The organism is Legionella cherrii (genome assembly GCF_900635815.1).
Classification (GTDB): domain Bacteria; phylum Pseudomonadota; class Gammaproteobacteria; order Legionellales; family Legionellaceae; genus Legionella; species Legionella cherrii.
In genome coordinates, this window is record NZ_LR134173.1 from 2,939,089 (window position 1) to 2,996,759 (window position 57,671).

A 57,671-nucleotide genomic window follows, 5' to 3' on the forward strand; every position below is an offset into this window, starting at 1 on the left:
AAAGTTTAATGAGACACTCTCTTTAACTTTCTTTTTCAAAGAAGAGTTGATTCAGAAAAAAGTATTGCCAGCTTTGAAAAAGACATTGCATCAGCTCAATACCCAAGATCCAGATTTTGAACGAAGTATCCTTGATGAAGCAGCGATAATCGATGAAAATGCTCCGTCACACATAGCGCTACAAAATTATAAAAATAAAATTGAGTCGATTGCCAATTATCTCAACTTGCTTATTGATATAAACTCTCATCATCCACAACAATTCAATAAGATTTACAAACAACTAAGTACTGGAGCTCTAACACGCTTAAATTATGCCCAAAAACATATTTTAGCAGGTAAATTAATCAAAGACAGTTCAGAAAAGCTGGACCTTTATCTAAAGCTCACAACTCAAGCTTTAGAGGAAAATCCTGCTGCAGATGATACCGCGATTGAACGAGCCATCAATGGCTTAGTGGATCTGTTTAGGATAGCTGACCTTGAGCCAGAAACAGAAACCATGTTCTTCAAAATGAGCCTGGCTCATAATTTGAGAAATGCGAGCCCTTTCCCTCTTGCTGCATTAAACAAATTCAAGAAGTCCAATCTCCCTGAAGAGATCAAATCATCTATTATCAAGAAAATTATTCAATTTTTAGTGGGATTATCAGGTACGAATTCCGAGCTGGTTCACGGCCTAATCCAACAGACCCAATTATTCTTAACTGAGAATCAAGACCAAGCTGAGCTATGCATTGCGTTACTCAATAGAGTATCCCACAAGAAACCCGATCAAGATTTAACCACCTATCCTCTTATTCTCCAACAGTTAGCCCAAATTGATCCAGAGAATCGAGTAAAAATTGCCACCATCTTGTGTGGTTTAGCAAACAATAAAAAAGACTCCACAGTGAATCTTCCGGCCTTGTTAGAGCTCACTCAAGGTTTGGGAAGGCGTCCTTCTGTGGAGGTTGATCGAGTTCTTAAATTATTTGCAACAAAGCCCTACCCTAATACTCAAAGTCTGAACTTAGCCCTAGGTGCTCATGACTCTGAAAAAATTCGTGCTTATTGTTTGAGCTTCGACACAAATCCTTTTGCTAAAGCCGGTGAACAAAGAGATTTGGCGAAACAATTTGCAACGGATCGAATAAAAGACGCGCTACTCAGTTTACAAGACTTGCTTCATGAAACCGATTTCCCGCATGCATTACAAATGCAACTTGCAAAACAATTAACTTATATTGAAACCTTAGGATACACCGACCCCTTAAATCCCAATAATTTCACAGGGCTTAAAAAATTAACCGCCTGTTCTCGCCATGATTTAAAAGAACGGGCCTGCACTCTACTTCAACAATTACGCTCAAAAGCAATTAATCAAGAGCAAGTTGAAGAAACCTATCTCGAACTTTTAGCTTATTTAAGAGAAATCTACTTTCGAACGACAGGTTTATTCCCAAATACCACACAAATGCTTGTATTGTTACTTGCCCTAAAGGATCCCTCCTCCAATTTATTAATGCGTATCAAAACTGGGGAAGGAAAAAGTATTAATACACCAATGCTCTCTGTGCTTCAGTGGGCACAAGGTGGTACTGTGGTGCAATGGACTGCTAATCCAACTCTTCTGATTCGAGATTATGAGAACAGCTGTGAGCCTTTTTTCAGTTTTCTGGGAATTAGATCAGCACTCATTCAAAGTAATACACCAACGAAAAATTTTATACATGAAGGAATCAACTGCTCTACAGTTGAGGATATGGCCAGTTTTCATTTAGCTGCAAAAATAGATGGAAATGAAGACTTACTGAAACCGAAGGGTCCTGTACATATTGTTTTAGATGAATGTGACGATGCACTTTTAGATCAGTTAACCCTTTATAAACTCGTTGCTGAAGCCGAGGCAGCACATGGTGACAACCCTGCCCAATGGATATACCCCATTGCCTATCAATTTGTTAAACTTCCTGCGTTCCGTAAGACGAATCCTGCCTGGGACGAAGATGAAGATCTCGATCAATTTCGTATATTTCTCAGCAAACAAATCAACGAACAATTTAATGGCGATGTGGATAAACAAAATTATTTGATGGCATCAAGTAATACCCAACTGAAACAATGGATCCATGCCAGCTGCATCGCTGCTACTTTAGTTGAAAACAAACATTTCATAATGCAACCGGTCAAAGAAAAAGATGAGACAGGTCATGACACCATAAAAAAAATTGCCTGTGTTCCTTTAATTCGCAGCACACCTAAGCTTGGTTCAATTTTCACTGAAGAAGTACAACAAGCGTTACAGGCTCGGCTTAAAGCAGAACGCAAAGATCAAGCTCAGTATATTTTTATTGATCCAGTTCCCTCTGTACTTGCGAGTCAATCGGCGCAAGGTTTAATCAAATTTTTCCAGAAGACCTTAGGACGTTTACTGGGAATTTCAGCAACTCCGGGAGATAAACTTGAGCTTGAAAGTTTAGCTACATCTCTGGGAATCCAGGCAGTCAGCGTGGCACCGCATGCTGGAGACAAGCGTATCAATCATGATCCGATTTTTACATTCGATCGGGAAGGGACAATCAAAGCCATACATGAGACCTTCAATAAAATTAAGTGTCCTGTTACAAAAGTAAACTTGGAGATTAAGAATCCCAATGAAGAGATTCAAACTCATGAGCAACAGCAAAAACTTTTTGAAGAAAGAAGAGAGGCCATTCAAGAATGGAGCTACACTCAAACGCAACCCATTCTTATTGTGAGTGAAGATTTTGATGAAGCCCAAGCGATTGGTAACAGTTTAAAAGAATACGAAAAGCAAGGATTCATAATCCAAGTGATTACCGGTAAGGAATCTCCGGAACAACTCGAGAAACTCATAGAGCAGGCAGGTAAAGTTAATACCATTACTGTTGGGACAGCAATGCTTGCAAAAGGAATAGATATCAATCCAGGGAATCACCCTAAAGGTTTATTTGTCATTCAAACTTACCCTGATACCGAAAGAATGACAACTCAAATCGGTGGTCGTGCTGCACGTAATGGAAAACCAGGTGAATGGTTACCAATCTATCAGGTAAAGCCACCTCAGAATTTACTCGATCAGTTTCTTTATTATGTGTTCCCGTGGACTCGCCAACGTATAAACGAACAATCGGTTGAAGTAGTAAGAAATAAAATCAAATTACAAGCAACTGTAGACAGGATATATACCCAGGCCATTGATGAAGCGCAACAGATACTGATCCAACAAATTGAAGCTTGGGAAAGCTTAATTTGTGAACTTTACCCGGACAAACTTCAAATAAAATTTGAGCTCTACCAATGGCGCGAAGCACTTTTGAGTGAATTGACTCGTTCTCAAGATACCAATGTAACCGAAAGCTCCCTGACTGAAAGTATTGAACAATTTAAAAAGTCAGCATGCAGACTTTGGGGAACAGCTCTAGAAGAAAAGTGGGCAGCTAAAGCCGAGAAGGCACCTCACATGAGTTATGAGCAAGGCCTAAGACTTAAGTTTTTAAAACAGTTAGATTTCTCTCAGGAATTAAATATTCAAACAAAGCTGCAACAAAAAGGAAAACAGTTTTCGGCTGGAGCCAAAGCTTTAATGTACCAAAATCTTGAAACAATAATTGCGGATAAAGCAGGAGCCGTGCTCGAATATACCAAGCCCTCTGACCAAACCAAAAAAAGTTTAGAGTTAGCGCAAAGTAAACAAGTTTTACCTTATTTAGTTGGAGCATTTTGTACTGTTTGTCCAGAGGCTATAAAAACACTTTTCCCTAAAAATACATCTCAAAACGGTTCATTTGTACCTGAAATTAATCGAAAGGCAATCAATAAGCTTATCGAACAAAAAAACAGGGTATGGCGCAGTGAGGAAAAACAAGAAGTTACTGAAAGCATCATCCAATTTTATCAAAAAAAATTAATGGAGGCAGATGATGAACCCGTTAAGTTATTATCCAAAGTCAAACCTTTAATCTTAAGCTACTGTAGTCAGTTAAACAATTTTTCACTCGTTGAACAGTTTAAAGTACAGGGCATGGTACTTTCCTTTTCTACTCTTTATCGAAACTTAGGCTTGCCAGAAGATGAGAGTTTAAACACTTTGAAAAAGACCTACGACGAAGAAATAATGAAAAAACTGGCCAAATATCTAATCGATGAGTTTGATTGGGTACAAAAAAAGCCAGAACCCTTCCATGCTTACTTCGAACGAACTGTAGCCAAAAATGCTGCCCTAGAAATTTATAATCTGGCTAAGGAGTTAGATAATGTCCCTCAGGATAAAGATAAAATACAAGAGCTCTATTCAGCACTTGAGCGTCACAAAGCCGTTTTAAAAGATAAGTATCTGTTTTCAATAAGTCACTCATCGCCTCGAAATGTGATTAACGATGCACTTGATGCAATTGATTCCTTAAACAACATCCCGCATTGTGATCTGGATTTTAGAAAAAACTGCCATGATAAAATTGTTGCAGAGCATCAAATTAATGCTTTTCGGAACTGTTTGGGCAATACATCCCCTTATTTCTTTAAGACTGTCGACCCTACTTGGACGCATTTGAAAGAAACACTCCTTAAAATGAGTCGTCAGAGTAAAGATAATCCCAGTCATGTGGTGCATGAGTTATATGAAGCGATCGAACGTTTTAGTTCTTATAATGCCTACCAGCCCTATCTAAAGCAACTTAATGCATTGAAAAAACAACTCGCACACTCAATAGGAGAATTGGGTAAATCGGATGGACTACATCAAGATGTACAGGAAAGTTTATTTGCACAAAAACAAAATCGGTTTGCCAACTTATTGAAGGTAAATCCAGAGCATGTACGTATTCAAAATGGTACTGATGGTATCCAATCTTATATAGAATTACAAATTGAAGATGAGCCATTGCAACAAGGATTTACTGGATATGAATCCTCTTTCCTTAAACGAGTTGAAGCAGAACGAAATGAACTTCGAAGAGTTAAAACAGTTTTTGAAGAGAATAAAAATAATCTTCTTAATTTATCTGATGCAAAAGCGATTGAGACCCTTCCTGAACGAAAGCGTCCCGAATTTGAAAGATTATTCAAACTAAAAGAACTTTTAAATCTTGATTGGAATCATCTCATCATCGATCACAATGATTTCCCTGAATTAATTCGAAAAAAACTGGAACATGCAGATGAATTGAAACATTTGAATTGGAAAGTAAGCCCGGTAAATCTGCATCAACTCAGAGGACTTTTGGGTAAAGAACCTGATGGAAGTTTTACTGCCCTTCTTGATGAACAGTCTAAGCTCAAAAGAAATCTTGAGGGAATTCGAAGTAAAATCAGGGATATTCAAGAACAAATCGAGTTACAGGAAAAAGAAAAATCCGATACCCAACATCTCATTAAAACAGCACAAGACCGTATGCAAGAGTCAAATTGCCCCTCTTGGGAATGGTATATGTTAAAGGCTAAAAACCATTTTCTAGAAAAAAACGTCCAATCCTTTGAAAAACATTTGGAAACACTCAGTATTACTTTAAGTGAATTTCAAGGCGAAGAAACCGAATGTATGGATGCAATAAGCGATAATGACGATCTACTGGATGGAAAAAGGATCGAGTTTATATCAGGACTCTTTGAGCAGATTAAACACCATATGGCAGCTCATCTTGTTGAAGAAGCGAAACAACATGTTGCAATGATAGATAAAGAACTTCAAGAAACAGAGCCAGCTATTAATAAAATTGCAGATGAGGAAATCAAAAAATCACGTTATCAGACGCGACGATTCTTCAAAACAAGTGAATTATTACGCTATGAAGCGCTCTTAACTCATGAACAGGAAATGATATGTGGAAATGAAGGGCCCATTGGAGAATTCGAATTAGAGGATGTTAAAAGTGCAGCGGTATCAACGTTCTAATTCTCTATGTAGCTCGTAGAGCGTAATCCAGGAGGAGAACACTCCTCCTCAACCCGTAATTTTAAAATGTTCCCATATAATCCATTTTTCCAATAGTAACGCCCAAACTTCTTAAGATGTCATAGGCTGTAGTCATGTGAAAGAAAAATTGCGGTATTCCATAATGTAAGAGATAGGTTTGGCCAACAAATTTTCGTTCTTTTGGTGTACCCGGACGAATAATAATCTCTTTCGTCTCACTGCCATTAATATGTTCTGGAAGAATGCTGGAAAGAAAGAACAATGTTTTTTCGATACGGCCACGTAATTCAAAAAATGTTTTCTCATTATCTTCAAAAGCAGGCACTTCCTTATCTGCCAAACGAGCGGCAACACCTTTAGCAAAATCAGTCGCAATCTGTACTTGACGTGTGAAATTGAACATATCTGGGAAAAGGCTTGCTTGTAAAAAAACATTGGGATCCATTTTATTATTATCAATATGGGCTTGTGTTTTTTCCAAAATTGCATTTAATGCAGTAAGCATTTGTTTGAAAACCGGTACCGAAGCGGAGTACATTGAAATATTTTGTTTCATCCTTTTTCCTTCCTATTAAAATTCTGCTGCGAATTGCAATAAAGAATATTATCCGAAGATCGTCTATTATAAAATCGATTATTTATTGAATTCAGATTTCATTTTATGACCTCAAAAATCTTAATCATTACTGGCGTGATTCTACTGATAACCGGTATTTTTTGGCCATTTATAAAAAAAATGGGACTGGGGAAATTACCAGGTGATGTCATAATTCAGAAAAACAACTTCACCTTTTATTTCCCTATTACTAGCTGCATCGTTATTAGTCTCGTTATTACACTTATTTTTTGGTTTTTCAATAAATAGTCATTACTTGAAATGATTGACAACAATTTAATAACAATGATAAAAACATCACACACCCTAACTGATTAGGTATAAAAATGACTAAATTTTACGCTTTTCTTTTGATGGGTTTACTCGCTGGTACAAGTTTTGCCAAACCGTGTGTTAGTACACATAGAAGCTGTCTTAAACTTAAAAACCAAAATGCTCAATCTGCAAAAATTGAATGCAATTGGTTGAATGCAGTGGCTTCTGTAGCGAACTCACAGGGTTCGACGCAATTGGATTTAAGCTATGGCGATGGTCTTGGTGCTCCTGAACCGAGACAGCTTTCTTGCAAACTAACAACTGGGCAGACAAAACAAAGTTTTGAGTTTCATAATCCCTATTGGGGCTCACTCATCGAATTTAATCTCATTTCAGAACGAACACTTGAAGTGTATGTGACTGATGGATGGAGCTCCAAGGAAACACGCTATACATTTAGTTGGTAATTTTGACTAGGTTGGGCCTTGGCCCAACCTACATCTTAATTGATCGACCAGAACCTTACTCTTAGTTATGTGTAACCAGACTAAAATACCCTCTCAGCGGATCTTGACGATAAAATTGGGCAAGTAAAGTATAAATCTCAGGATAATAGTGTTTTATTATTTCGGGTTTTTCGAAAAATAATTCAGAAAATACTGCAAAAAATTCAGATGGTGATGTAGCAGCATAGGGATCAATCGGAGTAAGCTCGTTTTGTTGAAGTCGATTGACCAAATCATTGTAACCTGAATTAAAAACCTCAGCCCAATGTGTCGCAGACATCCCTTTATGAAGCGGAGGAAATCCATTGGCTCGACCATTTTGCATATCCAACTTGTGCGCAAATTCATGTATCACCACATTACGGCCATTAACTCCGCCATGATGTAGTGCATCGTCCCAAGAAATAATAACAGGCCCACGTTGCCATGATTCCCCGCTTAAATGAGCTCTCCCTAAATGTTCTATTCCAAATTCATCGATTACCTTGTTTTCTCGTGAATATGCCCCGGGATATATTATGACTGAAACCCAACCCTCGTACCAATCAAGGCCAAGATTCAAAATAGGAAGACATGCCTGTAAGGCAATACTTAACTGCATAGAAGTCGTTATCTGCAGATCACCAACCCCCTCCAATGATTTGTAATAAAGAAATAAAATGGCTAATCGCTTTAGTTTTATCTTTTCTTGATCACTCAGGCGTCTCAATAAAAATAACTTTTGAAATGCATCATTCCACTCATCATTCCTTATAAGTGAATGACTTATGATTCGCTCGTACCACCATTCCTTTAACCTGCGGAACATTACGCCAACCCTACTGAAACAAAAAAAAGGAATATTTCTTTTGAAAAAACACGACTCTGTCTTTTGATAAGATCAAATAATATTCTCATTTTTTTCCTTAGCTGCATTGCTTTTTCTTCCCTGATTGTCTTCGCTATTTGACTGATATCTTGATCTGCACCGCTCAATAATATTCTAAATTAGCAGACTATAACCGTCTTCTCCTAACCCATGCCGTTCAACTTGAGAAAGATTTATATCCCTATCTTGACTATTAAAATGTACTGGATCAGCTCTACCTAACACATAAGCACTTAGATCAGCATATTCAATTGGCTTATCATCAGATTGCATCAACTCTCTGATTGCATTAAATCTCGATTGATTCAATGCGTTAACCAATGCTAAACCTGACGCAGTTGTCTTATAAAAACTGTAGCTGTACCGGTCTCTTTGCAATGCAATTGCGAGAATGTCCCTAAGTATAAAACTCAACTGCTCTTCACTATAAAATGTTCCATGTTCCAGTTCAGTTTTAATTTTAATTAATAGTAGTCCCTTCTTACCTTGTTTGCTTTCCAAGGTCATATTATTTTCGATAACTTCTATTAAATCAGATAAGACTACTCGGGTTAATTGATTTTTTTTCTTTTCTAAATGGATTCGTTCCGGTTCTACTTTTAGACATAATTCTTCGGGATCATGTAACATTGTATCAACAAGTTCGCGGTGCGTTTTATTTAGATATTTGGCGGTATTTGAAACTGTTATTTTAGAACCATCCTGAGAATGTAAATTTCTACTTTTAGGAATAATATTCTTAATTATGTTGGTCAGAGTTTGTGTCCATTTAGTTCGCTCTCGTTCAAACTCGTTAATAATCTCAGATTGCTCAACATTTTCTCCCAACTTTGCCAAGCTGCCCACTCGACCCAAGAATTGGTACATAATTGCTTTACTGAGTTTCCTGATTACAGGAATTACATCAACCCCATAAATCAAATGTTTCGCATCATTGTCTTTTTGAAGATCCTGGAAAGCCCTTAAATGAGCACCTAAAATAACCTCTTCTCTCACTTCACAATGTTTGGGATAAGTAGGCCTTATGGGTATATGGAATTTAGCAAGAACTTGATCCATAAATTCGCCAGTATCTTGACCTACCTCAAGATAGGGATAAAGTGTTTCAACATAATTTAAATTTTTAGAGCCAGATAAATCAACCGCACGATTAGCCAATGAATAGTTAAAAACATCCAAAAAAGCAGTGTAAAATAAATTACCTGGTACAGGATCCAAAAGAAGTAAATTCGTTTCCAGATGAAAGCGGTCAATTTGGGATAATTTGAGGGTTGCCAAAATCGCTGCAATTCCACCTCGACTTAAGCCAATGCAGTTTAACTTTACTTTATACCCGTCTCGAATGAGCTTTTTGACCACTTCGACAACTTGATCACTTTGCTCCTCCAATCCCACACCAAATAAAACCCCTTTGTAACCATAATCAATACCACAACCATTAAAAACCCATTTTATAATGAGTAGCATCTTTATCTTGATTAACCTCTTTGGCTGAGCGGATACGTTCTCCCTTACAATCCTGCATCAAAACCCGATGCAAATGGGTATGAGGTTTTTCAATGTCGTAGATAGTTCCTTCAAAGATGGCGGTTAAGGTGATTTCTTTCATTAGGTATCCCTTTGAGCAGGCAATTTTGTGTGTATTCTAACAACTTAAATGAACAATTAACAATCATATTAATCACATTTTGAATTCAAAATCATTTAACTCAAAATAATTTGATATCAATCACTTAGAGAAGATTTTTCTTCAATTTTCTTAGGTAGGGTTGTTTTAATTGTATGAGTTTGATTTAATCAGCGCTTTAAATATTAACTTTGTGGAAATATTAAGCTCTAAAATCGAACCTTAGAACGGATACACGAATTGAAAATGAACTCCAACCTTACAATGAATAAGTCACTTGTTAGCCTAATAAACAAATTAAACAAACAATTCAATGATCTTGATTTGCATTTACATGCAGTGCAACACCAAAAGCAAGAGCTCGAACATCAAATTCAAAATCTTGAAGAGCAACTCGATCAAACTGTCCCTAAATCGCTCACTATGAATCCGGAAATTGAAATCAATTGGCTTAATTTCGTCATGCAGCAGCAAGAAAAAAAAGAAGCGATGACTCTAGATCTTAAAAACTGCCACGAACTCGAAAGTAAATTAAATGAAAAAATTACTCGCCTTAAAATGGAATTAAAAATGATAGAGCATTATTTACAACGAGAAGAAGACCATCCGAAAAAAAGGGCTTAGTTAAGCAAGACAATATCCCCTCATACACTCCTCATCTGTGTTCATCTCAACGGCGATCATCTCTGACACTGATTCTGTTGCACCAGAAGTTTCTGAACTTACAGCAATTAATGTACTCATTGATCGAGTAGCTATAGAGACTAAACTGTGAGGAAAACTTATAATAGCCAGTAAAGCACCCACAGCAGATGTTAAGAGAGCTACTCCGGTAAAATAGAGTGCGAATCCGGCTAATTCAAGTACATTGTTTCGGAGCTTTGTAGCACCAAATAAGTCAGCGCCAGCAGCAATAAGGTATGTCCCGATGCAAGCAACAGCCGCAGCCATAAAGGCAAATGCAGAAAACCCAGCAAGGACAAGGCCACAAAATGGATAAAAACCTGGGGCAATTAATTCGCCGCCGAACTCACAAACATTTTCATAGGGAGTAAAAAAACCAGGGCGCTTTCTGTACGTTTCAACCGATCTATTTTTGATCTCTTTAATGGTTTGTCCATCAAAAATGTAATAGAGTTCTTTTTCACCGAGTAAATAAAGCATCAATATCCTCCTCCCCGCCCTTCTTCTAAAGTGGGCTTTGTTGAAAAATTAAAGGTCATTCTCAAGAAGGTGGAAATTGATCCGTAAGTTGGGCACAAGGCCACTTTTGTGAATTTCTTCGCAGGAATGACACATATTCAGTTAACAGTTATCTTATTCTTCCAAGCTATGGAACAATGCCCTCAATACAGAAGAGGCAATTTTTTTATCTTAAATAAGCATACTAGTCTGGATTTCAGTAGTAGGTGCCTCATTCATGCATTCAAGCACATCAGCACCGACGGTAGCGAGACTACGAGTAGCCAAGGTAATTAAAGAACATGGAATACTTAAAACCGCCAATAAAAGACATGCTGCTGCGTTTGCAAGCGCGTAACCGGTAAAAGATAAGAATTGGCTGGCAGCATTAAGTGCATCATTGTGTAATGGGGCATAACCCAATAATCCAGCTCCTATGCCAACAAACCAACTTCCCAGGGTTGCAAACGGCAAAACCACGCCGGCTATAATTCCAAGTAAACCTAAAGCCGCAAATCCTAACGGATAAATAACCGGCGCGATTAAACCGCCAACATATTCTTTACCATCTTGATAAGGCATAAAAAAGCCTGGACGCTTTTTATAAATCTCAATAAATCTTTTTGCTTCACCTGACAATAAATGATTGGGATCATCCCGATCATTAAGTACATAGCTAATCTCATCTAAACTTATCAATCCTAACATACATCCCTCATTGCGTTTAGTTTTTGCCCATGCTAAAGAGATGATTTGTTGATGTCAATTTATTAATATAAAAAATTTAAGCCAAATACTGAATTGAAATTCATTCCACAGTCAATTAGCAATCATTAGGCCACCCTTGACTTTTTTAAACTCACGCCATTCCCGCTTGCGCAAGAATGACATCCATATCGAAACAATATGCTTTTAAAAATGCAATCAATCGTTCAAAAAAGATGATGATACTTCAAGCTCAATCATCGAGTCTTGCAAGGATTAATTTAAACCTTTTTGTTAATTTACAAACCATTTTGTGTTATTATTAATTTAATATATATATATGTTTTTGGTGTAAGATGACCTATACATACAATCAAGGTAGTTTTACTTGCAATAAACCAGAATTGTTCATGGCGGTTTGCAAATATAAAGATCACTCCTATATGATTGTTGGTGTTAAGGATTCTGAAACACAAGAACAACTTGTACTTGCAACTTTTGGACGTAAGGGCTTTTTTGGAACCTCGTTATCGACAGAATATATGCCAAAAAAGAGTGAAAGCCTTATCGAGATGCAAGCCTTTACTATTTCAATAAATCAATATGCCAATCTAATCCAGTTCTTAGCAAAAATGAAAAAAAATCAGAGATCGAATGCCGCGATCTTTGCTGTACCCTCGACATGGATTGAAGCAGTACAAGAGTCTGGAGAACAAGTACATTTTACCTGGTTAAATTACGATAAAAAAATCGAAACCTTAAGTGAGCCGAGATCAGATCAGGCGAATGATAGTGGTTATGATCCAGATAAAATCAAGCAGGGAATTTCCTTGGATACCAATTGTAGAACTACTGCAAAGTATATCACTCAAACCACGATGGGAGTTGACTCATTACCTAATGTTTCGTCCCTTTTTTTCACTTCTCTTCCCTTTAAAGCAAAATTATGTGACGGTAAGATCAAAGAGAAACTATTTATATATCCCCCTCCTTTGCCAGTACACCAAAATCCTGAAGATAAAGCACAATGGGACATTTTAAAAAAAATGTACGCGAGAATGGATAAAATTGCCAAATCGGCATCGGGTAAAAACATGGATAGCAGTCATGAAAAATTTGATTTAATCAAAACCCTCTATCAAGAACAGTACAATAAATTGACACAGGGAAAACAGAGCATCAACGACTTATTGGGTGATATTCAGCGTTATATATCTGAAGGCGCCAATGCAACGATTATTGATAGGCCTCGAAGATTTGCGTTTTTTAAAACATCCACAAGAAAAATGTTTGAACAAATTCAAAAGGAAAACCCGTTTCAAGATGACGCTTCCAAAGTCAATTCCTAGAAATAGGGCCCACTTAGGTTTTTAGTTTTTTAGGGGGAGATATGACACTCGCGACCCAACCTCCTCCTAGAGCCTTGACCAAACCCACAGCAGAAACCATTTGCAGGCCATCTACTTGGGTTGCTGCCTGTTCTGCTGCCAGAGCACTGATCTGAGCAGTAAGGACATTAGCATAAGTAACCGTTCCTGCCTCATATTGATTTTTAACAATTTTGAGTGCTAAGAGCGCATCGGCTGCTTCTTTATCTTGAACTAGACTTTGTTGTTCCAAAAGACGTAAAGAAATCAAATTATCCTCCACGCTTTGAAAAGCAGAGAGCACTACCTGACGGTAATTGGCAAGCTGAGCCATGTATTGTGCTTTTGCCGCCCTCACTCCCGCGGAACGATAGCCTCCATCAATAATGGTTTCTGCTAATTGAAAACCAGTAGACCAACTGATTGCAGGTTTGTGAATCAGTTGATGAAAGCTGTGCCCGGCAGCACTAATGGTTCCAGTCAGAGTTAGATTAGGAAAATAGGCAGCAACGGCGACTCCAATCAACGCACTGGCTTGTTGCACCAAGCGCTCGGCTTGTGCAATATCAGGCCTTCGTTCCAGCCAAACGCTAGGGACTTGCAAGGGAATTGGTGGGGGTTTTAATTTAATCATCACAGGTTTTAGTGAAAAATAAGCAGGTGGACGTCCCATCAATACAGCAATTGCATGTTCGTATTGACCGCGTAAAATACCGTTATTAATCGCTGATGCTTGAGCCGATTCAAGCTGGATTTGCGCTTGAACCACATTGGCACGTGATACAACCCCCGATTTGTATTGATTTTTTGTAAATTGTAAAAGCTTTCTATAAGCAATCACCGTATCATCTAAATACTTTTGCACCTTATCCAGTGTACGTAATTCAAAATAATATTGTGCTAAAGCACCTTGAGCGGATAAACGCGTCACCCCGATCAATGCTTCATTAGATTCTGCTAAAGAAAGATCGGCCTCTATGGTTCGACGCACAAGTCCCCAAAGATCGGGCTCCCAAGTTGCATTCAAAAAAGCGGTATAAATTGTTGTGGTTTTTGCTGCAGGTACAATATTCGTCGTTGCCGTTCCTGTAGTTCCAGAGGTTGTGATAATGGATGTGGACCCTCCAGCTTGACGTTGTTCAAATAAGCTAAAGGCACCAACTACCGTGGGATACAAACTCGCTCGAGCCTGGTCAACAATAGCAAGTGACTGTCGGAAGTTTGCCTCGGCATTTACAATACTTTGGTTGTAGTGATACAACTGATTCTCCAGATCATTCAATACTGGATCATTAAAAACCTTCCACCATTCGCCTCGATCCCTATCATCCTGAGGCTGAATAGGTTTCCAATTTTTACGCTTAGTACCAATTTCTGTTTTGCCTTTGGCTTCTTTAAAATGTGGCGGCACTACAAGTTTTGGAGGTACATAATTAGGACCAACCACACAAGAAGAAAATATGCAAGAAGACAGCGCTAAAAATAAAAAAAACTTGAATTTCCTAAAAGATTGTGGGGATTTTGATCGCTTATGAGTGGCCATAGGCACCTCGTAACTTAAATCGTTTTATAAAATGACGCACACGTAATCCTGCAGTATCCATTGCCAAATAAATGACCGGCGTAGTGTACAGTGTTAATAGCTGACTTACGATTAAGCCACCAACAATCGCGATTCCAAGTGGTCGACGTAATTCAGAACCCACACCAAAGCCGATGACCAGAGGCATAGCGCCTAATATAGCCGCCATAGTAGTCATCATAATTGGACGAAAACGTAATAATGCTGCTTCATAAATCGCTTCGCGCGGTGATTTATTTTCCGTGCGCTCCGCCTCTAAAGCAAAATCTATCATCATAATGGCATTTTTTTTCACTATACCAATTAGAAGGATCATCCCAATAAGAGCAATAATACTTAAGTCTGAATGGAACAACATTAAAGCGAGTAATGCACCAACACCCGCTGAGGGTAAGGTAGATAAAATAGTAATCGGATGAATCAAACTTTCATAAAGCATTCCCAACACAATATAAACGGCAAGAATAGCACTCATAATCAAAAATTTTTCATTAGCAAAAGATTCCTGAAATGCTTGGGCTGTTCCTTGAAATGCACCACGCATCGTTGGTGGTAAGTTCATTCTATTAATGATTTGCGTCACTTTATGCACCGCTCCGCCCAAAGAGGTACCTGGAGCTAAATTAAACGAAAATGTTGCGGCTGGAGCCTGACCTTGATGGTTGACAGATAATAAAGTTGCTCCTTGTTCGAAACGCGCAAAAGCAGATAAAGGGACTTTATTACCATCAGGGGAAATAACATAAATTTCCTCCAACACTTTTGGATATTGCCAATATTTTTCCGCCACATTCATTACTACGTAATATTGGTTCATTGGCATATACATCACAGAGATTTGACTTTGCCCAAAAGCATTATATAAGACGTTATCAATTTGCTCCGGTGTGAGACCAAAACGAGATGCGGCATCATGATCTACATTTACATATATTTGCAGCCCATGATTTAGCTGATCATTATTCAGGTCAACAATCCCATGTAGTTTTGACAAGTTTTCCATAATTTGCGGTGTCCAAGTCGCAAGATCCTTTAAATTATCAGCCGACACTGTGTATTGAAATTGTGCCGCACTTTGTCTCCCCCCTAGAGTCAAATCTTGTGCCGCTTGCATATAGAGTGTTGCCCCAGAAATTTGAGATAACTTGGCTCGTAACCTGTCCTTCAACTCATCTGTAGTCTCTTTACTGAGTACAGATGACTTCATCATAATAAATACAGACCCAGTATTTGCCGTATTATTCCCTGGGCCGCTCCCTATAAAAGCAGCTACATTTTCTACTGCAGGATCTTTACGAATTTCAGAAACAAATTGAATTAATTTTTTTTTCATTGCATCAAATGAAATATTTTGATCAGCCTGCAATGAACCCACAATTCTGCCTGTATTTTGTTGGGGGAAAAAACCTTTGGGAATGATAATAAATAAATAAGCAGTCAGTAAAATAGTACCCAAAGTGATCACTATCATGAATATGGGGTGGTATAATGCCCAACGCAGACCCCGTGCATAACGCATTCTGATATATTCATTAAAACGTATAAAAAAGTGATCCTTTGCACCCTCATCAGAATCAAGCATTCGTGAGCACATCATCGGGGTCAAAGTTAATGAAACAGCCATAGAGATAATGATTGCCAGTGAAAGCGTAACCACAAACTCACGGAATAGGCGTCCAACTATTCCCCCCATAAGCAGAATGGGAATAAAAACCGCAACTAAGGAAATACTGATTGATAATACAGTAAAACCAATTTCTTTAGAGCCATCTAAAGCCGCCTGAAATGGCTTTTTACCCATGCCAATATGACGAGAAATATTTTCAAGTACAACAACCGCATCATCCACTACAAAGCCAGTTGAAATGGTTAATGCCATCAGTGATAAATTATCAAGACTGTAGTTTAATAATTTCATAACCGCGAAGGTACCAAGCAAAGACAGGGGTACAGCAACTCCAGGAATCATCATGGCACGTATGCTGCCAAGAAAGAAATAAGTAACAAAAATTACCAAACACATTGCAATAAGCAAGGTAATTTCCACATCATGCAATGAGGTTCGAATTGTTGTTGTTCTATCCATTAAAATATTTAATTTAATGTCACTGGGAATTGACGCTTCAAGTTGTGGCAACATTGCTTTTATGCTGTCAACCGTTTTGATTATATTGGCGCCTGGCTCTTTAAACAAAACCAGCAAAACAGCAGGTTTTCCATTAGCGATACCCGCATTATGAACATCAGCGACTGAATCAATAACCTCAGCTACATCAGAAAGCCGCACAGGTTGATTGTTATAATAACTAATAATAAGGGGAGCGTATCCGGAAGCTCTGAGTATTTGATCATTGCTTTTAATTGTTGAGGCTAAATCCTCACGGATCAATTGACCTTTTGCTTGGTTTAAATTAGCAGCAGCAATTGCATTGGCAAGTTGCGTCAATCCTATTCCATAACTGTTTAATGCGGTCGGATTGATTTCAACCCGTACAGCGGGCAAAGAGCTTCCACCGACGTTCACTTGCCCTACCCCTTCACTTCGCAAAATTTTTTGTTGTAAAAAAGTAGATGCTACATCATACAATTGGCCTGGGCTTTTTTTATCTGAGGTCAAGGCAATAATCATAATCGGCGCATCAGCAGGATTTACCTTGCGATAGGTTGGGTTATTCGTCAAATTCGTTGGTAATTGGCTTAAAGAGGCGTTAATAGCTGCCTGTATATCCCGCGCAGCCCCATCAATGTTACGAGATAAATCAAATTGAACTGTTATCATCGATTGTCCCAAGGTACTCGATGAAGTAAGTTGAGTAATTCCTGCAATGAGTCCAATCTGACGTTCTAAAGGAGCGGCTACTGAAGTGGCCATGACCTCCGGACTTCCGCCCGGTAACTGAGCTTGGACTGTAATTGTGGGAAAATCAATTTGTGGTAAAGGAGCCACGGGTAAAAAATTAAATGCGAGGATACCCGCAAAACTCAGTCCAAAGGCAAGTAATATTGTTCCTATGGGTTTATGAATAAATAATGAGGATAAATTCATGCTTCTCCCCTCACTTTATTCGTGTTACTGCGATAACTCATTACTTTGCGTGATATCCGATCAAATGTCAGATAGATAATTGGAGTGGTGTACAAAGTAACTAACTGGCTAACCATGAGACCACCAATAATTGCAATTCCTAATGGGCGTCGTAACTCGCCGCCGATGCCATTACTAAGGGCTAAAGGGATTGCGCCAAGCATTGAAGCCATAGTCGTCATCAAAATTGGTCTAAAACGTAATAGCGCAGCCTCATAAATTGCATCTAGAGGTTTTCTTTTGTAGTCACGCTCTTGTTCAAGAGCAAAGTCAATCATCATAATGGCATTTTTTAATACAATGCCGATTAATAAAATAATGGCAATTAAAGCAATAATACTGAACTCATTATTCGTGAGATATAATGCTAGCAAAGCACCCATTGTAGCTGAGGGTAATGTAGATAAAATAGTTAAGGGATGGATATAGCTTTCATAAAGCACTCCCAAAACAATGTACACGACGACAACTGCAGCAACAATCAACCATCCTTCATTCGCAAGCGCATTTTGAAAGCTTTTTGCTGTACCTTGAAAATCAGCAGTAATACTCAGAGGTAAATTCAGATTTTTCCTCATCTCATCGATTTGTTTTACAGCCTCCCCTAATGAACCATTCTTAGAGAGATTGAAAGAAAGTGTAGCTGATGGAAATTGGTCCTTATGTGCAATGACTAATGGTCCTACAGTTTGTTTCACACTGGCAATAGTCTTAATGGGAACTGAGCCGCTGGATGTAGTTATAGATGAGGATACCGAGCCTGGGGTAATAAGCGCTCCTAATGAATTAACCGTCGGATAATTTATCCCTGGACTTGAGGCGTTCGTTATTGAAGAAGTACTGGGAGAAGAATTATGGACTGTGGAATTGATATAAATATTATCAAAGGCAACGGGTTCCTTTTGTAACTCAGGCAAAACCTCCAAAACGACTCGATATTGGTTTCGTTGGGTAAACATAATCGATATTTGCCGCTGGCCAAAGGAATCATAAAGGGTATCATCAATCATTTGCATGCTGATTCCAAGCCGATATGCCGTATCACGATCAACATTCAATTCGGTGACCAAACCCAGATTTTGTTGATCCGAGTTGACATCTTTCAACGTAGGTAACTTTTGCATGCGTTGCAAGATTAATTTTGACCATTGGGTCACTTCGTCAAGGTCAGGTCCATTCACACTGTATTGAAATTCAGTGCGACTTGTTAACGTATCTATGGTTAAATCCTGAACTGGCTGCATGTACAATGTTGCACCAACCACATTTCTAACCTTGGATTGCAATCGCCTGATTACATCAGCCACGCCGGGTCGTTCATCAAAAGGTTTAAGATTAATAAGAATACGTCCACTATTTAAAGTAATATTGGTCCCATCAATTCCAATAAATGAAGACAAACTTTCTACAGCAGGATCAGAAAGTACCGCTTTTGCTAAAGCTTTCTGTCGATGAGCCATTTCTTGAAATGAGACTGAGTCGGCTGCAACGGAAATCCCTTGAACCACTCCAGTATCTTGAATAGGAAAAAAACCTTTAGGAATAAGAAATAACAAAATCCCAGTGATGAGTACGGTAACAAAGAAAATCAGTAAAATAAGTAGCGGGCGTGATAAAACCCAACGCAAAGAAACTTTGTATTTTTCAATAATATAGTTTAATTTTTTTTCGAGAAATTTTTGTAAGTCATTAGTTTTGCTTTCACTTTCTGGCTTTAAAATGCGCGAACACAACATAGGAGTCAAGGTTAAAGAAACGAACGCAGAAATAGCAATCGTTATCGTTAAAGTCAGAGCAAATTCTCGAAATAATCGACCTACTACATCCCCCATAAACAATAAAGGAATGAGGACTGCAATAAGGGATATGGACAAAGAAATAATAGTAAAACCAATTTGTTCTGCTCCTTTATGCGCAGCGGCCAATGGTTTTTCACCAAGCTCAATGTAGCGCATAATGTTTTCGATCATCACAATTGCATCATCGACCACAAAACCTGCTGCTATAGTCAATCCCATTAAAGTCAGATTGTTAAGACTAAATCCCAGTAAGTACATTAGACCCAGCGTACCTACGAGTGCCAGAGGTACTGAGATACTGGGAATAATCGTTGCAGGTAATTTTCGTAGGAAAAGGAAAATTACCATAACCACTAACGCTACAGACAAAAGTAATTCGAATTGCACATTTTTTACTGATGCCTGAATGCTAACAGTACGGTCAGTAAGTACCTTAATTTCCATTCCCGCAGGAATTGCGGATTGCATTCGACTCAATAGATGTTTAACCCGTTGAGCCACTTCAATCACATTGGCCCCAGGTTGCCTTTGAACGTTTACAATAATCGCAGGCTCATTGTTCATCCAGGCTTCCTGCATGGTATTCTCCGCGCCATCGATGACATGAGCTATATCAGATAAACGGACTGGAGCACCGTTTTGATAAGACACAATTAGAGGACGGTACGCTTCTGCAGACAACAATTGATCATTTGAATTAATTGTATATGCCAAACGAGGACCAGAAAAACTCCCTTTTGCTGTATTCACATTTGAAGCCATAACAATAGCGCGCAGATCTTCCAGAGTTAATCCATAAGCAGATAATGCATTAGGGTTAGCTTGAATACGTACCGCAGGCCGATGCCCTCCGCCCAAACTCACTAATCCCACACCGGTTAATTGAGATATTTTTGGAACCAAACGAGTCTCAGCATAATCTTCAACATGTGTTAAAGGGATTGTTTTTGAAGTCAATGCTAAAGTAAGAATTGGTGTATCTGCAGGGTTTACTTTGCTATATACGGGGGGATTTGGTAAATCAGCAGGTAAATAACTACTCGCTGCATTGATTGATTGTTGGACTTCTTGTTCGGCAACATCCAGTGAGATATCGAGTTTAAACTGTAATGTGATAATCGATGAACCATATGAACTATTTGAGGTCATTTGATCCAAGCCTGGCATTTGTCCAAATTGTCGCTCAAGTGGTGCAGTAACCGTGGTGCTCATCACGTATGGGCTGGCCCCTGGATAAAAAGTAGATACTTGAATGGTGGGATATTCCACTTCAGGCAAGGCCGAAACAGGCAACAATTTATAAGAAAGGACTCCGCTCAAAAAAATAGCGAACATTAACAACGAGGTGGCTATAGCTCTTGCAATAAATGGGCCTGAAATACTCATGTGATATTGCGCGTTATGGATTCATTAGGCCTCTTTCGAATCTCTATTGCAGAGGACCACTGCGTCTTCGATACAGTACTCGAATCCTCATGTACTAATGTATACATTCCGGTTATGTGTTTTGCTCCTCCTAGTGGTCTTTCCGAAGCGAATTTAGAAAGAGGTTTATTAGCCGCTTTTTGAACTGGCTTGCTGGAATGCTGATTTTGGACAAATACCGCCGAACCATCCATTAATTTATCGGCACCATTGACGACTACTTTTTGGCCTGGCAGCACACCGCTTTTGATTACAGTATAATCACCACTTGTGGGCCCCATAACCACAGTTTGTGCGGTCACTGTATTATTTGCATGAATCACATAAATAAAATCTTTTGTGGTTGCGTGTTGTATTGCCGCCGTGGGCACAACGGTCGCTTGTTTCAAGGTTTCAATTAAAATTTTTACATTAACAAATTGGTTCGGAAATAATTTATTTTTTTCATTATTAAAAATCGCTCTTAGCCTTACTGTTCCAGTATTTGTGCTGATTTGGTTATCCAAAGCCAACAATTTCCCTATTCCTAGTAAGTTCTTCTGTTGCCGATCATAAACTTTCACTTGCATCTCCTTTCCAGCATAGGCCTGGGGTGCAATTTGTGGCACATAATCTTCAGCAACAGGGAAAATTACGGTAATGGGATTATGTGTCGTGATCACTGCAATACCTTGGGTATTTGAAGTTTGCACAAAATTACCAGGGTCAACCAAGCGCAAACCGATTCGCCCATCTGTTGGGGAAGTAATATTACAATAGATAAGATTGATTTTAGTACTCTGAATCAAGCCTAAATCAGTTTTAACATTACCCTCATATTGCTCTACAAGTGATTGCTGGGTCGCTAAGGTTTGTTGGGAAATAGAGTCTTCTTTCCATAATTTTTGATAACGTTTTAAGTCAATTCGGGCATTGGCTAATAGCGCTGAATCCCGCTTGAGATCCCCTTCATATTGAGTAAGCAATGCCTCATAAGGACGTTGATCAATTTGGGCAAGTAGCTCCCCTTTTTTTACCAACTGCCCTTCTTTAAAAAGGACTTTCATTAATAACCCATTGATTTGGGTTTGCACTGTAACAGTATAAACCGGCGTTACCGTACCCAGTGCTGGAGCATAAATGGGTACATCACGAATGGAAGAAATTCCAGCAACAACAGGAATAGGTTTGGGAGCCGTATTTTTTGATTTTTTAGTGGCGATATAAAGCCATAATGCTGCAACCAAAGTAATGCAAAGGATGACTAGCCCTAAGAAATTCTCTGCTGAAACACGTTCTTGCCAACGTCTAGAAATCACCATTTGATTATGCTTCGTAGGTGATTTTTTTTCTTCCATAAAAACCAGTTTCCTTGAGCGAAAATGAAGAAGGTCATCATAACGAATTTTCATGAGGGTAGCAAAAAAATCTAATAAAAACAGGTCACGCTCCTTTGTGTCCTAAGATACGTCCTGTTGTTTAAGAAAAAAACTAAAATTGACACTATACTAATAAAAAAGATTTTTTTATTGCCCATGATTATTTCGCTCAGGAGAGAATATGGAAATAAAAACCTTTCAATTCCTCAAGAATAAAGGATGGAACTTGGAAGAGTTTCCCGATCTAGACTCAGAAAACACATTGGTGCTTATTTTTGCAGCACCAGAGTTCATTGATTTTCAAGAACCGATTATTCAATTAGCTAATTTTTATTGCAAATCAAAAGTCATAGGTTGCTCCACAGCCGGCGAAATTTATGGTGATGATCTTTTTGACCACAGTATTACCGTTGCTGTAGTCAAATTTACCAAAACAGCATTAAAAATTGCAAAAGCCGAGGTAAATCACAGTAAAGATTCAAAAAATACGGGTAAATTAATAGCAGAACAATTAAAAGCAGATGATCTGCACAGCATCTTTATCTTGTCTGATGGACTTAATGTAAATGGTTCTGAATTAGTAGAAGGTTTGAATACGGCAAATGGCACTCATAAACTCATTATTACCGGTGGATTAGCAGGTGATGGCAGCAACTTCAAAAAAACATGGACCATTTTAAATGATAAAATTCTTGATCATTATGTCGTAGCCGTAGGATTTTATGGTTCCGATGTTCATGTTGGACACGCCTCTAAGGGAGGATGGGATATTTTTGGTCCTGTTCGCCGAGTTACTCGTTCAGAAGCTAATGTCTTATATGAGTTAGATTATCAACCTGCTTTGCAACTTTATAAAGAATATTTAGGTGAAAAGGCTTCTGAACTGCCCTCTTCAGGGTTGCTTTATCCTTTAGCAATCAATAATCCTGAAGCCCACAATGACACCCAATTGGTTCGTACAATCCTGGCAATTGATGAGAAAGAACAATCATTGGTATTTGCAGGAGATATTCCAACAGGATGGCATGCACAATTGATGAGGGCCAATTTTGACCGATTAATCGATAGTGCTAATGAAGCTGGACTTCTAGCCAATCAATTAATGCTCAACGACAACTTAAAAGAATTAGGTCCTGTTTTAGCTATTGACATCAGCTGTGTTGGAAGACGACTTCTTTTAGGGGAACGAACAGAAGAAGAAATCGAATCAACGATGTCGGCTTTACCTGAAGGTTCAACTCAGATTGGCTTTTATTCATATGGGGAATTATCACCGTTTTCTGTTGGAAATTGCGAATTGCATAACCAAACGATGACGATTACAACGATTTACGAAACATAAAAATTAAAAAAAGAGTGATATGGAAATTCATAAATTATTAAAACGACAGTTAGAGCACTCAAAGATCGCTCAAGATAAGAAGCCAGAAACTGATGAGCAGTGGAAGACTTTTATTCAACGCATCAATAACACCTATATGGAAGCAGATCAGGAACGTTATTTGCACGAACGTTCCATGAGAATTTCATCCCGCGAAATGATGAGCTTGAATGAAAAACTTGAATTTGCCCAACATATTGCTGGCTTAGGATATTGGTCTTATGACGGAGCTATCGACCGCGCAATCTGGTCCAATGAATTATTCAATCTATTCCATTTAAGTCCGAATAATAAAGCTCCTTCCTTTGCTGAATTTATCGAACTAGTCCATGAACAGGATCGTTTTGAGTTGACTCAAAAAGTAGAAAGTGCACTTAAAGATAAAATAGATTATGAATGCGAAGTACGTGTAAGAAACCCTGATGGGAATTACCATTGGTATCGAATAATTGGTCAATGCCAGGAAGGAGAAAAACAACTTGCTGGCATCGTTATCGATATTCATAAAAGTAAAATTTCTGAAGAAAAAATTAAAGAATTAAATCAACAAATATCATCTGCAGCTCGTCGTGCTGGGATGGCCGAAGTGGCAACCACAATTTTGCACAACATTGGCAATATTTTGAATAGCTCTAATGTTTCAATTGCCCTTTTAAAAAACAGCTTCAATCTGGATTATCATAAAAAGTTATTAAAAATTATGGAGATGATGGAGCAACATCCGCTCGATCTGGTAGATTTTTTATCCCATGATCCCAAAGGGAGGATCATTCCGCAATACCTGTTAGCACTTGCCAAAATTATCATAGAAGAAAATGAGAAAAATAATATTGAAGTAGATAATCTGCAGAATGACTTACGGCATATTAGTCAAATAGTAGATACTCAACAATCAATTAGCGGTTTATCAAGTATGAATGAACAAGTCTACCTTCCTGAATTACTCGAAACAGCAGTAAACATTACGATGAACTCCTCAAAAAATGCTAACATCATGATTATTAAAGAATTTAAACCTGCTCCTTTGATTACTGTGGATAAGTCAAAGCTACTGCAAATATTGGTCAATCTAATTCAAAATGCCAAAGACTCACTTTTAGAAAATAACTCTTCGCCGATTAAAGAAATCAAATTAACGATTCAAAAAACTGGAAACAAGTTAATGCAAATCCTTGTCGAAGATAATGGAGTTGGCATTAATACAGAAAATTTGCAACGTATCTTTGCTTTTGGATTTACAACAAAAATAAATGGTCATGGTTTTGGCTTACACAGCTCTGCGTTATCAGCTCGAGCAATGGGTGGTTCACTTTTAGCTGAAAGCAAAGGAGAAGGATATGGAGCTCGATTTACATTGACCTTACCTATTGTCCCCAGCTCCTATAGACAGGGAGGCCCTGATGAGTAATATCCCATTACAAATTATGATTATTGATGATAACCCATCGATACATCAGGATTTTATTAAAGTTTTAACTGCATCAAATACGAAGTCGGAATTGAATCATTTAGACAAACAATTATTTGATGATAAGGCCTCTATAGATGATCCTTATGATCCTGAAATTGAATGCTTTTTACCTAAATTTATTTTTACATCAGCTTGCCAGGGCCAGGAAGCGATTAATAAGATTCGGGAAGATCTGGAAAAAGGAATACATTATGCTTTGGCCTTTGTAGATATAAGAATGCCACCAGGATGGGATGGTATTGAAACCATCAAACACATGTGGAAGATTGATCCGGATATTCAAGTAGTAATTTGTACCGCATACTCTGATTACAGCTAGGAAGAAACCGTAAGAGAATTAGGAATAGGAGATAATTATCTGATTCTGAAAAAACCTTTCGATGTGGTAGCTGTAAGACAACTTGCCTGTGCGTTAACGAGAAAATGGATTTTGGCCAATGATTCCAAACATCATGAGAAAATATTGCAAAAAACTGTTGAGGAACGCACAGAATCCTTACAACAATCATTGTCACTCTTAAGATCTACCTTTGAGTCATCTGCTGATGGAATTTTAGTTGTCGATTTGAATAACAAAATTATTGATTGTAATTCGAAATTTGTCTCGATGTGGAATATCCCACAATCCATGCTAGAGACAGATAATGGAAATATTATTTTGTATTATATGCTCAACCAGCTCATTAAACCTAGGGAATATTTAGCTGATATTAATCGTCTCAGGAAAAATATTGATGAAATCACTAGAGAGATTGTCACTTTTAAGAATGGTAAAATATTGGAATGCTATACGCTTCCTCACCGTTTGAATGAAAATACCATCGGACGGGTTTGGAGCTTTCGCGACATCACGGAACAGGCAAATCTTGAAAAACAACTTAAATATCAAGCCTTGCATGATCCATTAACCCAATTACCTAACCGAGCCTTGTTAATCGATAAAATACAAACCGGTATTGAATATGCAAAAAAACATAAACAACAATTTGCACTTCTGTATTTTGATTTGGATCGATTTAAATTAGTTAATGACAGCTTGTCCCATGAAGTGGGGGATCAATTATTACGCTTAGTTGCACAACGCTGGTCTTCTTTAATTCGCAAAGAAGATACTATGGCTCGAATTGGGGGTGATGAATTCGTCATGACCTGTCATATAGCTAAAAATGAGGATATTGGAGTTATTGCCAATAAAATTTTAGACTCAATGCGGGAGCCATTCAAAATAGCCAATCGGGATTTAGTCATAACTACTGCTATAGGTATAAGTATCTACCCTAAAGATGGAGATACGCCTGGTGACTTGTTAAAAAATTCTGATTTAGCAATGTATCAAGCCAAAGAACGCGGAGGAAATCAGTATTCATTTTACTCCTCTCAATTGCATGAGTATTCTGATAAATGTTTTAAACTCGAATTAGATTTACGCAATGCCATTAAAAATAAAGAGTTTTTTTTATTATACCAACCACAATTCAGTCTTCATAGTAAAGAAAACCTATTAGCCGTTGAATCTTTAATTCGTTGGAATCATCCAGAAAAAGGATTGTTATTACCTTTAGATTTCATTCCCTTAGCAGAGGAAACTGGTTTAATTATACCTATAGGTGAATGGATTATCAGTGAGGTTTGTCAACAAATAAAGTCCTGGCATAAAAAAGGATTACCTTACATTCAAGTTGCTGTAAATATTACAACTCGTCAATTACAACAGCCTAATTTTATTTATGTAGTAGAAAAAATTTTAAAAGAACATCTGCTTGACCCTCACTATTTGGAATTTGAAATTTCTGAAAATGTGATCATAACGCATAGGGATATTGTGCAGACACTTAATCAACTGAAGCAAATAGGTATCCAAATTGCTTTAGATGATTTTGGAACAGGAAATTCCAGTATCAATTATCTCAAGCAACTTCACATTGATTTCCTAAAAATCGACAAATCTTTTATCCAAAATATAGCCTCTTCACGTAGTGATGAAGTAATTATCGAAGCCATCATTTCTATGGCGCGTAGCTTTAATTTCAAAGTGATTGCTGAAGGAGTAGAAAGCAAAAAACAACTTGATTTTTTAAAGAAACAGCGTTGTGATGAAGTGCAAGGATTTTTTTTCAGTAAGCCCTTGACATCACGCGGAATTGAAAAGTTTTTAAAAGGTCGTCTCTAATCTTCCAAGTAAAATTCCTAGATTGCGTGAGTGACTCTCAGAGGCATCTGAATTTAAGTTCGCCACTCTCCCTTCCCCACTTTAGGGGGAAGGTTAGACCTTATTTCGCTTTATTTAATTCGCCACGAGGCATATAGCGTATTAAGAATAGAATATCACCAATTGCCTCACGGATATTTAATTACACAAAAAACATAATAAAAAATTTAAATAATGGAAATTATGTCAATTGCACTTTCTTTAAAATTTTCTTGTCCAAATCAACCAATTATACACAAGCAATTCATCCATTCTTCATGAAAAATAAGAACCCACCTCCGGTCTGATTTTCTTCAAATGATTTAAGGGCGAATGTTCTGGCATTGCCATTTTATCGACTGGGAGATAAAAAGTTTGTTCTAACAAGTGCTGGCCACTTAATGCCGCATGCGATACATGATCAGTAAAAACAATCCAGGTACTTTTAGCAGGAAAATCGATTTGCACCTTTTCAACATTTGCCTGATAAGTATCATCCAACTTCATCGTATCATGTAAATGCAACATGTAATGATCATAAGGTGAACGCAAAGTTTTGGTTGCTTTTACCAGCTTCAACATTTTTGCTTTCATTTTATTGTAAGGAGCGATCCTTGGGGCAAAACGATGAAGAACATCAGCAAATGGCTCACCCACATTCCATACTCTAGGTACATTATGGGGATTGACATTGCAAAACACACGCAAAATTCTCAACCCATGGACAGGACTTGCTGAAAATGAATCAACATGCAAACGCGTATCATCTTTTCGTTTTGAGGAAATACGCCCATGAATTTGTGCCGGTCTAAAACTGGTCCTTCCCCATTGCAAATGAGGCACATAAGCAGGAAGCGTCGTTTGAATTAATTGATGTGCAAATTCTGCATAACCATGCATCATCTCCCGAAGCTTAGTATCCAAACTACCCATTTCCTTGCTATACGCATTCAACTTTTTACTACGAATGTCATAACTGACATTTTTACGACTACCATCCAGAATATGTTCTGATAGTAAGGCAGGGTCTACAGGAGAGAAATAATACTCCGGGAAAAATAAAACTTTACCCTCCTCCAATTGATTCATACTGTTTTGCTGATCAATTTGCTCTATATTTTGTGTGAATAAATAAGAATTCATTCTTTTATCCTAAATAATCTGTCGAACTGGACTATATTGAATTTTTTAGTAAAAATTTAATGCGACATCGAATATAATCCCAAAATCCAATTTTTACTTTTCTGGATCATACCATGTCACTTTGCCCTTGTGGATCACAAAATACATATGAGCTGTGCTGCGGTTTATATTTAGATAAAAAACAATTGCCTGAAACCCCGGAACAATTGATGCGATCACGTTATACTGCATACACTATGGGTAAAATTGAGTACATTAAAAATACCATGAAGGGCAAAGCCTTAATTGGTTTTAACGAATTGGAAGCCGAGCAATGGGCCAAAAACGTGACCTGGATAAATTTAGAAGTCATCACAACAAGCATGTCAGGTCCAGATAAAGGATTTGTCGAATTTGCAGCGCGGTTTTCAGAACACGACCAAGTGAAAATCATTCACGAGTCAAGTGAGTTCCATAAAGAAAACGGCCGCTGGTTCTATGTCAACGGAATACATAAGCACGGTTTAAAAAAGATTCGGACCCCCCAAGTCCCCCGTAACGCCTCCTGCCCTTGTGGTAGTGGTAAAAAATTTAAAAATTGTCATGGAAAATCGAGTTAAACTATGAATGGTCACTTAATGCTTAATATTTTTATCTTTCTTGCTGCCGCTAGCATTATGGTTCCTATTGCCAGCCGTTTTAAGCTGGGGTCAGTCCTGGGTTATCTGATAGTGGGAATTCTTATTGGCCCTTTTGGATTGAAATTGATTGGAAATTCACAACAAATCATGAATTTTGGTGAGTTTGGGGTGATCATGATGTTATTTCTCATCGGGTTAGAATTAGAACCTGCCATGTTATGGAAACTTCGCAAACTCATTATAGGTTTAGGTAATTTACAAGTAGTTTTAACGACGTGTGTTTTAATTGCCATTGGATTAATGCTTGGTTTTAACTGGAAGGCAACTGTAGCAGTAAGTATGGCTTTGTCGCTTTCATCAACAGCTCTAGTATTACAAATGCTTCAAGAAAAAAACCTTTTGAAAACAGCAGAGGGTGAAACTTCTTTTGCAGTACTGTTATTTCAAGATATCGCAGTAATCCCTATATTAATCATCATTCCATTACTCGCACAGCATGAGAACATTCAAATAAATCCTCATGAAGTTTCCTTCATGATGCATCTTCCCAGAGGGTTACACGCAATTCTGGTTGCTGCAATCATAGGGGCAGTCATTTTAGTGGGTCACTATTTATCCAGACACTTGTTCTTAATAATCGCCAAAACCAATTTGCGTGAGGTATTCACCGCGTTTTCTCTTGCTTTGGTCGTTGGCGTCACCTTATTAATGGAATCTATAGGTGTATCCCCTGCTTTAGGTGCATTTATTGCCGGGGTTGTATTAGCAAACTCCCAATACAAACATGCAGTGGATGCAGACATTCAGCCCTTCAAAGGACTTCTACTTGGATTGTTTTTCATCTCAGTGGGAATGGGGATGAATTTCTCCCTTTTTTCTCAAAAAGCGATGATGATTGTGGTGGCTGTGTTAACTTTAATTATCATCAAAGCGATTATTTTATATTTTTTGGGGAATCTCTTTGATTTAACAAAACTTCAAAGCATGGGTTTTGCTTTTGCCTTATCCCAAGGAAGCGAATTTGCCTTCGTACTTTTTGAATTTGCGGGGTCTACCAAAGTAATCAGTCAGGAAATTGAAGCCTTTTTTACCCTTGTTGTTGCATTATCCATGCTCGCCACTCCCTTTTTAATGCTGCTCTATCATCGGTTTGTTATACCTAAATTTATGAGTCTTATACCCGAGCGAGAGTATGACTCCTTCAATGAACAAAATGGAATTATTCTTGCCGGTTATGGGCGTTTTGGTCAAATTATTGGACGCTTACTCAACGGGGAAAACATCAAAATTACCGTATTGGAAAAAAATCCAGAACAAATCGAGCTTCTCAGGAAATTTGGTTACAATGGCTATTTTGGTGATGCCAGTCGATTGGATATGTTAAAAAGTGCTGGGGCTGAACATGCCAAACTGCTCATAGTCGCGGTAGGAAATGTCGATGCGAATCTAAAAATTGTGAAGCTCGCCAAACAACACTTCCCCCACTTAAAAATTTTTGCTCGAGCACGTAATCGTCGCCATGCCTATGAACTGCATCGGCTGGATGTAAATTATTTCATTCGCGAATTATTTGATTCCTCTTTATCTATGACTAAAGAAGTAATGAAGTTTCTAGGTTACTCCCATGAGGACATTCAAAAAAAAGCATCTGCATTTAGAAAACATGATGAAACAACACTAATCCAATCCTTTGATTTTTTTGAAAAAGAAAGTGACTTAATCAATTTTTCGCGTCAAGCAAAAGGAGAATTGGAACGTATTCTTCAATCAAGTTAAAAGCCCCGTCATCCCGAGCGTAGCGTGATGACGGAGCTTTCTTTCGGCGTCCCCAGATTAAAAAATGATAATCACGGAGTATTAACCACACATGATCAACCTTCAGCATATTTCTTTAGACACCTTTCTTAGGGAGTATTGGCAAAAAAAACCTTTAGTCATTCGCAATGCTTTGCCAGATTTTGTCGCCCCATTATCTCCTGATGAGCTGGCTGGACTTGCTCTTGAAGAGGATATTGAAAGTCGTCTAGTCTTTGAAACACCTAATGAAAAACCTTATTGGCATTTAAAACGAGGACCATTTTCCGAAAATGATTTTACTAGCCTGCCCCCAACTCATTGGACTTTGCTCGTTCAAGGGGTTGATAGGTTAATTCCAGAAGTTTATGCCCTACTGGATCATTTTGATTTCATTCCACAATGGAGAATAGATGACATCATGATTAGTTATGCAGTGCTCCATGGCAGTGTCGGTCCTCATTACGATAATTATGATGTTTTTTTATACCAAGCCCAAGGACGGCGTGAATGGTCACTTACGACAAGGGGCTGTAATAATGAAAATTACATTCAAGATCTCGAACTTCGTATCATGAACCAATTTGAGGTAGAAGAACGTTTCATTCTCGAAGAAGGAGATATGTTATATCTTCCACCACATGTAGGCCATTATGGTATTTCACTTTCAGAAGAATGCATGACTTATTCTTTTGGTTATCGGAGTTATGAAGGACAAGAATTGTTAGATAGTCTCAGTGAATATTTAGCTGAAAAAGAAACATTCAAAACATTATATGAAGATCCTGACTGGTCACAGTCACACAATACCTCTGAGATTATTCGTCCAGCATGGCAAAGTGCGCAAAAACTACTACAGCAATTAATTAGCGACGATAAAACAATCAAATCATGGTTTGGATGTTTCGCAACACGCCTGGATCAACAGGCAGAACTTCAACTACCTTTACCTTTAGAAGATCATGAAGCCATTGATTTATCAAGTTTTATTAAAGAAATAAAAGCAGGAGCAAATCTCGCCCGAGACGCATCATGTCGTTTTGCTTATCAGACTCTAGACGAACCATCTGAATATCAACTTTATATTAATGGCTGTGAATGGGACACCGCCGGAGTTTCTCAAGATTTGATAAGCTATATTGCCAATAATCGCTACTTATCTCATCAATCTCTCGTCACTTATTTGAATACTACACAAAATCAAATATTTATTTATAATTTATGGAAATTACAATGGCTGTACATTGCTGAAAACTAGAGCCAGTTCCAGGATTTTATTGGATAGTTTATTTAAGATAAAAAGTTAATACTTTGAATATAAATTGGTTAAATTCAAAAACGTAGAGTATAGTTAATATACATACCATAATAAGGATAAGGTAATGAAAAGAATAATACTGGCTGTAATCCTGGTGTGCTCAACTGCCTTGCTAGGCAATTGTTCTAATGGTAATTCATGCTGCGGAACTTGTGCGAGTGATTGTGGGGGCTGCGGTGGTTGCAATGGAAGTTGGTATTAAAAATACTCAATAACCACGACATGCCTACGCCCTAAGGCTTATGTGCGGGACGTAGGCAAAAATTGCGATCCTTACATGATGCTTCGTTTCACCTGCTGACATCCTGAAAACAATATGGGACTCTCTATCCAGCATTTTCACTACGAATGAAGCGAATTTTTATTTGGCCAAAGTTAATTTTATGGCTGAACAAAGTAATTAATGCGCCAGTTAATACCAATGCAACACCTACAGTCCCCCACAGATTTAACTCTTCCCCTAGAAGTAACACTCCAAAAATTACCACAAACACCGGCTCCAAAACGGATAAAATAGAGGCTTTTTCTGAGCTGATGTATTTTAAGCTGTATAACAACAATACTATGGGAATTACAGTTGCAATAACAGAAATTCCAATTAAATGATACCAAACATCCATAGTAGACGGGATTGCAAACGAATGGCTAAAAAGCGAAACAACCAAACTCGTTGTCATACACCCCAAACAAACCATAAAAGTAGACATATTGGGAGAAAGTTCATTTTTTTCACTTCCTATCACGTAGCATGCATAAAAAAAAGCGGAAGCAACACCGAGTAAAATTCCCCATAGGTTAAAAGACAACGCATTTAAATCGACCATAAGTGCCATACCAATTAAAATAACAGCAATAGCCAAATAATAAACTTTGGGAATCGATTGATTATAAAGGAAATAATTGAGCAACATAATCAATACTGGATAGGTAAAAAAGATAACCATTGCCAATCCAGAACCTATGTAATAAGAGGCTAAAAAGTAAAGCCAGGTTGAAATACCATAGAAAAAAACACCTGTGAAAAAAGCTATAAACATGTTTTTATAAGAATCATTGGTTTTTTTAATTTGGGGAAGCATGAACACTAAAATAATCATACTTGAAATAAGAAAGCGCCAAAACAACATCGTGCTTGCGGACAAATTGCCATTAATCGCGCTTAAACCAAAATACCCAATAAAACCATAAAGAAATCCAGATAAAATAGCATAGAGAGAACCGCGATATTCTTGATTTATCATAATGATAATACTGCCTGAAAACTGACTTAAATAAAAAAGAAGCTTGGGTTTTTAACCCAGCCTGAAGTATGGAGGTAAAAATTCAACCTACATAAAAATGTAAAAAATAGTGTATCATTTTTTCGACATAATATCATATTGAAAACAAAAAATACATACTGTATCATTTGCATACTTTTTTATTGAGATTTTAACCATGCTTCGTTTTTTGCTCTTTATCTCTTGTTTCTTTGTGGTAATTACCGATGTGTATGCTGATTCTCCATCGTGCACTGAGCATCAGTGTGTTGCCGTTGTTGATGCTGGTAGTACGGGGTCAAGACTTCATGTGTTTGCATATGATCTTGATGAAACGAACACTCCCACTCATATTAATGAAATATGGTCCAAGAAGGTCAAACCCGGATTTGCGATGATTGAAGCAAATCAAAATACCATAGATGCGTACTTAACAACCCTGTTCTCAGGAGCCCCTTCACAACACATACCTGTTTATTTTTATGCAACAGCGGGAATGCGTCTTGTACCACAAACCAAACAAAAAATTTATTATCAAGAAGTACAAAAGTGGTTTGGTCAGAAATCTGAATGGCAATTGATGGAAGCAAAAACAATTACCGGACTTGATGAGGCATTATATGACTGGCTTGCAGTCAATTATCATATAGGAGCCCTCACGTCATCAGGCCAATCTGTAGGAGTTATGGATATTGGGGGCGCTTCAGTGCAAATCGTTTTCCCAATTCAAAAAAATGGGGATCACAAAGGCCCTCAAGTTGAATTGGATTTATATGGTCAACATATCAATTTATCCGTTCACAGTTTTCTGGGGCTTGGCCAAAACGAAATGACTCATCAACTTTTGGATACTACTTCGTGCTTCTCTGAGGGCTATCCTCTTCCAGATGGAAACTCTGGACAAGGTGATGCGATGACTTGTGAACAGAGGTATCACCATTAATTAAAATGCATAAAGTTAAAAATGAAGTCCAACCTATTCTTTCTGCCAGCCATATTAACTCGTGGTATGCCATTGGCGGTTTTCCCAATCTTGTAGAAAGTAAACCATTTCAGTTCCATGACAATCAATTATCGATTCAAGATTTACTTCAACAAGCAAATAATCTAATTTGTCATCAACAATGGGAAAGTCTTAGCAGTCAATTCCCCAATAATGAATACATTGAATCCTATTGCCTGTTACCCGCTTTTTATTATGCTTTAATGGTAGAAGGATATGGGTTAACAGCAAACCAGAAAGTGAATTATGTCCCCTCTGCACAAAACCTGGATTGGACTCTCGGTGTCGTGTTACATCATTGATTTCCTGATGTAACCTGTGGGAAAACACAAAAGTCACTGTACTTAAGTATGGAATATCCTCTCCCCTTATAGGGAGGGTAGGCTTCCCGCAGGGCAGATGAGGGTATTGATTTTCATAATGAACCCTCACCCCTGCGTCTCCCCCACAAGTGGGAGAGAAGATTTTCATAATTGATGGCTCATAATTCTTCTACAGAAAAATCTTCTATCTTTAAAACCGTTGGCTGGCCATAAAAGGAACATAAAGCCTCTCGAAATTTGTGCGCACGTTGTGATAATCCATGCGTACAATAATGATTTACTTGTTCGTAAACCGCCTGTTTAAAAGCAACAGTATCAGATTCTGTACCGTTTAGATTATCGATACTGATATAAAATTTATGTCCTGCAGCCTTAGAAAGTATCCATTCCAATGCTTGCGGCTTTACTTCAACACGCTGAAATAAAGCTTGCTGTTCTGCAGTCCGCCCGTCTGGCATATACCAATATCCAAAATCTACTTGTTTTCTACGCTCTTCTCCGGCAATAAGCCAGTGGGAACATTCATGAAGCGCACTACTAAAAAAGCCATGAGCAAAATAGAGCGCATTATAAGGGCGTTGTTCATCAGCGGGTAAGTAAATGGGTTCGTTATCGCCTTTTATAAGTCGAGTATTAAATTCTTTGCCGAAACAATTATAGAAAAGAGTTATTAGATCTTGATATTGATGCACAAACGGCCTTTCACTCATTAATTTACACATATTGCCTAATTTATACTAATATATTTAAAGAGTCATTATATTTATAAGTTTACGGAATTTGGAGTTCCGACGATAAAAATGCAAAAAAAAGCGCTATCATACAGATTAGGAAGATTTATAAATAAGCTGCGTTGGCCAATTATAGGATTATGGTTACTTGCAATCATACTCTGTATCCCTTTTTTGCCCCACATTATTACCCCATTTAAAACAACTGGATTTATTGATGAGAGTTCTGCAAGTGCGAAAGCAGAACAGTACATGAATAAAAAATTGGGCTACAACGATAAAAATAAGTTTCTTATCATGTATCATAGTTCAAAACTTTTAGCGACTCAGCCTCTATTTAAAGAAAAAATCAAAAAATCATTGTCTGATTTAAAAGATTTTCCAATTAAAAATGAGATCATTTACCCTGATGATAAAAACCAGATTTCCAAGGATAAACATACAGCTTATGTTGTAGTGATCTTCAAAACGAATAAACCCTTTAGTGATGAATTATTAAAACAGTTTAAACAATCAATAAAAAAACCTTCTCATATGACCGTGCTGCTGGGGGGGGAACCGCATTTCGTTCAAAACGTGAATAAACAGACACAAATTGACCTTTATAAAGCGGATTTTGTCGCCACACCAGTAGCAATTATCACTTTAATTCTTGTATTTGGATCAGTTGTTGCTGCCACACTTCCAATTATTTTGGGCGGTGGATGCGCCATCATCATTTTAACTACACTCTATTTATTTGGCCATTTGTTCACCCTTTCTATTTTCACTATCAACATCGCTTTATTGCTCGGTTTGTGTCTTTGTTTGGATTATTCATTATTTTTCATTAGTCGATTTAGGGATGAATTAAAAAACGGATTAAATATCGAAGAAGCAATTGCAACAACCCAGGAAACAGCAGGTAAAGCAATTTTCTTTAGTGGCCTGGCCGTTTTCGTAAGTCTCAGCGCTTTATTTCTATTTCCAGTCAACATCTTATTTTCAGTTGCAGTTGGTGGCTTAGCCGCTGTTTTTTTTGCGGTATTAATCTCAACCATATTTTTACCAGCAATCCTTGCAGTATTGAAATCAAAAATTAATTTTTTATCAGTACGTTTGTTCAGGAGCAAAAATCATTCCAGTTACTGGCGTTGGCTCGCAGAGCGGGTTGTGCGCCACCCCTACTTGTTTTTCTTTCCCATTCTTATTTTTTTACTGGTGCTTGGATATCCCTTTTTAATGGCAAAATTTGGCATATCAGATTATCGCATTTTCCCTGAGCAATCAGAACACCGAGCTTTTTATGATACGTATGCAAAGAAATTTAAAATTGAACAGCTAAATCCTGTGATCCTGGTCATAGAATCCCCCTCGTCATCAATTTTATCACGTCATAACTTATCCAAAATATATGATTTGGTTCATAAGTTAAAACAAAATCCCTTGGTCAAAGAGGTCAATGGCATTATTAGCAGTAATTCAGATCTGAAAAAAGGTCAATATTATACTCTTTATCATTTGAATAAAAAATTGCTCGATTCACGTGTGAAGCAATTATTGGATACAACAACAACGAAACATATGGCGATTATTAGTGTGATTAGCAAGTATCCCGTCAATTCAGAAGAAACCAAAAAACTGGTTAATGAATTACATCACATCAAGTTAGGTTCGGGATTAAAAGTGCAACTGACTGGAATCACTGTGAGTAATATTGATGTGCTGCATAGTATTTATCGTGTTCTTCCTTATGCCATTCTATGGATCATTGTATTTTCTTATCTCATCTTGCTCTTGCTCTTAAGATCCTTGTTCCTACCTTTGAAAGCAATTTTAATGACCTTGTTAAGCCTTAGTGCTTCATACGGTGCATTGGTTTTTGTATTTCAGCAAGGATACCTATCTAAAATACTTAACTTCCAACCCCAAGAAATGCTCGATATTAGTTTATTAGTCATTATCTTTTGTGCTTTATTTGGCTTTTCAATGGACTATGAGGTATTTTTGCTGACGCGTATTAAAGAGGCGCATCAGTTAACTAAAGACAACCATAAAAGCATTATTTTTGGCATCGAAAAAAGCAGTCGTATTATTACGAGTGCGGCTCTTATTGTTATAGTAATTTGCTGCTCCTTCTTGATTGCAGATGTATTAATGGTCAAAGCATTTGGACTTGGCATTGCTGTTGCCATTTTCGTGGATGCTTTCTTAATAAGAAGCTTTTTAGTACCTGCCACAATGGCTCTCTTTAAAAATTGGGTCTGGTACCTTCCCAAATGGTTAGATCGACTCTTACCTAAACTTTAATCCTGAATTCGCAAAATTAACCGATAAAAAGCAGCTGATCCCTATTATTTTTTTCTAAGTTGAATATAGCAAAAGTGTTTACTATACTGAATTTAAAGGTTTTTTAGTTATTTTTTATGGGAAATAAAGGTGTTTTTTATTGCTCCAAGAGCAGAAACATTTCGTAATGAATAAAAAATAACTAAAAAACCTTTAAATTCAGCAAAAGATTTAGATTGTACGCTATTCTTTAACTGCCGAATTTAGGATAAAAAATGGCTAATAAAAAAATAATACATGCCTTATTTGAAGAATATGCGCGCCACTTCCCTAATTATATCGCTGCGCTAAAAGGGAATGAAAAACTGACTTATGGCGAACTTAATCAAAGAGCCAATCAACTCGCTCATTATTTACAAAGCTCAGGTTTAAAGCCAGACACTCCCGTTGCACTCTGTTTGGACCGTTCATTTGATTTTCTAATAACGCTTCTTGCTATTTTAAAAGCAGGCGGAGCATATCTGCCTTTAGACGCATCTCAACCCAAAGAACGCTTATTATTTTTACTTCATGATAGCCAAGCACCAATTTTAATCACACAATCTAGGTTTACTGATTCATTTGCCTCCTACCAGGGAACAGTAATTCTCTTGAATGCGGATAATAATAAGATTAATCAACAGCCAATAGATAACCTCCCCCCCACAAATACTCCTGAACATTTAGCCTATATCATTTATACATCTGGCTCCACAGGCGCTCCAAAAGGCGTGCTCATTGAACATCGTTCTGTGGTGAATTATTGCAAATGGTTTGCTGATTATACTCAGTGTAAACCTCAGCAACGAATTGATTTTTCTGCCAATCCTATCTTCGATATGTCAGTCACTTCGACTATTGTTCCTCTAATGCTTGGATTAACAGTTGTTCTTTGCGAGGATGTGATTAAGAAAGAAGTACGGTCTTATCTGCATTATTTAGCAAAATCGCGCATTAACATCATAAAATCGACTCCAAGTTATTTTAAGGTACTTGTGCAAGAAGCAAAAAATAACTTCGTTACCTTACCCCAATTACGCTCGATTATCCTTGGTGGAGAAAACTTGTCTGCTGCTGAATGCCAATCTTGGCTTAAGCTCTACCCTAAACATGTTTTATATAACGAATACGGACCAACAGAAACTACTGTAGCAGTTTCGACTTATAAAATAAGTATTTTAAACTGCGCCGATTTAGATACCAATGTGCCTATTGGGAAAGCAGGTCCCAATATGAATTGCTTGATTCTTGATACTAAAGGTCAGCCTGTTCGAGATGGAGAACCAGGCGAATTACATATCGGTGGCGCATGTCTGGCTCGTGGTTACTTAAATCAACCCCAATTAACGCAACGACAATTTATTACCTACAATCAAACCCGTTTATATAAAACAGGAGACTTATGCAAGAAACGTTCAGATGGAGTAATTGAGTATTTAGGGCGAATCGATGAGCAAGTCAAAATACGTGGATATCGTATTGAACCGGGTGAAATACAAAAATACCTGCTTACCCAACCTGATATTAAAGAAGCAGTGTTACTGACTCAAAAAGATTCTTTTGGTGAACAACGATTAGTAGCCTATTACATCCTAAAAAACGATGATAGCGCCCTAAATGCAAATCAAATACGACAATTTTTACAAATATATTTACCTGAATTCATGATTCCCTCAGTTTTTGTAAGGGTTGAGTCCTTCCCTCTAACCGCTAATGGTAAATTAGATAAATCAGCCTTACCTTTACCCTCATTAATTGCCAGTCATGACTATGTTGAACCCAGTACTGCCTTAGAGAAAAAACTTGCACAAATTTGGTCAGAAGAATTAGGAATTCCCCTCATCGGTATTCATGATGATTTTTTTGATTTAGGAGGACACTCTTTATCAGCAGCACGTATCATTGCGAAAATAAATGGAGATTTAAATAGAAGCATCAGCATCCATGACTTTTATAAAGCCGCAAATATTGCCAAACTAATCCCAATTATCAAAAATACCAAAAAAAATAAGAAAAAACGCACAAATAAGCAACCTGACTATCATAAACTAATCAACATTCCTCTCAGTGATTTTCAGTTTTTACTCTGGATGTCCTACACATTTGAGCCTAAAGCACAAAAACTAAATATTGTCGCGAGAAAGAGGCTAAGTGGTCGTTTAAATGAAAAAGCTTTAGAATTTGCTTTTCAAGCGGTTTTAAAAAAACATGAAGCATTAACTTTTCAGATATTAAAATTAAAACCAGCACAAAAAAAACAAAAAAAATATTTGTTTCAATTGAGTATTAATGATTTCACATCACTTCCTAGGCAACAATGTGAACGTGAATTACAGGAATCAATGACCCAACTCATCAATTTATATCCATGGCCTAGAAAGAACCCGTTAATCATTGGCAAATTATTTTACATAAATGAGCATGAATCAGAACTGCAAATTTGCACTCCGCACCTCATTTCTGATGATCATTGTATCGATATTTTATTTACTGAATTATCTCAATTTTATCAACTTTATAATCAAGTAACACTTGATCAAATTGAAATTGATACGCGTTTTAAAGAACATATTTTTAGTGAACGAACTGCAATGAAAATGCATTCGGAGGAAGATATTCCATTTTGGGAAGAATATTTGAAAGATGCCAGCTTATTTACTTTTCCCGAAGAGCATGTAATTCATGACATGCAGACTACAAATATTCCTTACTCAACTTATTCAGTAATATCCAAGGACTTAATCAATCATCTCAAACTTTTTTGTGAACGTAACCACATCAGCATTAATAATACATTATGCGCAGTGATTGCGTTGGCTTTACGAAACTGCTGCGGAAGCTACACGAGTGAAACTCCTTCTACTTATATCAACATCATTCAATCCACACGAGATAACCCCATTTATGATAATACGATTGGCTGTTTCCTGAGAGTGGAACCGACTAAAATCAGTCTTGATGATAAGGCAACACTAACCAGTTTATCCCAACAAATACGTAACGCGATTATTGATACCAGTAACTATCAATATTGCTCAAACCTAGTAAAGCTTTGCTCTATTAGCTCGTTTAAGCCCAATAAGGTAGAAACTTTCTTTACTCAGCTAGTTACCCCAATCTATACAAAACTACTCAAGATACCCTCTATTTATCGGAAAATATTACAACGATGTGGCAGTCGGATGATCTCATTTAAACGAAATACAAAATTTCTTGTTAACCTCAATATCAGAGGTAATTTCGTTGAAACTTCTGATAGAAATTTGGAGTTATTTGGGCTTAATACGAAACAGATTAAAAACAATAATGATGATTTACTTGCAATAAATTATATCTTTGAAGCCAGTTTCATACGCGATGACAATCAGAACCTCCATTATTTAGTCATTTCAGCCAACTTAAACCCCACATTTCGTGAGAAAATTGTACAAGAGGTCATTCAGATCATGGAATCTATTGTATTTGAAAACAATTCACGTGAACTTATGCTAAAACATGAACATGTAGAACAATTTTTTTAGATTCTCACGATTTAGAATTCATTTTATCGCTTTTATTACAACTTTACGGAGCCAATTATCCCTCATCACTCATGCAGAACTCGTTCTGCCAAACCTGTGCCAAGATTGCCATTTCGGTAATACATGTTGATTTATTTGACAAAAAATAACCGACTAATACTCTCCAGCAATAATTCAATAACTATGCTGACTTCTTATTCAACTCAACTACATTATTCATACGATCTTTTGCAGCCCGATTAATTTTCTGATAGAGTAATTCAGATAAACTTTCAGCCTTATAGGGGATGTTAAAAATGATTCGAGGATTTTTTGCAGGTTTAATCTTTTTGCTCAGTTTCTCAGCTTTTTCATATGGAAATACTTGTGGTAATGCTGTCCCTACTAATGATGCCGGTTTTTGTTCTTCATTTAAAAAAGTTGCAACGTGTTACTGTACTAGTTCTGGCTTGCCTTCTGGCATGTGTCAAGATATGAATATGTTGTATGCTCGTATGGTCAGCGTATATGGTTCATTGGATAAAGCATGTGCTGCTCAACCTTACACTACGAAACAAGATTGTCTTGATAATTGGAATTGTTATCGTCTCGGTGGAATAGATTCTCGTGGTAGAATTTGTAGTTCCACGAAACAACCCTGTCAGTAATTTATATTAAATTGTTACAGTCAGCAAAAAAATGATTAAGGTTGGGCTATAGCCCGACCAGAAATTCTAATGATTAAAACAATCTTCGTAGAGAACTTATTGTGCAAAATAAAAATTCAAAATCATTTTTATTCTCATTGTTATTTTTTTCAACATCTTTTTGTTTCGCACAAACCAATGATATGCCCCACCACCCTTTTTATATAGGTGCAATTGCGGGTTTTGGTTCAACTACTTGGCAAGGTTTAGTTCCAAGTGAAGAAAATCAAAATGTGGCCTTGATGTTATCAACTCCTATTGATGTCGAAGAAGGTGGAAGTGCATGGGGAGTTTTAGCTGGCTATGAATTTACTCGCTTCTTTGCAATCGAAAACCAGTTATATGCATTTTCCAGATGCGAATATTCATTTCGACTCCATAAGTTTATTCAGTTTCAAACACGATGGTTTAGAGGTTTTAACAACCCAAACTGAAGTCGTAACCCTGATGGGCAAACTCATGGTCCCTATTCCTCACTCCCAGATGAAAATCTTTTCCGGAGCTGGAGTTGCAGGTGTGCATCGTAAAGATATTGTTGTCGATGACTGGCGTCCAGGACCTGCTTTTGCCGTAGGTGTGAATTATAATTTTACTGAACAGATAACCGGTGAAATTGCTGGCAACTTTAATGCGGGTTATGGGGAGTCGCAACTGAATCCTGCCGACTCATATTATCCTTTTCTCTATTCAGTCGCTGCCCATCTAATTTTTCGCTTTTAAAAATTTTTAAATCAAGTGTCATGATATAAATTACACTCGGATTAAGATCATTTAATCCGAGCTTCTTATTATCTTGATGAGCCACTGAATACCTTAAAACGTCATATGACCATCGAAAGAAAATTAATTATTGCTTACCCAATCGATATATTTCGTAGTTTTTCTCTAATTCGTATTTAAGGGTTTCTTTATCATCCAAACCCAATCGGTCTGCTAAGGATAACGTATGCATGATCTGCGACGCTTTGGCTTTAGTTACTGTAAAAGGTATATTTAGGTGTGACTTTGTAGGATCACTGATAACTGTTAATAAAGCTTTTTTGGTAATACCTTTCACATGTTGAATTTCTTTGTCTTTACTGGGTATGAAATTTTTATTCTTAACAAGACGGCGCATGACATGATAATAAGTATTTATTTGTTGATAGGTGAGATCCAGTTCAATAGTATTATGTTCATCATATATATCCATTGTGCGATTGCGAGGCAAAGCAGGATGATGTATTTGGGCTAACTCCCTCACCCCTTGAAAGATACTGCTAGCCATTTGAGGGAGTAATTTATTCAGTACATAATGTCCAAAAGGACGAAATGCATAGCTATAAGGTACTAATATATTATAATAAATAAGGGATCTCACAAATGCATTAATCCAGAGATGATGTGTTTTGCGCTGGGAATTATCATATTCTGCGGAAACATATCTGAATTCGGTATCCGCAAATCCCGCATAATTTAAACAATGATCAAAAAAAGCATTGGGTCCTTTCTTGTCTTTTGGAGGCACCACTTGAAGAATTTCCCAATCTTTTTTCCAAATACCGAAAGAAGAAACCGGATCATCACCCTGTTTTTGCACTACAACTCTTGGCTTTTGAGTCAATTCTTCCCAGTGGTCATACCCACTTTTAAATAAAGGATCAAAAAGCCCTGGAGGATTCAATGCATCAACACGTGATATTTTATAATCCCCCTCATCAAGAGCAAGCAGTAAACTTAAAGCCCCTCCCAAACTTACTCCACATACATGAATTGTATTATTTTGTTGATTGAGCCATGTTCTAATTGCTTCTCTACCGCTGCGATATAAGGATAAACCAACCGTTTCAAATCCTTTTGAGTCCGTTTTTATTTGAGTTAAGAAACCCTGGCCTGCAGGATAGGTTGTGCCCATAAAAATTAAATGTGATTCTGCTTTTTCATGAAAAATTGGTTTAAGTCCATAAGCAAAAACGCGATCATGATCATAAGTAAAAAACTGCTTCCATCCATGTTTCTCTGTTAGTTCAATCGGAGTAACTTGATACTCAACTAATTCCCAGCGACCATCAATACATTGTGGAATTTTAAAGGACTCATAAGGAGTTAAGTCGCCATAAGGAAGCATAGACAAGCAATTACTTAAATAAAGTTGAACTTGTTCGCTTTGCTCGGCATCCAATTCTTTTTCCTGGAGTTGCTTAAAAAGCTCTAGGAACCCTTGTTGCATGGCCAAACGAACTTCTCTTAATAAATCTATATCTCGCTGAAGAAAAAAAGAAGATAAGACTGTCGGAGTTAAAAATTGAGTCCAAGACTTTGTCCATCCCATAGTAAAAAAGCGCAGTATATTGCGGGCTAAAATGGGAGTGGTTTGAGAAGAATCCACCCCTTCAAGAGATTCAAACTCCACTTGCTCAAAAAACTTGAGTTCCAAGCCTCCTTTAAACGTTATTCCGTTTAACAATTCAACCTCCCTTTCCCTATTTTGGTCGTTGAATAAAGATCACCTAGGCCCAGCCAATCCAACCGAGTGAACGATGAATATAAATTATATGCCTTTACCTATTCGATACTCACTGTAGCATTTTTCTAAATTCTCTTTTAATAAGGCTTCGTTCTCCATTCCTAATTGTTCTACCCAATATAAAGTACGACGAATGTGAGCGGCCTTAGCTCGAGTAACCGTAAAAGGCACTACAAAATCTGCCCTTTGGGAATTAGCACTTTCTTCGAGTAATGTTTTTTTGCTAACCCCTGCTACATAGCTACTTTTGTGTTCGTTGGCAGGCAAATAGCTTTTTCCTTTTACCAGCCGGCGCATCACATCATAATAGGTGTGTATTTGCGGATGAGTAAGTTCTATCTTAACTGTCTCGTCTTTATTATAGATATCCATAGTCGGATTGCGCGAAAGAGAAGGATCATGCAACTCCGCCAGCTCCTCTTTTTCTACAAGCGATCGAATAGCAGAATTTTCTGGATTTTTTTTCGAAAGGTATTTTGAGCAGGCAAAAATAGTGGCCAACAATCCCCCAGCAATCATAAACAAAGCGGCTACGGGTAAGATGCCAGCCAAGGTAAGACCCACTCCTGCTAATACTCCTAATACAGAAATTGAAATCATCCAATTTTGTACAAAAAAATATGCAAGCGGACGCACTGCATAAGTATACGGCAGAAAAAAAAGACCATAAAGTAGTGCCCTGCCAAGGGTGTAAAGCCAAAAATTACGCGCTTTTCGTTTGGCATTATCCTGTTTGGCCTCAATATAGCTAAAGGTTGTATCGGCGAATCCGGCATAATTTAAAAAATGGTCACAAAAACAATTGGGCCCTTGCTTATCGGGTGGAGGAGTTACTTGTATAATATACCAATCATCCTTCCAGACGCCAAAAGCTGAAACAGGATCATTTCCTTGCTTTTGTACAACGACTAGTGGCTTATCGGCCAATTCATGCCAATGATCATTTCTATTCTTTGACCAACCCTCATGCAGCCCGGCAGGATTGAGCGCATCAACACGAGACAATGCATAATTTCCTTTATCGATAGCAAGTAATAAGCTTAATGAACCACCTAAGCTCACACCACATACATGCACTTTATTTTTTTGACTGCTTAACCATTGATGAATCCGATCTCGTCCCGTTTGATAAAGTGACTCGCCAACCGTTTCAAAGCCTTTGGAATCAGTATTCACTTGGGGTATGAAGCCCTGTCCCATAGGATAAGTTGTACCCATGAAAATTAAGTGAGATTCTGCTTTTTGTTGAAAAAGCGGCTCAAGTCCATAAGCAAAAACACGGTCTTGGTCTTGAATAAAAAAACGGTTCCATCCTGATCTTTTGGTTAATTCAATTGGTTTGACCTGATATTCGACTAGTTCCAGATGATCATCAATATATTGAGGGATTTTAAAGGATTCATACGGTGTTAAATCTCCATAAGGGAGTAACGTCAAACAATTACTTAAATAAAGATGAACTTGCTCTTTTTGCTGATCAGTTAATTCCTTATCCTTTAATTGCTCAAAAAGATCTAAAAAACCCTGTTGAAAAGCGAAACGTAATTCCCGTAATAATTCATGATCACGTTTTACAAAAACAGCATAAGCTACGGCTGGGGTTAAAAACTCGGTCCACTGCTCTGTCCATCCCATCATTAAAAAGCGCACTGCATTGCGCGCAATAATCGCTGCCTGTTTCTCTTGTTCCACACCTGCAATGGGTTCAAATTGGCGTTGAGGGGAAAAATTAAGTTCTATTCCACCTCGAAAAGCAGATTTTACAGGCACATTCCACCTCCCAATAATTACATGAGTATTTTCCTTATCTTAGGACAAAAAACTTGAAGAACGATTGGATTTAAAGTGCAGATAAGGCAAAAAATACACACAATACAAACGTTCTTACTCAGTGGCAAGTACTTATTACAATTTTTCTTGTTGTAACGAAGTCACCACAGCAGGGCGTTTTGCAACGACTTTCATAAATTGTTCTAAATGTTTATAGGCTGAAAGATCCATTTTAAAATGATACGCCCATCTGGTTATGACAAATAAATAAGCATCCGCCAAAGAAAAGTCATCCCCCATCAAGTACGGCCCCTTTGCAAGATGCTCATTAACATACTTCATTCGAGTATTGATTATGGACATAAAAATTTTTTTTGTTTCTTCATTAAGATTGGGATGAAAGAACATGCCTATAGTTTTATGTAATTCAGTAGCAACATAATTTATCCACTCGAGGGTGTGGTATCTTTTTAAGTCTCCCACTGCGGGTAAAAGCTTTTGGCCGGGTGTTTTATCCGCTAAATATTGCAAAATAACCTGATTTTCTGTCAACAAATCACCGTTATCCAGGTAAAGTGCTGGTACCGCACCTTTAGGATTAATCGATAAATAATTTTCATCTGAACGTGTCTTTTTTGCCTTTAAATCGACTTCTTCATCTTGAAAATCGATTCCTAACTCATTAAGAACAATACGTACTGCTAAAGAACATGCTGATTTGGCATAATAAAGTTTCATATTCACTCCTTTGATTCCCAGTCAAATATTAGATTACTACTGTTAAGTTAAGAAGAAACCCTCTCCACAAGTAGCTTTTACAGAAAACTATTGTATGTCATTTTGACAAAGACGAAAATGGATTGCCCACTGGCATGAGACAGAATTTATAGAAGTATTCCCGCCTACGCGGAAATAACGCCTTACAGTTTGAACTATTGTATCCTGCCTCAACTGAATGACAATGAATAGTAGGCCCCTAGAGTGATTAATATGTTCTTTTAAATTCAGCTGCGCAGACTAGAAATCAGTTATACTAGCCATGTAATCTAGTAGTCAGTTCACTGTTAAGGTCATTTTCTATCTCATCAAGTAACTTCATAGTAGACGATGTTCTTTTGACGAGAGGGAGATAATCCCAAAAATATGTTTTTCTTAAAACCTCTAATTGCGGTTTATTTCTTCCTTTCCAATCCTGAATATCTTTCATTAATAAATCCAAAGTTAAATCTTTCTTTGGTCCAACCAGGTCTAAATATAATTCTTTTAATTTTGAAAACTTAATTTGTGTATCCTCTGAATCAGGTTCTAGACACGGCAGCGCTTCCATTCGAGTGTATAGCTTTCTGAGTATCATTTCTTTTACCCCATCCCCCTCATCACTCAGAACAAAAGCGGTTGGAGGAGGTGGAAGTACATAAAAAGGAATATCTTGACTGGGTTTACCGTATTCCAATTCCGTTTGATAAGGTAACTCCCTAAAAAAACTGGAAGAAACTAAAGAGCCAACTGGTGCATGCTGAACTTCTTCAACGAGTTTGATTGCTGAATGCCTACAGGTATTGCCTAAATCCAATCCACTAACACTTGCTCGTATTTGAGGCACATCCCGAGAGGGAAAGACTTTATCTAAATTGTATTTTAATTTAATTTTATTCTGATCTTTTACAGTCGTTTCAGCACATTCATCCTCTTGTTCTGATGCAACAGGTCCTACTGGCATAATGGGTTTATAGCATCCAAACTTATTTTCATCGGTTTGCAATGACTCCAATATTTGTACAAACTCGATATATTGTTCATAGGTAATATCATATGCTTGATAACTAATGGGGTATGAGCCAATTTTATCCCTATAGATAACTTCATCCCTTAAACTCGCTGGATTACTAAAAAACAATCCATTACAGATGCACTGCATATTAGTCAAAAAGTTAGGCTTAGTAAGATTGTGTCCCTTGCCTACACGACAAAGTAACCGTTGAATTTTATGTTCTTGCGGGTCATATGTCCCTAGCATTAGGAAAGAATGTACCCCCCGCTTCTTACTAATGGAAATAAAAAAATGATCGGTTTTTTTATTAATTGTAAGGACTGAAGGTGGGAGGTTAGAATTTATAGTATCATCTTTAGAACTAGACATATTTGTTGATTTATAAATCGTCAAGCACAAATTGTAGCATGGGAATTATATAGTTACTACAACTTGTTTTTATTTAATCCACATTGAGACTTTAAAAGTTAGATACCCCCCTTCTCCACGGGGAGAAAAGGGTCAAAAAAAAATAAAGCTAAGAAATACACTGGAGTTCAGGATAATTTTTTAAAATGACCTTATATAAACCTAGGTTCGCTTTAATAATCTCATCGCCTAATTTAGAATCTGGATTGCCTTCACCGCCTTTACTATTTAAAGCAACCACGGTTGTTACATTATTGCAAGGCTGCCAAAAATACATGACGCGAAATCCTAATGTACTCCCCTTATAAACCCAAAAACGTTGTTTGAGTTCTTTATCATAAAGATACCCTACTCCTAAACCAAATCCATGAGGATCTTCTTCTGAGACTTGAGCAATAGGTTGTCCTGTTTTCATAGAAACAACGGACTCTAATTCAGCCAAAATCCGCTCTCTATAAATAGGCTTAACCAATGTTCCATGATAAAGCTGTTGTACCCAGCGAACGACATCTTCCGTATTTGCGACGATTGCACCGGCAGCAGCCGCCCAAGATAAATCATTAGTTAATGTATCAATTAATTTATTCTTATTCTCATCATAAAAATATCCATGGACTCGGCGATCTTCAATGGCTTTTCCTTGCGCTTGACCATCAGGACCTGCAAGATAAAATGAATTATTCAATCCATTTTTTGCATTGATAATCCGCAATTTTAATTGATTTTCAAAGGTATCATTGGTTATTTTTTCGATAACCATGGCGGCAAGGATGTAATTGGAATTTGAATATTCAAAAAGATTTCCCTGCCTCTTTTTAAGCGGTTTTTCCGGGTGAGCGTATTTAAGTAACTCTTCATCCGTCCAAACTCGATTTAAATTGGCTTCCATTTTTTTGGAAAACTCATCATCTTCTGAATAATTTGGAATGCCACTGGTCATATTCAATAATTGTCTTAAAGTAACCTCTTTCCAATGAGGATATTGAGGTAACCATTTTCCCAAATGGTCATCTAGAGACAATTTATCTTCTGTCTGCAATTGCAAAAGGATAAGCGCAGTAAATGATTTGGTAATACTGCCAATATCAAACAAATTGCTTGAGGTAATTGGTTGAGATAAGGGAGGGAATCCCATAGTACCGTGTACCACCGTATGGGTTTCTTTTTTAGAGCTCATTTGATTTTGAGGAATCAGGACCGATGCGGCAATCGCTGTAAACTTTTCCTTGTTACTGTATTGCTGATAATAGTTATCAATCTCTTTCTGTAATTGATTTGTGATACTTGAAGATGAGTCAGAGTTAGCAGCATAAAGCATGGGTGGAGAGAAAAAAGCCACAAAGGCTAATCCTAAGAACTGTGATTTTAATTTCATAAGCCATTATCCCTGTGTTTTATTAAAATAATCTCTCATACGAATCAATATATGACAGTCACGAATCGAAGAATTTAGAATCTGCAGACCAAGATTTTACTTCGACCTGCAGACTATGCACTACTACAAATTTAGAAATCAACTATTGGCTTGAGCTCTAATTTTCAATTGTTCTAAAGCATTTTTCAGACGAGTTAATACTTTTTCTCTACCTAATAAAGTCAAGGTCATATCAATTGATGGTGACATGCCCGAACCGGTTACAGCAACCCTTAATGGCTGTGCGATTTTCCCCATATTGATATCAAATTGCGCGCTGATGTCATTAATGCATTCTTGCAAATGATCCTTTTCCCAAGTCTCCACTGTTTGTAAACGCTCATAAAGTGCCGTCAAAGGCTCCAAGATGACTGGGCGCAAATGTTTTTTCACAGCGGCTTCATCATATTCAATTGAATCAGTAAAAAAATATAAACTCATTTGGCACATTTCAGCTAAAGTCTTACATCGCTCAGCCTGAATTGCCACTAAATCAGTTAATTTTGGCCCCTTAGTCAGATCAATGCCCGATTGTTCAAAATGCCAACGCAATGATTCAGCTACCGCCTCAGCTGAATCATTTTTTTGATAATGTTGATTAAGCCAATATAACTTTTCATAGTTAAAACTTGAAACACCCCGACTCACGTTTTTTAATTCAAAACATTCAATCATTTCATTGATACTGAAGATTTCCTGATCGCCATAAGACCAACCTAAACGCACTAAATAATTGAGTAATGCGTGTGGTAAAACCCCTAACTCTTTAAATTGCAACACACTGACCGCACCGTGTCTTTTGGATAAACGCTTGCCATCTTCACCTAAGATCATGGGTAAATGAGCGAATACTGGAATGGGAGCATTAAGCGCTTGAAACAAGTTGATTTGTCTTGGGGTGTTGTTAATATGATCATCACCTCGAATTACATGGGTTATTTTCATATCGATATCATCAATAACCACAGCAAAATTATAAGTTGGGTGGCCATCAGAACGTACAAGAATCAAATCATCTAACTCACTATTCGCCACATGGATTTCTCCATATACTTCATCATGAAATGAGACAGTACCTTGTTCAGGATTTTTAAAACGGATTACATAAGGCTTATCCGAAAAGGGTAAGTTCTTATCTCGACAATGGCCATCATAACGGGGCTTTTCTTTGGCAGCTAATTGTGCGGTGCGTAACGCCTCCAGACGTTCTTTGCTGCACTCGCAACGATAAGCCTTACCCTCATTCAAAAATTGTTGTGCTACTTGGTTGTATCGATCATAACGTTCTGTTTGATAAAAGGGGCCTTCGTCATAATCCATACCTAACCAAGACATACCATCCAGGATAGCTTGTACCGATTCCTTAGTAGAACGTTCTTGATCCGTATCTTCTATGCGTAAAATGAACTGACCGTGATGGCGCTTTGCATAAAGCCATGAAAATAAAGCAGTTCTCACTCCGCCCACATGTAAAAAACCAGTTGGGCTTGGTGCAAATCGGGTTCTAACTGTCATAATCTCTTCCACATTGTAAGGAATAAAATAATCGGGCTATAATAACTGACTTTGAAGCCTGGGTGAAGGATATTATGAGCAGACTCACCTAAAGTCTGTTTATTACCATTCACGTTACGATGTGCTCTATGCAGGCTAAAATTAAAGTATTATCCGAACTATATTGGTGAGTCACTTTGAAAAGCATAGGTATCAAGTATCAACTGAGAATTACCACCCTAATTCCAGCCTTTTTAGTCGCCCTGCTTCTCGCTATTTTTTATAATGGACTGTTTGGTAATGATTTAAAACAGCACATGTCCCGTCTGGGCGAAGCATACATCCGTCAATTACTTCCTGCAGCACAATACGCCATGCTTCGACGTGACGATCGCACGTTGCAAGGGTTAATTAATGCATCCACAATCAATCCAGAGGTCAAGGCCCTCGCTTTTTACAGTAGTGACGGACAACTGCTGGCTTACCGCGGCGGCAAACATTCTCTGAATAAACCTTTCAATCCTCCTAAATTTACGGGGGATTATATTGAAAGTAAGCAAATTAATCCTTTTACCATTAACTTCATCGCACCCGTTACTATCCCTAAATTCAATCTTTATTCCAATTCGTCTTTTAAGAACATCCTCAGCCCAATGGCCACTCGTGCCGATGATATTTTAGGTTGGTTATCCATTGACATCGATACTCGCTCGATGATCATCAAACGTTATCAAATGCTCATAGTAACCATTTTTATTACTCTTTTTGGTTTGCTCATGGGATTGACCATCCACTACTTTCTCTCTAAGCGGATTTATCTACCCATTTCCCGTTTACGTCGGAGCATGAAACAAATTTTACGCAATGAGTTCGAAACAGAAATCAAAACAACGAGCCCAGGTGAACTCGGCATCATTGAGCAAGGATGTGCCCATTTGCAAAAAAAATACCTCGAAACAATACGCGACTTAAATCAACATATCGAAATCGCCACTGAAGATTTACAGCAAAGTCTTGAACTGTTAGAAGAAAAAAATATTGAGCTTTCGCTTGAGAAGAAAAAAATAGAAGAGAAAAGTCGACAAAAATCAGAATTTATTGCCAATATGAGTCATGAAATCCGCACACCAATGAATGGTGTTATTGGCTTTACTAATGTTTTATTGGAAAGCAAGCTTGATCCCCTGCAATTAGATTATGTAAAAACAATCAAAGCTTCTGCACAAGACTTGTTAGGAATTATTAATGATATCCTCGATTTCTCTAAAATTGATGCGGGAAAACTTCACCTCGATTGCATCCCCTTAAATATCCGTCATTGTATCGATGAAGTGCTTACCCTTGCAGCACCAAATGCTCATAAAAAAGGGATTGATTTAATCCCAATAACCGATGTAAGTGTACCTAAAATTGTTTTAGGTGATCCCTTTAGAATCAAACAATTTATCACCAATCTTGTGACTAATGCGGTTAAATTTACCGATCATGGTTATGTATTGGTCCGCACTAAAGTAGAACAAGAAACAGATAAAGATTACACTTTATGCATCACAATCACTGATACTGGCTTAGGTATTTCACCAGAGGATCAAAGTAAATTATTTACTGCATTTAACCAGGCCGATACAAGCATTACTCGTCGTTATGGCGGTTCAGGCCTAGGATTAGTCATTTGTAAAAAACTCTGTGAAGAAATGCATGGACGTATTAGCTTTACCAGCGAGCTCAATAAAGGTTCTAGCTTCACTGCTCAGGTGAAAGTTGAAAAGTTAGTTGCCTATGAAATAGAAAAAAATCAAATACACCCCTTCGCGCATTTTAAAATGTTATGCTTTGATGATAATTCGCTCCATTTGGAAGCACTATGCAATGGCTTAGGTTATTGGGGAATTCAATGTATTCCGGTCAATTCGTTTAACCGTCTTGCGAGTGCTCTTGAGAATAACAAAGACTGTAATATTGCTTTTCTCAATATCAACAAAGGTTATGAACAAAAGATAGCCAAAATCATTGCCGAACATAACTATTTTCCATACGTGCTCATTTCCAAATGGCTTATTAATGATTACACAGCACTTGGAGCCCAGGGCTTTCTATATAAACCCATCAGCATTCAAAAACTTCAAGATGTTATTGAATCCCTCACTAGCCAAGAGAACATTGAAAAACCGGTCAATCATGAATTGGATGGTTTAAGAGAACAATTACGTTTTATGCACCCTGATTTACTCATTGCTGAAGACAATCCAGTAAACAAAATGCTTCTGGACTCTTTATTGGGCACTCATGCAAATATGACTGCAGTTGATGACGGTGAAATGGCGGTATCGGCGTGTAATGACAAAAAATACGACCTCATTTTGCTCGATTTGCAGATGCCTAAAGTCAATGGATTAGAGGCAGCTCGACTCATTCGACAAAAATCACAACTTAACCGCCATACTCCTATAGTTTTAATTAGTGCGAATGGCAGCGATGTGAATAGCATTGATTTAAAAAAATCAGGTGTGGATTTTTGCTTGCAAAAACCTGTAGATGAAAAACAATTACTGACCCAAATCCTGCGGATTACCGATAAAGCTAAACATGCAGCAATTGATTGGCAATTATGTGTGCAAAAAGTATCTGGAAATCAAGCACTTGCCGAAGAGTTTCTTAGCCGATTTGTAGAGGAATTACATAAAAATCGTGAAGAATTTATCCAATTAATGCATGATAAAAATATTAAAAAAATAGGCGAGGCAGCACATAAACTGCATGGAGCATGTTGTTTTTCTGGAGTGCCAACGCTACAGAAAAAAGTAGTCCAGGTAGAAAAACTGGCGGCACATGCCGCTTCAATTGAAGAGCTCGCCACCCCTTTTGCCGAATTAATTCAAAGCATTGATGCTGTAATTAATGAATATGAACATCAAAAAGTACGAATTTAAGTGATTACCCATCTTCTCACTTACTCTCCGCCAAGAGGCTATGAAGACAAGTAATTACCCTTAACCAGGAGAAAGAATGACTATAAAAAATGCAATATATGCTCAATCAGGCGGTGTAACTGCGGTAATTAATGCCTCAGCTTGCGCCGTGATTCAAACTGCCAGGAAATTTCCAGAACATATTGGCAAAGTATATGCAGCCAAAAACGGGATTATTGGTGCCTTAAACGAAGAGCTTATTGATACATCACTAGAGAGTGACTCAGATATCGCGAAATTATTGCAAACGCCTTCTGGTGCATTTGGTTCTTGCCGCTATAAATTAAAAAATGATGGTGAAGAATACGAACGGTTAATTGAAGTTTTTAAAGCGCATAATATAGGATATTTTTTCTATAACGGCGGGGGGGATTCCCAAGATACCGCACATAAAGTATCGCAAATAGGCTCAAAAATGGGCTATCCGATTACATGCATTGGTATACCCAAAACGGTAGATAATGATCTTCCCTTTACTGATGCATGCCCCGGATTTGGTTCTGTAGCTAAATATGTTGCTGTTTCTACCCGAGAAGCAGGTTTTGATGTTGCCTCTATGGCTGCCTCATCAACAAAAGTCTTTATTCTAGAAGTAATGGGGCGTCATGCAGGATGGATTGCTGCTGCCAGTGGTTTGGCAAGCCAACACCCTGATGAACCACCTCACATTATTTTATTACCAGAGGTTCCTTTTCAACAAGGCAAATTCCTGAATAAAGTGGATGAATGCGTTAAAAAATATGGTTATTGCGTTGTTGTCGTTTCAGAGGGAATTCGTAACACGGAAGGTAAATTCTTAAGTGATGCAGGAATTCGTGACGCATTCGGTCATGCCCAATTAGGTGGCGTTGCACCAGTCATTGCTCAGTACATCAAAACGGAACTGAATTACAAATACCACTGGGCAGTGGCAGATTATTTACAACGTGCTGCCCGTCACATCGCTTCAAAAGTCGACCTCGATCAGGCTTATGCTCTGGGTAAGGCCGCGGTAGAATATGCCATCAAAGGCCATAATGCCATCATGCCAATCATCATTCGTGAACAAGATGAACCTTATCAATGGTCTATAGGCCACGTCCAATTGGCCGATGTTGCCAATCAAGAAAAAGCGATGCCCAAACATTATATTACAGAAGACGGAATGGGGATCACTGCTGAATGCAAACAGTATTTGTCACCACTAATTCAAGGTGAAGCTTATCCAGATTACATTAATGGATTGCCTGATTATGTTCGTTTAAAGAATCAATTAGTACCGAAAGTACTTAAATAATCTTTAACTCGAAACCATATTATAGCCTGGATTAGGCAGTACTAATCCGGGTTATAAGCTACTCATTTTTTTCATATTTTTTTGTCATTTTAAAACAAACAAAAATTGCCGGATTAAAATAGTCCTAGAAGATAAGCAACACTTATCTGCTTCTGCTACAATTATAAGAGGAAAAGAAAGTGAAGAGGACTTCCTTTTCTTGCCATGGCAGGTTATATATTTGTTCTGGCCTAATTTTGTTGTAAGTTTCTGATAAATGGCATTTTTTTTGCATGTTTATCGTTGTACCAATCATTAGGGAGCAAATGATGAAACAAAAAGGCTTTACGTTAATTGAGTTGATGATAGTGGTGGCAATCGTTGGTATCCTTGCCGCAATTGCTATTCCAGCTTATCAGGATTACGTTGTTAGAGCTCGTGTAACCGAAGGATTGAGTCTTGCTTCTTCAGCACAGACTACAATTTCTGAAAATGCTACAACGGGTGCTAATGCTTTAGACTTGGGCTGGTCTCAACCCCCAGCAACAGCTAACGTGCAAAGTGTTGTAGTTACTCCAGCTACTGGCGTAATTACAGTGACCTATACTGCACTAGCAAATAATGTGGTCCTTACATTGACTCCATCATCTAATGGACAACCATTGGTTGCAGGAACACCGCCTACAAATCCAATTACCTGGACTTGTGCAGTACAAAATGCTGCTGATGATAGATATGTTCCTGCAAACTGTAGAATCTAAATAGCATACTTTCAAAAAGCCGCTTTATGGCGGCTTTTTTATTATTAATTTGTGGTAGAGATAAATATGTCACGTAAAAATCGTATCGAACAATTGGTAACTCAAGAATTAGCTCCCATTTATTTAAACGTCGAAGATGAATCGGCCAATCATCACGTTCCTGAAAATGCACAAACACATTTCAAAGTTACTGTTGTTGCTGCACGCTTTACTGATCTATCACGAATCGCACGACATAGGCTATTAAATCAATTGCTAAAAAATGAATTTGATCTTGGGTTACACGCCTTAAGTATGCATTTATTTACCCCTGAAGAATGGGAAAATAGGGGCAAAAACGTTTTAAATTCTCCTGTATGTAAAGGGGGTTTTAATAAAGAAACCAGGAATACATAGTGTGTAACCCGGTTAGTGCAATGTAATCGAGGTCCACTCTCCACCCGAGAGAGATTCTCCCCTAAAACAAACTGCCTATTGGAATGGAGAGCCCTCGCTGCACTCGAGATAGCGGGAGATGAAAAACTCAATCCAACGAGACGGCATGTTTTTTGCTTTTCTTTCATGCCATAAGGAGTAACTTTTTAATTTAAAAAGGATTTAATATGAAAATAGAAACATATAAAGAAAAGTTTGTTGAATTGACCGAGCACGCCATGAAACTCAGTAGTTTTTGTAAATCAAAGACAGAGTTACAAAAAGAAATAACCGCCCTGAGTAATGAAGCGGTAGTATTTTATAAAACAAATAGCGATTATAAAGAAAATGATTATCAATTAAAAATAGAAATTTTTCTCGAATTTGATAATTTCTTAAAGTGTTTGAAAAAGGATTTTGAGTCTCAAAGCCAGGTGAGTAACAATAATTCGTTCTTTAAGAAACTCAAAATTAAAAAATCTGACTCCTATGAGACAATCCCCAACATAGAAAACTCAAAAAGTTTATGATTTTAAAAGATTATTGACAGGTTTTTTATTGACTAAACAGCCTTTACACTCCCCCCCTATAAAAACCTGTCTGTAAACCTACGATAAAATAGGTATTGAATGCCTAGACTAAGATATAATTTCTATTCCACCGTAATTATTTGAATTAGAAGCAACAAAATTGATTCCATATGGTAAAATAAATAGTAACGTCCATTGCCAACTTCCTATATAATGCCTAGCATTTTAACAAGTCGATTTCATTAATGAACAACTGGTCCTCTGAAAAAATATCTGTCCTGGCCTTAGTGTTACTGATTACTGGTGCAATTGATAGTATAAGAAATTTACCGGGAACCGCCC

General features: G+C 37.6%; 42 protein-coding genes and 1 pseudogene (2 of these 43 only partly in view). 24 read left to right on the top strand and 19 right to left on the bottom strand.

The annotated features are described in order from the left end of the window. On the top strand, positions 1-5,896 hold the 3' portion of the coding sequence (locus EL022_RS12545) for a hypothetical protein (protein WP_241972175.1). The gene continues 833 nt to the left of window position 1, outside the view; only the last 5,896 of its 6,729 coding nucleotides appear in the window; its start codon lies off the left edge, out of view; it ends in the stop codon at positions 5,894-5,896. Between the two features lie 61 nt (positions 5,897-5,957). Here EL022_RS12545 and EL022_RS12550 read toward each other — a convergent pair whose 3' ends face one another. After that, positions 5,958-6,473: a DUF1993 domain-containing protein gene (locus tag EL022_RS12550; RefSeq protein WP_028380247.1), complete on the bottom strand. Its 516-nt coding sequence runs from the start codon at positions 6,471-6,473 to the stop codon at positions 5,958-5,960. A gap of 105 nt (positions 6,474-6,578) precedes the next feature. Between EL022_RS12550 and EL022_RS12555 the strand changes: the two genes are divergently transcribed. Further along, positions 6,579-6,782 carry a DUF2905 domain-containing protein gene (locus EL022_RS12555; RefSeq protein WP_081776849.1) on the top strand — a complete coding sequence of 68 codons (204 nt, stop codon included), beginning with the start codon at positions 6,579-6,581 and terminating at the stop codon, positions 6,780-6,782. 77 nt (positions 6,783-6,859) lie between these two features. After that, positions 6,860-7,255: a hypothetical protein gene (locus tag EL022_RS12560; protein ID WP_028380246.1), complete on the top strand. Its 396-nt coding sequence runs from the start codon at positions 6,860-6,862 to the stop codon at positions 7,253-7,255. A gap of 61 nt (positions 7,256-7,316) precedes the next feature. Here the strand turns inward: EL022_RS12560 and EL022_RS12565 are convergent, their stop codons facing one another. The 3 genes from EL022_RS12565 to EL022_RS16440 all read right to left on the bottom strand — a co-directional run bounded on the left by EL022_RS12565 (position 7,317) and on the right by EL022_RS16440 (position 9,771). After that, positions 7,317-8,102 carry a M90 family metallopeptidase gene (locus tag EL022_RS12565; protein WP_028380245.1) on the bottom strand — a complete coding sequence of 262 codons (786 nt, stop codon included), beginning with the start codon at positions 8,100-8,102 and terminating at the stop codon, positions 7,317-7,319. A gap of 174 nt (positions 8,103-8,276) precedes the next feature. Continuing rightward, a complete protein-coding gene (locus tag EL022_RS12570; RefSeq protein WP_241972176.1) occupies positions 8,277-9,629 on the bottom strand; it encodes a hypothetical protein in 1,353 nt (450 codons plus the stop codon). Next, complete coding sequence (locus EL022_RS16440) at positions 9,601-9,771, bottom strand: immunoglobulin domain-containing protein (protein WP_241972177.1); 171 nt, start codon at positions 9,769-9,771, stop codon at positions 9,601-9,603. The genes EL022_RS12570 and EL022_RS16440 overlap by 29 nt, the downstream gene beginning before the upstream one ends. A 282-nt stretch (positions 9,772-10,053) precedes the next feature. On the opposite strand from EL022_RS16440, the gene EL022_RS12575 reads away from it, so the two are divergent. Continuing rightward, positions 10,054-10,413, top strand: a complete 360-nt coding sequence (locus EL022_RS12575; RefSeq protein WP_028380243.1) for a hypothetical protein — start codon at positions 10,054-10,056, stop codon at positions 10,411-10,413. Here EL022_RS12575 and EL022_RS12580 read toward each other — a convergent pair whose 3' ends face one another. Together EL022_RS12580 and EL022_RS12585 are read right to left on the bottom strand one after the other, a co-directional pair. Next, positions 10,414-10,953, bottom strand: coding sequence for a hypothetical protein (locus EL022_RS12580; RefSeq protein WP_028380242.1), 540 nt, complete (start codon positions 10,951-10,953; stop codon positions 10,414-10,416). Between the two features lie 210 nt (positions 10,954-11,163). Further along, the gene (locus EL022_RS12585) at positions 11,164-11,679 is read right to left on the bottom strand and encodes a hypothetical protein (protein ID WP_028380241.1); all 516 of its coding nucleotides are present in this window, start codon (positions 11,677-11,679) and stop codon (positions 11,164-11,166) included. 353 nt (positions 11,680-12,032) lie between these two features. On the opposite strand from EL022_RS12585, the gene EL022_RS12590 reads away from it, so the two are divergent. Next, positions 12,033-13,025 carry a hypothetical protein gene (locus EL022_RS12590; protein WP_028380240.1) on the top strand — a complete coding sequence of 331 codons (993 nt, stop codon included), beginning with the start codon at positions 12,033-12,035 and terminating at the stop codon, positions 13,023-13,025. Between the two features lie 13 nt (positions 13,026-13,038). Here EL022_RS12590 and EL022_RS12595 read toward each other — a convergent pair whose 3' ends face one another. Genes EL022_RS12595 through EL022_RS12610 form a run of 4 tightly spaced genes read right to left on the bottom strand, consistent with a single transcriptional unit; the run spans position 13,039 to position 22,271 of the window. Then, positions 13,039-14,586 (bottom strand): efflux transporter outer membrane subunit, encoded by a 1,548-nt coding sequence (locus EL022_RS12595; protein ID WP_081776848.1) that lies wholly within the window; start codon positions 14,584-14,586, stop codon positions 13,039-13,041. Beyond that, positions 14,573-17,671, bottom strand: a complete 3,099-nt coding sequence (locus EL022_RS12600; RefSeq protein WP_028380239.1) for an efflux RND transporter permease subunit — start codon at positions 17,669-17,671, stop codon at positions 14,573-14,575. Before EL022_RS12600 ends, EL022_RS12595 begins: the two co-directional genes overlap by 14 nt. After that, the gene (locus EL022_RS12605) at positions 17,668-20,895 is read right to left on the bottom strand and encodes an efflux RND transporter permease subunit (protein WP_028380238.1); all 3,228 of its coding nucleotides are present in this window, start codon (positions 20,893-20,895) and stop codon (positions 17,668-17,670) included. Before EL022_RS12605 ends, EL022_RS12600 begins: the two co-directional genes overlap by 4 nt. Continuing rightward, positions 20,892-22,271: an efflux RND transporter periplasmic adaptor subunit gene (locus EL022_RS12610; RefSeq protein ID WP_081776847.1), complete on the bottom strand. Its 1,380-nt coding sequence runs from the start codon at positions 22,269-22,271 to the stop codon at positions 20,892-20,894. The genes EL022_RS12605 and EL022_RS12610 overlap by 4 nt, the downstream gene beginning before the upstream one ends. A gap of 202 nt (positions 22,272-22,473) precedes the next feature. On the opposite strand from EL022_RS12610, the gene EL022_RS12615 reads away from it, so the two are divergent. The 4 genes from EL022_RS12615 (at position 22,474) to EL022_RS12625 (ending at position 27,314) form a co-directional block, all read left to right on the top strand. Next, complete coding sequence (locus EL022_RS12615) at positions 22,474-23,634, top strand: FIST signal transduction protein (protein WP_028380237.1); 1,161 nt, start codon at positions 22,474-22,476, stop codon at positions 23,632-23,634. Between the two features lie 19 nt (positions 23,635-23,653). Continuing rightward, positions 23,654-25,081, top strand: coding sequence for a sensor histidine kinase (locus EL022_RS12620; RefSeq protein WP_028380236.1), 1,428 nt, complete (start codon positions 23,654-23,656; stop codon positions 25,079-25,081). Beyond that, the gene (locus EL022_RS16445; protein WP_241972178.1) at positions 25,074-25,463 is read left to right on the top strand and encodes a response regulator; all 390 of its coding nucleotides are present in this window, start codon (positions 25,074-25,076) and stop codon (positions 25,461-25,463) included. The genes EL022_RS12620 and EL022_RS16445 overlap by 8 nt, the downstream gene beginning before the upstream one ends. Positions 25,464-25,526: 63 nt before the next feature. Next, positions 25,527-27,314, top strand: coding sequence for a putative bifunctional diguanylate cyclase/phosphodiesterase (locus EL022_RS12625; RefSeq protein WP_241972179.1), 1,788 nt, complete (start codon positions 25,527-25,529; stop codon positions 27,312-27,314). Positions 27,315-27,608: 294 nt separating this feature from the next. Here EL022_RS12625 and EL022_RS12630 read toward each other — a convergent pair whose 3' ends face one another. Then, a complete protein-coding gene (locus EL022_RS12630; protein ID WP_028380235.1) occupies positions 27,609-28,475 on the bottom strand; it encodes a Kdo hydroxylase KdoO in 867 nt (288 codons plus the stop codon). Positions 28,476-28,588: 113 nt separating this feature from the next. On the opposite strand from EL022_RS12630, the gene EL022_RS12635 reads away from it, so the two are divergent. The 3 genes from EL022_RS12635 to EL022_RS12645 all read left to right on the top strand — a co-directional run bounded on the left by EL022_RS12635 (position 28,589) and on the right by EL022_RS12645 (position 32,147). Continuing rightward, a complete protein-coding gene (locus EL022_RS12635) occupies positions 28,589-29,074 on the top strand; it encodes a YchJ family protein (RefSeq protein WP_028380234.1) in 486 nt (161 codons plus the stop codon). Between the two features lie 3 nt (positions 29,075-29,077). Next, the gene (locus EL022_RS12640; protein WP_028380233.1) at positions 29,078-30,871 is read left to right on the top strand and encodes a monovalent cation:proton antiporter-2 (CPA2) family protein; all 1,794 of its coding nucleotides are present in this window, start codon (positions 29,078-29,080) and stop codon (positions 30,869-30,871) included. Between the two features lie 91 nt (positions 30,872-30,962). Continuing rightward, complete coding sequence (locus tag EL022_RS12645) at positions 30,963-32,147, top strand: cupin domain-containing protein (RefSeq protein WP_028380232.1); 1,185 nt, start codon at positions 30,963-30,965, stop codon at positions 32,145-32,147. Positions 32,148-32,533: 386 nt separating this feature from the next. Here the strand turns inward: EL022_RS12645 and EL022_RS12650 are convergent, their stop codons facing one another. Beyond that, complete coding sequence (locus tag EL022_RS12650) at positions 32,534-33,448, bottom strand: DMT family transporter (protein WP_197718064.1); 915 nt, start codon at positions 33,446-33,448, stop codon at positions 32,534-32,536. A gap of 196 nt (positions 33,449-33,644) precedes the next feature. Between EL022_RS12650 and EL022_RS12655 the strand changes: the two are divergent. Then, positions 33,645-34,771, top strand: a pseudogene (locus EL022_RS12655) (multidrug DMT transporter permease). Positions 34,772-34,950: 179 nt separating this feature from the next. On the opposite strand, the gene EL022_RS12660 reads toward EL022_RS12655, so the two are convergent. Beyond that, positions 34,951-35,484: an elongation factor P hydroxylase gene (locus tag EL022_RS12660; protein WP_028380229.1), complete on the bottom strand. Its 534-nt coding sequence runs from the start codon at positions 35,482-35,484 to the stop codon at positions 34,951-34,953. 108 nt (positions 35,485-35,592) lie between these two features. Here EL022_RS12660 and EL022_RS12665 point away from each other — a divergent pair, with 108 nt between their 5' ends. From EL022_RS12665 to EL022_RS16455, 5 genes are all read left to right on the top strand, one after another. Further along, complete coding sequence (locus EL022_RS12665) at positions 35,593-37,812, top strand: MMPL family transporter (RefSeq protein ID WP_028380228.1); 2,220 nt, start codon at positions 35,593-35,595, stop codon at positions 37,810-37,812. A gap of 254 nt (positions 37,813-38,066) precedes the next feature. Next, complete coding sequence (locus EL022_RS12670; protein WP_028380227.1) at positions 38,067-41,351, top strand: amino acid adenylation domain-containing protein; 3,285 nt, start codon at positions 38,067-38,069, stop codon at positions 41,349-41,351. Between the two features lie 296 nt (positions 41,352-41,647). Continuing rightward, positions 41,648-41,998, top strand: coding sequence for a hypothetical protein (locus EL022_RS12675; RefSeq protein ID WP_028380226.1), 351 nt, complete (start codon positions 41,648-41,650; stop codon positions 41,996-41,998). 101 nt (positions 41,999-42,099) lie between these two features. Beyond that, on the top strand, positions 42,100-42,471 hold the full coding sequence (locus EL022_RS16450; RefSeq protein ID WP_241972180.1) for a hypothetical protein: 372 nt from the start codon (positions 42,100-42,102) through the stop codon (positions 42,469-42,471). 82 nt (positions 42,472-42,553) lie between these two features. Next, positions 42,554-42,757 carry a hypothetical protein gene (locus EL022_RS16455; RefSeq protein ID WP_241972181.1) on the top strand — a complete coding sequence of 68 codons (204 nt, stop codon included), beginning with the start codon at positions 42,554-42,556 and terminating at the stop codon, positions 42,755-42,757. A gap of 127 nt (positions 42,758-42,884) precedes the next feature. On the opposite strand, the gene EL022_RS12685 is transcribed toward EL022_RS16455, so the two are convergent. The 6 genes from EL022_RS12685 to gltX all read right to left on the bottom strand — a co-directional run bounded on the left by EL022_RS12685 (position 42,885) and on the right by gltX (position 51,421). After that, a complete protein-coding gene (locus tag EL022_RS12685; protein ID WP_028380224.1) occupies positions 42,885-44,483 on the bottom strand; it encodes a hypothetical protein in 1,599 nt (532 codons plus the stop codon). An 84-nt stretch (positions 44,484-44,567) separates the two neighbouring features. Continuing rightward, positions 44,568-46,313, bottom strand: coding sequence for a hypothetical protein (locus EL022_RS12690; protein ID WP_028380223.1), 1,746 nt, complete (start codon positions 46,311-46,313; stop codon positions 44,568-44,570). A gap of 135 nt (positions 46,314-46,448) precedes the next feature. Then, positions 46,449-47,051, bottom strand: coding sequence for a glutathione transferase GstA (gene gstA, locus EL022_RS12695; RefSeq protein ID WP_028380222.1), 603 nt, complete (start codon positions 47,049-47,051; stop codon positions 46,449-46,451). 295 nt (positions 47,052-47,346) lie between these two features. Next, positions 47,347-48,330 (bottom strand): hypothetical protein, encoded by a 984-nt coding sequence (locus EL022_RS12700; RefSeq protein WP_237761305.1) that lies wholly within the window; start codon positions 48,328-48,330, stop codon positions 47,347-47,349. A 271-nt stretch (positions 48,331-48,601) separates the two neighbouring features. Then, positions 48,602-49,867 (bottom strand): serine hydrolase domain-containing protein, encoded by a 1,266-nt coding sequence (locus EL022_RS12705; RefSeq protein ID WP_028380220.1) that lies wholly within the window; start codon positions 49,865-49,867, stop codon positions 48,602-48,604. A 138-nt stretch (positions 49,868-50,005) separates the two neighbouring features. Further along, entirely contained in the window at positions 50,006-51,421 is a 1,416-nt protein-coding gene (gltX, locus tag EL022_RS12710) for a glutamate--tRNA ligase (RefSeq protein WP_028380219.1), read from the bottom strand. Between the two features lie 176 nt (positions 51,422-51,597). Between gltX and letS the strand changes: the two genes are divergently transcribed. The 6 genes from letS to EL022_RS12740 form a co-directional block, all read left to right on the top strand. Continuing rightward, positions 51,598-54,330, top strand: coding sequence for a two-component system sensor histidine kinase LetS (gene letS, locus EL022_RS12715; RefSeq protein ID WP_028380218.1), 2,733 nt, complete (start codon positions 51,598-51,600; stop codon positions 54,328-54,330). Between the two features lie 76 nt (positions 54,331-54,406). Continuing rightward, a complete protein-coding gene (locus EL022_RS12720) occupies positions 54,407-55,645 on the top strand; it encodes a 6-phosphofructokinase (RefSeq protein ID WP_028380217.1) in 1,239 nt (412 codons plus the stop codon). 308 nt (positions 55,646-55,953) lie between these two features. After that, entirely contained in the window at positions 55,954-56,385 is a 432-nt protein-coding gene (locus tag EL022_RS12725) for a pilin (protein WP_028380216.1), read from the top strand. 66 nt (positions 56,386-56,451) lie between these two features. Beyond that, positions 56,452-56,781 (top strand): BolA family protein, encoded by a 330-nt coding sequence (locus tag EL022_RS12730; protein ID WP_028380215.1) that lies wholly within the window; start codon positions 56,452-56,454, stop codon positions 56,779-56,781. A gap of 206 nt (positions 56,782-56,987) precedes the next feature. Further along, complete coding sequence (locus EL022_RS12735) at positions 56,988-57,329, top strand: hypothetical protein (protein ID WP_028380214.1); 342 nt, start codon at positions 56,988-56,990, stop codon at positions 57,327-57,329. A 245-nt stretch (positions 57,330-57,574) separates the two neighbouring features. After that, positions 57,575-57,671, top strand: the 5' portion of a protein-coding gene (locus EL022_RS12740) for an APC family permease (protein WP_028380213.1). Its footprint extends 1,310 nt past the window's final position; 97 of the gene's 1,407 nt are visible here — the first part of the coding sequence; its start codon is at positions 57,575-57,577; its stop codon lies beyond the right edge, outside the window.

Coding starts and splice junctions, on each gene's coding strand:
- EL022_RS12725 (WP_028380216.1), top strand. CDS start 55,954: ATGAAACAAAAAGGCTTTACGTTAATTGAGTTGATGATAGTGGTGGCA.
- EL022_RS12580 (WP_028380242.1), bottom strand. CDS start 10,953: ATGCTTTATTTACTCGGTGAAAAAGAACTCTATTACATTTTTGATGGA.
- EL022_RS12620 (WP_028380236.1), top strand. CDS start 23,654: ATGGAAATTCATAAATTATTAAAACGACAGTTAGAGCACTCAAAGATC.
- EL022_RS12635 (WP_028380234.1), top strand. CDS start 28,589: ATGTCACTTTGCCCTTGTGGATCACAAAATACATATGAGCTGTGCTGC.
- EL022_RS12595 (WP_081776848.1), bottom strand. CDS start 14,586: ATGGCCACTCATAAGCGATCAAAATCCCCACAATCTTTTAGGAAATTC.
- EL022_RS12700 (WP_237761305.1), bottom strand. CDS start 48,330: ATGCTAGGGACATATGACCCGCAAGAACATAAAATTCAACGGTTACTT.
- EL022_RS12630 (WP_028380235.1), bottom strand. CDS start 28,475: ATGAATTCTTATTTATTCACACAAAATATAGAGCAAATTGATCAGCAA.
- EL022_RS12730 (WP_028380215.1), top strand. CDS start 56,452: ATGTCACGTAAAAATCGTATCGAACAATTGGTAACTCAAGAATTAGCT.
- EL022_RS12565 (WP_028380245.1), bottom strand. CDS start 8,102: ATGTTCCGCAGGTTAAAGGAATGGTGGTACGAGCGAATCATAAGTCAT.
- EL022_RS12675 (WP_028380226.1), top strand. CDS start 41,648: ATGATTCGAGGATTTTTTGCAGGTTTAATCTTTTTGCTCAGTTTCTCA.
- EL022_RS12645 (WP_028380232.1), top strand. CDS start 30,963: ATGATCAACCTTCAGCATATTTCTTTAGACACCTTTCTTAGGGAGTAT.
- EL022_RS12600 (WP_028380239.1), bottom strand. CDS start 17,671: ATGAATTTATCCTCATTATTTATTCATAAACCCATAGGAACAATATTA.
- EL022_RS12605 (WP_028380238.1), bottom strand. CDS start 20,895: ATGAGTATTTCAGGCCCATTTATTGCAAGAGCTATAGCCACCTCGTTG.
- EL022_RS12555 (WP_081776849.1), top strand. CDS start 6,579: ATGACCTCAAAAATCTTAATCATTACTGGCGTGATTCTACTGATAACC.
- EL022_RS12570 (WP_241972176.1), bottom strand. CDS start 9,629: ATGCTACTCATTATAAAATGGGTTTTTAATGGTTGTGGTATTGATTAT.
- EL022_RS12585 (WP_028380241.1), bottom strand. CDS start 11,679: ATGTTAGGATTGATAAGTTTAGATGAGATTAGCTATGTACTTAATGAT.
- EL022_RS12670 (WP_028380227.1), top strand. CDS start 38,067: ATGGCTAATAAAAAAATAATACATGCCTTATTTGAAGAATATGCGCGC.
- EL022_RS12665 (WP_028380228.1), top strand. CDS start 35,593: ATGCAAAAAAAAGCGCTATCATACAGATTAGGAAGATTTATAAATAAG.
- EL022_RS12615 (WP_028380237.1), top strand. CDS start 22,474: ATGGAAATAAAAACCTTTCAATTCCTCAAGAATAAAGGATGGAACTTG.
- EL022_RS16445 (WP_241972178.1), top strand. CDS start 25,074: ATGAGTAATATCCCATTACAAATTATGATTATTGATGATAACCCATCG.
- EL022_RS12590 (WP_028380240.1), top strand. CDS start 12,033: ATGACCTATACATACAATCAAGGTAGTTTTACTTGCAATAAACCAGAA.
- EL022_RS12610 (WP_081776847.1), bottom strand. CDS start 22,271: ATGGAAGAAAAAAAATCACCTACGAAGCATAATCAAATGGTGATTTCT.
- gltX (WP_028380219.1), bottom strand. CDS start 51,421: ATGACAGTTAGAACCCGATTTGCACCAAGCCCAACTGGTTTTTTACAT.
- EL022_RS12705 (WP_028380220.1), bottom strand. CDS start 49,867: ATGAAATTAAAATCACAGTTCTTAGGATTAGCCTTTGTGGCTTTTTTC.
- EL022_RS12735 (WP_028380214.1), top strand. CDS start 56,988: ATGAAAATAGAAACATATAAAGAAAAGTTTGTTGAATTGACCGAGCAC.
- EL022_RS12550 (WP_028380247.1), bottom strand. CDS start 6,473: ATGAAACAAAATATTTCAATGTACTCCGCTTCGGTACCGGTTTTCAAA.
- EL022_RS12575 (WP_028380243.1), top strand. CDS start 10,054: ATGAATAAGTCACTTGTTAGCCTAATAAACAAATTAAACAAACAATTC.
- gstA (WP_028380222.1), bottom strand. CDS start 47,051: ATGAAACTTTATTATGCCAAATCAGCATGTTCTTTAGCAGTACGTATT.
- EL022_RS12560 (WP_028380246.1), top strand. CDS start 6,860: ATGACTAAATTTTACGCTTTTCTTTTGATGGGTTTACTCGCTGGTACA.
- EL022_RS12640 (WP_028380233.1), top strand. CDS start 29,078: ATGAATGGTCACTTAATGCTTAATATTTTTATCTTTCTTGCTGCCGCT.
- EL022_RS12650 (WP_197718064.1), bottom strand. CDS start 33,448: ATGATAAATCAAGAATATCGCGGTTCTCTCTATGCTATTTTATCTGGA.
- EL022_RS16440 (WP_241972177.1), bottom strand. CDS start 9,771: ATGAAAGAAATCACCTTAACCGCCATCTTTGAAGGAACTATCTACGAC.
- EL022_RS12720 (WP_028380217.1), top strand. CDS start 54,407: ATGACTATAAAAAATGCAATATATGCTCAATCAGGCGGTGTAACTGCG.